Raw genomic sequence first — 53,953 nt, 5'->3', positions numbered from 1 at the left:
GTACACTCGGCAATCCGTTTTGAACTCAAAGGAGACAGTCTCAGAAAAAATCATTAACTTTGTCGCATCAAAAGTGTCCCAGCCTCCTCCGGCGCACTGTCCCAGTCACCTCCGGTTTTTCCAAAAAAGTGCGTGTCAATATGGGACAAAAAGCAGAATGTAGTCTAGGTATTATGGATAGCCAGAGCGTACGCTGGGGCGATAATCGTTCTCTTAATGGTATTGATGGGAATAAGAAAATAAAAGGAGTCAAACGTCATGTAGTAGTGGATAAGAATGGTTTTCTATTGGCTGTCATGGTGACAATTGCCTGCGTACATGATAGTAAAGCGGCTTATTTATTAGCGAGATACCTTAGGGAGCTTTGTTGCAATATCAAAATCATATTAACCGATGCCGGTTATCGTGGGGAAATAGCGGACAAGATAAAAACTGCTTTTGGATATATCCTTGAAGTTGTGGTAAGTGGAGATAAGGTAAATGGATTCAAGCCAATTGGAAAAAGATGGATTGTGGAAAGGACATTTTCATGGTTTGACAACTATAGAAGACTCTGCCGAAACTATGAATGGACATTCGATTCGGCAGAGGAAATGGTGAAACTAGCATCTATTAGGATGCTATTGAATAAAATTTAAACAGGCTCTTAAAAAGACGACATTATTTTCTTGTTTAAAATATCCATAAGAGAATAAAGTCTCAATATGGGGATTATACCCAAGAAGATCAATCCTCATACTGTAATAAGTCTTATTTATCAATAAAAGAACAATCCTTATATTCACATCTGTCATTCTATTATTTCGTATTATATTGATATATCTCAACCCGGACACATCAGACAAGACATATTCATCATATATAATATTCTGAGAAGCATTCATACCATTAAATAAAATTAATATTATCACCAAACACTAGGCCCCTATGCTTTTATAGTATCTCACAGCTCCAAAAAACTTTTCAATACCAAATCTATTTGAAAACATGAATCACTATTTGTTCTAATAAACAATCCACTATTTTAATATTTTCACCATTCCTTTTTCATCATACATAAATTTTGCAACAGATATTTTTGTCTGTGTTTTATCAACCATAGACAAATTGCAATTAACATCTTTATCATTCAATACAAACATGTTATTTCCTTTTCTTTCTGTATAAAGGTAAAGACGTATGATTATTCAAAGAATCACAAAAAAATTATTCTTCATCAGTTGATCATATTGCAAACTAAAATCAATAGGAACAACAAATTTAACTATTACAGGCTTATACTTTTGCATGGCAGGAGTATCATATTTTATTAATCGAGCCACACGTAATGCATCCTGATCCAAATCCTCTCGTATTCCCCTAACAACAACATGATCAAACGTATTTCCCATCGTATCAATCATAAAAGAGATGAGAACTCGTCCTTCTATCGAACCACTCTTCACAAAGAACTGATAGTCAAGCGATTCATTACAAATACTTTGAGATCTCCTTCAAACAAAGGAGATCTAGATACATAAGTCACTAATTGCGCTTCCATATCATTTGAATATACAAAAGGAGCAACAACAAAAAATATTATAATTAGAGTTCTCATATTACCATCTTCTTGGAATTTTATACAACCAGTTTTTCTGAGGATATGAAGGACAATATCAAAAAAAATATTCTCATATTACTTATTTTACATATATCACAAACGAGTTACTTCTCAATACACCAAAAAGAGAAGATTTTTTTAGATATTTACGCTTAAATTCTACATCCCATTTAGGCCTAAAAAGATAACATAGATAAAACACATTTTCTCCTTTTAGAAAATATCTAGGATCAATAAATATAGAATACTTCGTTTCATATATTGCATTAGGAGAAAGGGGGTGTGTAAAATTTAAATCTATTTCACTATTTACTATATATGACTTATCATAATCTACACCAAAAGCTTTTCTCTGCTCCTTTTTCTCCAATACTAATCGGGCTATAGGATAAAATGTATACTTATTATTTGTAACATTTAAAAAAAAAGCATTTAATTGCAAAGAGTCTCCATATTGAACAGTATCTGTTACTGCAGAAATATTTAAACGTAAACAGTCTTCAATCCGCTGAGAATATACTTTACACAAATTTAACATAGAAACTAATATTAGAAATACAATTTTCACCATCTTCTCGGTATTTTATAAATTATATGCCAATGTTTTATTTCAAAATTAGTTATAGAATATCCATTTGGAGTAATTTGCGGCCCATAAAAACCAGCATTTGTTCCATAATCATTTATTCTATTTACTAAATCTTGCATACCATGTTTTGGATACAAACCTTGATTTTTATAATTATGCATATACACACTCCACTCTTCTGACCCTATTTCTATATTATCAAGTACACGATTTGCATATTTCCCCGATAATACATGACGAGAATGCATCCCCTCATGATCAGCTACAAATTTCAAATAATCATAATTCTTTTCGAAAGGAGCATCATGATAAAATATTTCTCCTGTTTGCACATTTGTTATTCCCGGATAATTTGCATTCTCGCCAAACAAAGGATTATTAGGATCATATTTCCCTTCAAACCCGAAATAATCAAGCGCATCCTGTTGCCAAACACCTCCTTCTGCCGTATATTTCCCTGCAGAAAAATCTTTAAACACACTTTGATTTGACTTGAATCCTTTTCCTTTAAACATATTCTTCATATTATCAGATGTTAATGTAGCAAATGATGCACCAGAAATACAACCCCATAATAGACCTTTTCCTACGCTTGTACCCCACAAAGCAGCATCTAAACTTCCAACTAATGCACCTTGGGCAGCTCCAAGACCTACATTTGCAGCAAAACTCATCCCTGCTCCGCCTATTGGTGCCATTAGCCCACCTACACCTCCTGTTATGGCACCTTTCCAAGCTCCATTCCAGAAATTCTGTCCCTGTATTGCACTTTTCACACCTCCACCAACTGCTCCTACCGCTGTACCTACAATCATTGCATCCAAAAAGATCCCAAATCCTGGTATCAAAGCCGTAAAAAGAAACTCTCCCGTTGGGTCTTTATACGATAACGGATTATTCATCGCATACGCATACCCATTATAAGCTTGCGTAAAATCCGGCACCTGGACAATGGGATCAGGGCTTAAGAAACGGCCTAACACAGGATCATACAAACGGGCATTCATATTGATCAACCCAAACATATCCAAATGTTCATGCCCTGTAAAACCTCGATCAAATTTCATCTCTGGCAGATCCGTATAATTATTCCAGTTCATAGCATCCCGTCTACGTCCCCAGGCATTAAAGTTCATACGTTGTACTTCATTACCCGAAGCATTCGTTATCAACCAGGGAGAACCCAAATGGTCAGTATGGAAATAATACATACCTGCATCAGATGCACCTTCCGTATAAACAGCTACTATTTCTCCACCAACGTAAATATAGTAATTTTTACGAGTTGTAGAACCTTTTTGGATTTCTTCATAAGGGCCGCTATAATATTTCGTGAATACAGTCGTGTTATTTTCTTTATATAGACTTTTTATTCGATAGTTTTCTGCTCCATAAGTTAGTGTATAAGTTTTACCTGACTCTGTTATCTCCACTGGTAGGCGAACACTATTATATGTGACAGATAAATTTGTTCTTGATAGTCCAAAACCATTACTTGGAGATAACCTACTGATAGCATGAGGATGATTTTCATCATAACTATATATTCCTGCATCCCATTTGTAGGTAATATTTCCGTTATCACTATATTCCACGTCTGTTATCACACGATTCAGATCATCATAGGTAAAATTATCTTCCAACGATTTAACCAAGTCCTTTCTATTCTTGATATTTCCACGAGAATCATTATTTTGATAAGCAATATCCAGCAAAGCCGTCGTCCCTTTTAAAGTACGAATGGATGTAGGTACACCGATTGTATTATATGCGAAACTTCCTTGCAAACCATTCCCTGATTTTATCGATAATGTCTGTCCTTTGGCATTTTCATCACTTTTCTGCCAGACAGTCGTAGCACTAGGCTGCCAGATTATTTTATAAAGGTCTCCATTGGCATATTCATATTTTATTGATTTAGAATTAGGATACGTCATTACTTCCAATTGACCTTTATTATTATAACTATATGAAAATTGGAACGATTTATTATCTATAGTCTCTGTTTTTGATTGTAATAGTCCATAATCGCCATACGTATATGCCGTTTTAATACCGCCACATGCGATTGAACTCACCTGTCCTTTATATTGGGAGTCATAACTATAAGTAAACGATTCTTGTCCTCTTTTATAAGTTTCCAGCAATCCATTATTGGCATATACAAATTCTTCGGTTTCACCTCTGGCATCCGTCTGCTTTTTTAAATTACCCCACCCGTCATATTCATAGGATATCGTTCCTGCATTCGGATCCTTCAATTCGGTTCTACGTCCTAACAAATCATATTTCATGGTAGAAGTAGTAGTACCGCAAGCCACTTTAACAGGATCTCCCGACGGGCCATACGTATAAGTTATTTTACCTCCCGGATCAGTTACTGATAGTAACTTTCCAGCCTTATCAGTCTCACGTACAATTGTGTACCCCTTCGTTCCATCATTAACCGTTGTTTGATTACCTGAATAGCTATAAGTAATTGTTCCTAAAGGAGTAATAACCTTGCTTATCCTACCATAATCATCGTACTGACTTGTATGATACTGTATGGAAGATGATGCACTCCCTGAAAAATGGGGCTCTGAAATTTTAATCGTACGACCTAATGCGTCATATTCCGTTGTTGTTAGAATTTCCTTATTTAAAAAGTTCTTGTGACTGGATTGTATTTCTCGTCCGGATGCATCATACCAAGTTTTTATCACTTGTCCGTCACCTGTTGTCTCTGTGCGTAGAACAACAGAGTTAGAAGGATTACCATTTGTCCAAGTCCAACTTATCGAAGCACTGTTTCCTGATGAAGAACTAAGTGTTTGTGTTTTGATTTTACCAAAGCCATCATAGCTATAAGTCGACTTATCTCCATTTATGTCTGTTCGAGAAGACAACAAGCCGGATACCGGTTCATAAATAAAAGATTCAACCTGTCCTAATACATCAGTATGAGTATTAATAAAACGCCCGTTTTCATAAGTATAAGATTCCTCACGGGAAATATTACCTACCGTTTTGTTTTTTGTTGCAACATTTCCATATTCATCATAGGTATAAGTAACCACCGATTTATAAGTAGACTGATTAGGCTCAACCGTTTGCGTATGCAACAACCCTGTTGTGCTGTAATAACTATAATCGACCGTATTTGTTTGCGAACTGTTATTAACCGTACTGACACTCACACTTCGTGTTAATAATCCGATAAGCCAGTCTGTCGTATTATTACTATATGTATTCGTTACTTTTTGTACATCTCCATTACCATACGTTGCAGTCTGAGTCAACAAATTCCCATAATCATCATAAGAATAATTTGTTGTTACTGTTTGAATAACCTTATTTGCAGTCGGTTCATAAGTTTGTTCCGTCACTGATGTAGGTTGATATACAAATGTCCCGTACGCATTTGAAGGCTTCGTTAAAGTATTTGTATAGTTTGATTGTGTCAATTTTCGGTTCGTCGGCGTATAGATTTTTTCTATACTTTTAATTGCCGCCTGATAATAAGTTTCTGAAAAACTCTGTGTAATCGTTGTTTTAACAGAAGTACTTAAATCATTCATTATTGTCTTTGTAAACCCCAGAAATCCACGTCCCCGTTTAAATACTTTTGCATTCTCGTAAGTATATGCAATACTGTTCGTCCCTCCAATACCATTACTTATACTAACCTCTGAAACCAATTTGAAGGGAGCTGTAAAAGACAAACTATCATACCCGGAAACAGTTGCACTCCCTCCTATTGGCGGAGTTTTTGTATATATGGAAGCATCCGACATTTTTTTATAGGAAATAGACGTCACATTTCCATGAGAATCTGTAGCCGATTTTAGTAAATTAGAAAACTCAGCATTCGGCATATACAATTGATACCCTTTCCAAGAATTAGGTGTGGATGTTACTAAAAATCCTAATTTGCCATCGCCTCTTGTGTCTAATGGGAAAAAGTTCCATTTGTCGGATCCGTATGTGTTTACACTCGTATACTCTTTAAAATTACGTCCGTTATCATATCCTATATAACAACGAAGGGCGCTCATATTGTCTGAAGTTTTATCAACAGCAAAAAAATCATCATTTCCGTCACCATTCAAATCACATACATAAATATCTTTAGAATAAGCATTAAATTTCTTGGGGAAAGAATAACTTTTAAATCCGGAACCGGTAGATAACAACGTTTGCCATTCACTCCATTCCATATCGTTCCAACCCGTCAGCAATAAATCGATTTTCCTGTCTCCGTTAAAATCGCCAAAACTTATTTTATGCTTTTTATTCGGAAAGGTTCCGGTACGGCTTCTATACAATGAACCGGCTCCGTTATTTTCCATATAGTCGTAACCATCGTCACGAAAATTAATCACTTCAGCCAAACCATCGCCATTAAAATCCCATACTTCCACCTGATCCCAATTCATCTCTGAAAGAATAGTACCCGTTTTAATTGTATTAAACGCAGTCAATGTCCCGTCAGAATAGCCGGACATACAAATTTTATAATCCACAGAGCCATTCTTCTCCTTATAATACACAAACAAGTCCATAGCACCATCCCCATTAAAGTCCGCTACACGAACTCCATGAGGACGTGATTCAGTTGTAATAGCAGGTACCGGCCCTGCCGTAAATCCATTCCCAGTACCATAATAAATGAAATAATTATAGTAAGTAACAGATGCCCTATTTTCGGATGTCTGATTTATTAACGTATCTGACAATGAAGCTAAAGGCAGATCGTTCCCGTTAAGAGATTTTGCAACAGTCTCCCGGCACGCCAGAAAGTCTGTAATACCATCTCCATTGTAATCACCGGGAACCGGCTCCTTATATCTTTCAGGAAGAGTTCCACTCCCCGAATAAGTGAGCTTATTTCCATCAGTATCCGCCAGAAACAATTTCCAGCCTGTCCAGTCGGCATCTTCCATCGGCGTTGCTAAAAGATCAGTTCTACCGTCACCATTATAATCTCCCAAAGATATATAGGCTTTATTGATGTAGTTCATGGCACTCGACGATTGATCGTATACCACCTGTTTGTGCTTAAAATCAGTATTTTTATACCAATTGAATACTATCGGTTTTAAAGTTTCATTATTCTGACCGGTAACTGTAATTTTTGACAAAAGATATGTAAAATCATTTCCGTCATAATTATAAGTCATGGTATATCTACGATAAAGCTCTGCTCCATAATAAATTCCAATTTCACTTAGCAGTTTAGTTTCCTCAAATTCACTTCCAGCTATATAGTTCAAGTTAACATCATAATTTCGACTCGTATAAGTAAACTTCACTGAACAATAAGGAACACGGTTCGTACTTCCCGTATAGCCTGTATAATCAATCTGCTTTAAACGGATTTCTCCGTTATCATCATTTTTTTCGTATGTATACGTATAATAATTCCCTCTACGATCTTTTACTTTATTGAGCATCCAAAATGCCACTTGATCTTTATGGGATCCTTGAGCATATAATTTGGAATCAGATGTATTACCATATTCCATAATCAAACCCTCTTTTGTCTTTACCTCAAAATAAGCAGAAGAAGTATTCGGTGATATAGTTTTTATTTGAGAGTAGGGATTCATTTCCGTTCGGTATTGATTCATCGACGCATCATACATTAAACGATTGCCGTCTAACATATATTTATCTGTATTATCGAACTTTATATCACTAATATAACCATTATGAAAAACAGTTGTATTGGCTCGCGTAATAGAAGATATAGCAGACAGTGAAAAACCCTTTCCCATAACACCATCTCCAGAAAAACTGTTATAGACAATGGAAATGTCTGGTTTTAATCCTGCCGTTCCAGAAGGAAGATCTACCGGTATATTATATGTCGCATTTCCAACCGGACCAATATCGAATGAACCGGATAAGTTCGATGTATTCTGAGCTATTACCTGTAAAGGTAAAACTATTAGTAACAATAAATAATATATGTATTTAGTCATCATTCTCGTTAATTAAATATCCGATTCAACAACACTCACTTGTCTCATTTCCCGATTACCGGATGCATCGTAAAAAAACTCAAATACGTATTGCAAATCTTCAGCCTTTATGTTTAAAATACTACCCAATTCTCCAACAAATAGACCATTCAATGTAACATCTCCAGGTGCAGAAAGTGTCAAGTTGCCACCATTTATAATTGTTACATTTTGTACAAACAAAGAATCACATCCCCAAACAGATATAACAGAAGAAACGTTCTTATCTTTAAATACACTGACACAACCATTTTTAACAACTGAAGAATGGTGGGATTGCGTATTTCTTACACTATCAACAACTGTTTGAAGCAAGATGTTATCCGTTGTTTTTTCCCCTTTGTTATCTTCCTTTGAAAAAATGGAGTCACAAACACCCCAAAAAAGAAAAAACGAGATACACAACTTCATGCATATGGACGACATATCTTTTCTTTTCATAAAAATCAATTTATAATTTTTTTCAGCGTATCCGCTTTTTGTCCGTCTACATATAATACATAGATAAACGTTCCCAAACCAATTTCGGACGGATTTATTTCTACAATATCATTTGGAGTTGTCAGGGTTATTTTCTTTAATATTCTTCCGGCAATGTCAAACACCTGTAAATAAGCATTGGAAAAAGCAGAAGGTAATATATAAGATACTGAGGTTCCGGCTCTGTTATATAATTTCGCACCTTCGACTACATTTATATTATTTGTAGAAGTTGAACGTAACATAGATTTGGTTCCTTCAGGTAAAAGGCTCCGCAGATTTTCTATCTCGTTTTGCTGATCTTGGATGGTTTGTTGCATTTCTTTAAGGCTTTCTACAATAAGAGGAATAAAACCTGTATAGTCAATAGACTTGATGCCATTTTCATCAGTCCGGACAAGTTCCGGTAAAACTTTTTCAACATCCTGTGCTAAAAAACCGATCCTCTTACGACTTGCTTCTTCTGCTTCTTTCCTTTCTATTTCACTTTGATAAAGTTTGCCCTGAATCTCCTTTTCCGTCAATGCGGCATTAGTTGATAAATCGGAATTGGTATTCTTTTGTGTAGACAGGTCTTGGGAAAATTTAGATCCATCCGGTTCACGATATTTATTAATTTCAGAAAGCTTATAATTATAGCTGACCCCATTTAATTGATCTATAATACCTAAAGTGTTTTGAAGTGACTCTACATTCTCTTTCAGACGGGCATCAGATGTGATATTGACTCCATTTACCCGAAGATTCGTATTAAAAACGAAGTTGGCATTGACTGAGGGATCATAAGAGGCTATAACCGTACTCGCTTGCCCATTTGAAGTCATATATATACCTTTTTTACCATGTAACCAAAGCTGGTCCGTATCACTTGTTCCGTATTCTCCTAAAAAGACATTCCAACCATTTGCGTCATATTGGCCAAAATCACCAAACGTCAGTTTTGAACCTGAACGCATATCTCCATAAGGTCCAAAAACTTGCATTGTCGTGACATTCTTAACATCTTCGTTTCCCTCTTTAAGAGTTCCAACCTGAACACGACCATTTTGTAATAATCTCAACTGAGCGTTTAAAGAGAAGCACAAACAAGTGATAAAAGCAATTAAGAGATAAGTCTTTTTCATTTCCGATGAGTTTAAAATTTTATTATAAAAATATGTTATATATCTTACTAAGTAAATATTTTATACTCTACATTTATCAAACCTGCCGTTATGGTTATCATATCCTATATTTCATGTAACAAAACGGATCAAAAAAACAAAGCGCGACGAACGCTATATTAGCTAATTCGCCACGCTTTGTTTTTTAGAATTCGTTATCCGCCTATTTTAAGAGATCACTTACACATCTCATTAATCACCGCAATCAACTCGCCGCCGATCTCTTCAGCTTCTTTCATTGTGTGAGCCTCGGAATAGATACGGATGATCGGTTCGGTATTACTTTTACGGAGGTGAACCCATTTGTCAGGGAAGTCGATCTTTACACCGTCGATATCAGTGATATCATACTGAGCAAATTTTTCTTTCACCTTAGCCAGGATTGCATCCACATTGATCTCCGGAGTCAGCTGTACTTTCTGCTTGGAGATAAAATACGGAGGATAGCTGGCACGTAATTCGCTTGTTTTCATTTTCTTCTTTGCCAGATGAGTCAGGAACAAGGCAATACCAACCAAGGCATCACGACCGTAATGGCTGGCCGGATAGATCACACCACCGTTACCTTCACCACCAATCACAGCGTTTGTCGCTTTCATCTTAGTAACAACGTTTACTTCACCTACCGCAGCTGCATTATATTCGCAACCATGAGCACGGGTTACATCACGTAACGCACGGCTTGAACTCAGGTTACTTACCGTATTACCCGGCGTATGACTCAATATATAATCGGCTACTGCCACCAATGTGTACTCTTCGCCAAACATTTCACCATCTTCGCAGATAATAGCCAAACGGTCTACGTCCGGATCGACAACAAAACCGACATCCGCTTTAGCATGTTTCATCAGGTCTGAAATCTCTGTCAGGTTTTCTGGAATAGGTTCCGGATTATGAGAGAAATTTCCGTGAGGAGCACAATGCAGTTTAAAGATTTCCTTCACACCCAAAGCATAAAGTAAATCCGGCAAAACAATACCACCCACTGAGTTTACAGCATCAATAGCCACCCGGAAGTTAGCCGCTTTAATCGCTTCTACGTCTACCAGGTCAAGATTAAGTACACTCTCGATATGTTTCTGTTTATATGTATCGTCAACGATCACTTTTCCCAAATGATCCACATCGGCAAATTCAAAACTTTCAGAAGCTGCAATATCCAAAACTTCAGCACCTTCGGCTGCATTCAGGAACTCTCCTTTTTCGTTCAACAACTTCAAGGCATTCCACTGTTTCGGATTATGGCTGGCAGTCAGGATAATACCACCGCAAGCACCTTCCATAGCAACGGCTAATTCAGTAGTCGGGGTTGTAGCCAGGTCGATATCGACCACATCAAATCCCATACCGGTAAGCGTACCCAAAACCACCTGTTTTACCATCGGGCCGGAGATACGGGCATCACGTCCTACTACGATTTTGTTTGTTGTAACTGTCGTGTTTTTTCTGATGAAGGTAGCATAAGCTGCCACAAACTTCACAATGGCTAACGGATTCAATCCGTCTTCCGGTGCTCCGCCTATTGTACCGCGAATACCGGAAATAGATTTAATTAGAGTCATAAGTATGTTAGATTATTTTTCGAATGTATATTTTACTTTACTAAAATAGACAGGCATATAGCTACTTTGGAAATAACTACCCATTCTCTTAAATGGAACGATCATTTTGACAGTGGCTCCCTCTCCTACATGGTATAAAGCTGTAGCCAACCCTTCGCCTACAAATAAATCCGGATCATAACTTCTGTTATCCCCCGAATAGACATTATAACCGAATATAAATTCTGTAGGGAATCCCCAAATATTATTATATCTGGAAGATAAATTATCAACCAACATTTGTGCAGTATCCGTATCCATGATGTTATTAGCTATGAAACGACATAAAACACGGGTCGTACCCAACGTTGCCCGATTTCCATTACCTGAGTCAATCACATTCAGATACACATCATTATCCAACTTCACAAATTCATTTTCCTTAAAAACACCATCTGACGGATAGTGCTTAAGAATCTTAAATCCTTCACGATCAATCAACCGATCAATCGCTTTCCTCTCGTCCTTCAAGTGCTCAGTGTACGACTTCGTCTTATCGCATGACACCACCATCAGGGCTGCACACAAAATCATCAGGATACAAAAACCTTTCTTCATCTGTTATTCTTTAATGTATAAATGAGCGACAAATGTAAATAATATCTGCCATATCTCAGGCAAGTTTCTCTATTTCTTCTGTTTTATTAGGATTAAATTCTTTTAATCCCTTCTCAAACGTAGCTACGGCATCCTCCAAAGAGCCGAAAAACTCTCCCCCCGACGCATTTTTATGACCACCGCCATTAAAATACTGACAAGCAAACTGATTGCAAGGGAAATCACCTACCGAGCGGAGGGATACTTTAATGTAATCCCTATCTTCACGGATAAAGACACTAAAAGTAACTCCTTCGATGCTCAACGGCATATTGACAAAACCTTCCGTATCACCTGTTTTGTAATGGAACCGGTCCAGTTCCTCCTTTGAAAGAGTTATCAAAGCCGCATGATGTTCCGGATAAATCTTCATCTTTTCATACAAGACATATCCCTGCATCCGTAACCGAGATTCGGAATATACCTGGAATACTTTACGATATATCAGATCTTTGTCTATACCTTTCTTTATCAACTCACTGACAATCGTGTAAATCTCCGGTTTATTGGAGTTATAGGTAAAAGAACCCGTATCCGTCATCATTCCGGTATAAATACATGCCGCCGCCTCTTTACTCATTAGGTCGAACATCCCCATACGACAGATAAAACGGAAAATCATCTCACTCGTTGATGACATTTCCGGATACGACATTGTTACGCGACAAAAGTCAGCCGGATTCAGATGATGATCGATCATCACCTTACGCCCTTCCGATGCAATAACCGCAGGCGCCAGTTTCTCTATGCGTTTGGGTTCATTAAAATCCAGACAGAAGATCACATCTGCATCATGGATCAGCTGTTCCGCAAAATCAGGATACTTTTCATGTATCACAATATCTTTCGCCCCCGGCATCCATCTGTAAAATGACGGAAATTCATTCGGGACAATAACCGTTACATTGTCTTTACCGTAAGTAGTAAGGAAATGGTATAACCCCAAAGAAGAACCGAGAGCGTCACCATCAGGAGTAACGTGGGTTACAATAACAAAACTTTCGCCTTTCTCTACGTATTTCTTGGCTTTCTGAATTTTCTCTTCGTGAATGATTTTTGTAATCATATATTATCGTTGTTTACAGTGACAAAGGTACTACTTTTTTACGTTCTATGCAGTAAAAAAACGTTCAATAAGCAAATCAAACAATATAAATAACAATAGAAGCAAGCCGGCAAAAAGGACTCCCGGACGCCTGGTCTTCGTAAATAACAAGAAGGAAAGAATGGAACCATACCCCAATATGGTCAATAGTAAATCGATACGCCCATAAAAGACCGCCTCCTCTACACGGCTAAAAGCATCGACAATCCAAAACAATGTATGCGTTAGCTTTTCTACGAATAATTGTAATAATCCGTAACCCGGAATGCCTACAGGAAGCAATAACCAGATCAGTCCGGCCGGAATAAGAAAGGTAGCCAGGAACGTCAAAGGTAAATTGGTACACAGGAAAACTAACGAGAACTGCCGGAAATAATACAAACACAGCAAGGTTGTCCCAGCTTGGGCAGCCAATGTTACCGTGATCCATCCCCAGGGTATCGCAATAACAGGATTCCTCACTACGATAAGATTTTGCAGACGAGGTTGCAGATATAAAATAGACAATACAGCCAGATAACTCAGTTGAAAACCAATATCAAACAGATATAACGGATTGAACACCAACATACAGAAAGCCGCAGCAGCCAACGTATTATAACCGTCAGTCATCCGCCTGAGTACCCTCCCCGTGAGATAAAGCGTCAGCATCAAACCGGCACGTACAGCCGATGCTGCCAGTCCGGTAATAACCACGAAACTCCAAAGCAGACAAAGCATCAACAGGTATCTCAGCCAACTGTAAAAACTATTCTTTGGCAAAAAAGAAAACAGCAAAGAAAGGAATCCGCAAACAACAGCCACATGAAAACCGCTTACAGCCAGTAGATGTGCTACTCCCGTAACAGAAAAACGTTTCCTCACCTCGCGATCCATCTCTTTACGATAGCCGAGGGTAATAGTGGCCAACACAGACTTTTCCTCTTTCGACAAATTCAGTCGCTCAAAAGGCTCCAACAAACGTTCCTGTCCTTTCCCGCCCAGTTCCATTAAAAGCGATGTTTCACTGCTATCTCCCCTCTCCTGCCAATAAGCTGTCCGTTGTATGGAAAGACTAAGTAATAAAGACAGAAACACTGCGCCCCAAACCCAGCGCAATTCATAATTGCCACCTCCGGACTCTACCTTCGGAACCAGATAAGAAAGTGCCACAATCAATAATGAAATGATAATCAACAATAGCGAGACAACGCTGCAATCGAAGAAGGCCTGCAACAAGATTCCGGTTATCCATATGAAAAGCGGCCTGATAAACGGCCGCTTTTGTATTTCTTTTATTATCATACAAAGGTCGGTTTTGGTTGGTTATCTATCTTCTCTACATTTCTTTCAATTCTTTTATCGTTCGTATCGGATCAGGAGAACTGAAAACAAAGCTACCGGCAACCAGCACATCGGCACCGGCTTCCAGCAAACGCTTCCCGGTTTCCAGATTCACACCACCGTCCACTTCTATTAAGGTATCCAACCCTTTTGCCCGGATCATTTCTTTTAAACGGGCCGTTTTATTGACCGAATGTTCAATAAAACGTTGTCCGCCGAAACCGGGATTGACCGACATCAACAATACCATATCAAGGTCCTGGATAATATCTTCCAGCAGGCTGATCGGCGTATGCGGATTTAAGGTAACGCCCGCCTTCATACCGGCTTCCTTTATCGCACCGATGGTACGATGCAAATGGGTACAAGCCTCATAATGAACATTCATCATATAAGCGCCAGCCTCAGCAACCTCTTTGACAAACTTCTGAGGTTCGACGATCATCAGATGCACATCCATCGGCTTCTTCAGGATGGGCTTTACCGCATCCAGCACCGGAAAACCGAATGAGATATTCGGAACGAAAACACCATCCATAATATCCATATGCAACCAGTCCGCCTCACTGTTATTTATCATTTCGACCTCTTTTTGCAGGTTCAGAAAATCGGCAGCCAGCAAAGAAGGAGCAATCTTATGTTTCATAATTTCAAGTCTTTTGTGCAAAGGTACAAAAAAAAGAAAGAGAACACTGCGCAAGTGTCCTCTTTCCTTCAATTTCTTAGTTCATCACATAACCACCGAATTCCGGTTGCAGCGCAGGTTCCACATGGTAACTCCGTGCAAACTGAGACAGGAAATCAAGCGTTTGTCTGCTTGGTGTACTCTTCTTCTCGTTCCGGTTCTTTTTAGTCTTATCCTTCAATCCATCCATACATTGAGTAGAAAATCTCTTCATAGGCATCCCCTTTTTAATCGTTTGATAATAAAACGGGAGAATTTTCTACTTATTATATGAACCGAAGAATATTTTTATCTGATTATGCCATAGACAACTCAATACGGTTCTCATCTGCCATACGGCGCATGTTCAGGATAGCATAACGCATACGTCCCAAAGCCGTATTAATGCTGACACCGGTGATATCGGCAATTTCTTTAAAGCTCAGATCCTGATAATAACGCATTTCCAGTACTTCACGCTGGCTGTCGGGTAAATGTTTCACCAACTTCTTCACATCCGACAAAACCTGGTGGCGCACGATGTTATCTTCAATCGTTCCGTCACAAAGTTTAATATTATTGAACAGATCCACTTCTACCTCATCGTTGGACACAGTATTCTCACTGCGTTCCTGACGGAAGTTATCAATGATCAGATTATGTGCAATACGTGTAATCCAGGCTTTAAACTTACCGTTTTCGGTATAACGGCCCTGTTTAATAGTCATGATCACCTTAACAAAAGTCTCCTGAAAGATATCTTCTGTTAACTCTTTATTGCGGACTATAAAGTAAATGTAGGAATGGATACTGCTCTTATGACGGTTCAACAACACATCAAACGCAGTATTATCACCTTGCGCATAAAGGACGACCAGTTCTTCGTCGGTCATCGATTTTAAAGTCTTCATTACTTCTATGTTTTATAGTTTCTTTGAGTAATGTTTATGCTATAGGCAATGAGGTTTTAAATGTTAGACAATTTTGTTTTCGAAAACAAAAGAACAAAAAGTATTTTAAACAGACAAATATTTCTGTTATTTTTATACAAAAATGTCCCCTGCCTGTACGTTTTATGTACAAACAGGGGACATTTGGTAACAAACTATATTTTTAGAACTTATACCCCAAAGTTAAAGCAACCTGCGTTGTTTTTGTCTTTAATGAGGCTGGATCGGATTTAACAACTACCCCCTTATCCAGCAACTCTTCAAGCTTACTAACCCCTGCCTGGTAAGTACTAGAAAAAGCATAGGCATCTTCTTTATACACCCGATAAACGCAAGCCAGGTCCATGTAGAAATTAGGAGTAAAACGATAGCCTAAACCGATAGAATAGGAATTGGTTCCTTTATCTACTGTATAATTAGGGATGGTACCAGCAACACCTACTGCCTGAGTATAAAACTCTCCCTTTTCATTTAACGGAGGAATTCCATCTTTTAAATGATCTTTCATCGGAGAAGTCTTCCATAAAGCTCCAGCACGAACAGAGAACTGAGGAGTCACCTTATATTCTGCACCTACTTTTAAAGTTCCTGACATTCCAAAATCTTTTTTGATATCATTGGTTGCAGACAAATCAAATCCATCCAAATCACTTAAATTCATCCTCTTGTAATTTGTCAACTCATAGTCTGCACTTATCAGAAAGTTTTTACCTACACCTGCGACACTGAATATCCAACGGTCAGGAGTACGAAAATGATAATCTCCCGCTTGATAATCCGGAGTATTTTGCACATTCATCTCCACATCATTTATAACAGCTTGCGCCGAACCATGAAAATAATCCGTCAATTTATACCAGGTAGGAGAATTATAAGCAACCCCCACCCTCAGGAAATCTACCGGACGTACTATTGCTCCGATATTAAAAGCATAGCCGGTACCGTCAGTCGACAATCCATTATCCAACCATAATAAATCTTTCTGAGTAAAATCTTCCTGATATTTTGTAGTAAGATTATAATCCATATCAGTTATGGCCACAGTAGCTCCCAAAAAGAAACGATCAGAGATATTAGTTGCAAATGAAATATTATATTGGCCGATCGACCCTTTCTCATTCACAATCAAATCCACATTTTGTGGACTGTAAGGAGCCCATTCGCCTGATTCTTGTACTCCACCAAAAGCAGACCGATACACTCCGTCCCCAGCCGGATCAATAATATTTGCATTATATCCCAATACAGGCAACCAAGGCATCCCACTATTAGGATTATATGGATCATAACCCGTATTTTTCGAATAAGTCAAATCTTTTTCCGAATACCCGAATGCGAGATCCGCTATATAATCAGCCACCGAAAAAGGCTGCGATCCATTCATCCTGTAAGAACGGTTGAAACTCTTCACCCGATTATAAGAAATCCCGATATTCCATCCAACTATTCCTTCATCATTACCCGTCGGGAAATAACCGACATAAGCTATATTATCAAAGTTGAATCTTGTCTTGTTCTTATCAACCTTCGAGCCGTTCCAGTCCGTGCTCGCTTTAATAGAGGAAAGACTTACCGTAGTCACCACTTCCGAACTACGATATATCCCCAACCCTGCCGGATTAGTAGACATAGACGATATATCACCACCTAATGCACCAAAAGCTCCGCTCATACCTAAATAACGGGCAGTTCCGTTCAAATCAGTCTGAGACATTTTGTACGCATCCATTTCACCCTGTGCATATGCAATACCACCGGCTAGAAAAAATGCCGATATAAATAAGCACGTTATTCTTTTCATCGTTTCTGTTATTTTTCTAATACATTAATACATAAGGGCACAAGTACGAATACCGGCCCTTATACTAAATATTATCTCATTTCATTTATCTACGTCCACCGGATGAACGTCCGCCGCCACCGCCACTTGAACGGCTACTGCTTCCGCCACCACTACTGTAGGAACCGGAACTGCGACTACTACTGCTGCTTCTTGACGGTGCAGAATAGGTACTCTGACTTCTGGTTGTAGCAGGACTACTACTATTATAACGCGGAGAACTGCTTCTGGTTGTTGGCGAAGACTGTATTCCCGAAGAACGAGACGACGAACTTCCTATACCACTTGAACTACTACGAGTGGAAGGACGTGTACGAACTGTTGCTTCCGACTGTACCCGGTTCGAAGTTGTTCCCCGGCTTGAACGGATGCTGCTTGCTGCTCCTCTAGTTGAAGATGAAGATGTGGAAGGACGCGAATAACGATCCGAACTCGTTCTGTTGGAACTTGTACGACTACTTTCACTTCTCAAAGATGTTGCACGGTTGGAACTTCTATAAGACGACGACCTGCTTGAACCGGAACTGTAGCGATTGGAAGATGCTCTTCCTGCTGTATAGCGGCTTGACGTCGAACGTCCTGATGATCTGTAATTGTACGGACTGGAATAATAATGGTGGTGATGGTGTCCCCAATAACCTCCATAATATCCGCCATAATAACCACCCCAGTAACCCGGGCCGTAATAGCTCCATGACGGACCGTACCAAGGACTGCTCCAACCGGCGTAGAAGCCACCCCAGCCCCAACCGAATCCCCAACGGGGACCATACCAGGAAGAGTACCAGGGATTGTAACTATAATACCAGGGATCATACCAACCGGAATACCACGGAGAGTATCCCCAACTATTACCCATGTTTATATTTACATTCACATTGGTATTACCGTCCGAGTAATCGGTATCATAACCATAACTGTAATATCCGTCACTCAGATACAGATCGACTTGGTCTGCACCGGCAATCGTGATCTTACTCGGTGAATGATAACGTACGATACGTTCGGTATATTCATTATCCGAACGGCGTTCCGCTTTCTTCGTAACTTTCTGATTATCATCAGGTAACTCTTCGATATAAGTACCGTCCGCTTCGTCCAGATCCTCATCATAAGGTTCCTCAACGTCAACAGATGTATATCGACGATTATATTCATCCACATCTCTATCTTTATCAAACGCCGGATGTGAATCCGAAGCCGATGCCAATACAATTGCAGATGAAGACTCCGTTGCTTTTTCTTTTTTGGGCTGTATAACCTTCTCTTCTGTTTTTTCTTTCTTTTTTTCTTTACTTGAAGAGAAATACACATCATCAAAGAACTCCTCCTGGGCTGCGGCACTGAAGCCGACCAGAAGCATCACCACTAAAGATGTTAATTTCATGGGTTTCATATTCGTTTCTCCTCTACATTAATATATTTATTCTACTGTTTAGACTACATATCCGTTGCCGGGTTTAAGATCATATCCTTAAATAAGAATAAAAACTACGCATTCTATTTACAAATATAACGCGTTCCCAATAAGTTACAAGCGTTTATATATACTTTAACTATAAAAAACAACTTATTCTGAAACAATGCTACAAAATAGGAATCACAGACAACAAGAAATAACCATTCTGTATAAAAGCACATGGTTTATATACTTAAGTAGATGCAACAAAAGACACAAACGCTGCAAAACCAATTCCGAATCAATGATAAAAACACATCCTTGGTAAAATCTGTTTCATAGTAATGGAACAGTTGTTTCATTATATAGAAACACTTGTTTCTTTATGATGAAACAGTATCGTAAATACATTCGGGGAACTATTAAAATGAATTGGTCTCTTTTGTTATATGTTCAAAGATAAATCGTATATTTGTCCTTTGGTTTAAAACCTTGTAAACTGTATATTAACAAGATTAATTCTATTTGTAAATGGGAAGAGTATTAGTTATTGGTGCAGGGGGCGTAAGCACCGTTGCTGTTAAAAAGATCGCGATGAATGCTGATGTTTTTACCGATATCATGGTGGCCAGCCGCACGAAAAGCAAGTGCGACAAGATTGCTGCCGACATTAAAAATGTAAAGGTGAAGACAGCACAGGTCAATGCGGATAACGTGGACGAGCTCGTTGCATTGTTTAATGACTTTAAGCCCGAGTTGGTCGTCAACCTGGCTCTACCTTATCAGGACCTCTCCATCATGGATGCCTGCCTGGCTTACGGTGTCAGCTATCTCGACACTGCCAACTACGAACCGCTGGACGAGGCAAAATATGAATATAGCTGGCAATGGGCCTATAAAGACCGTTTCGAAAAAGCGGGTCTGACGGCTATCCTGGGATGCGGATTCGATCCGGGTGTAACGGGAGTATATACAGCTTATGCAGCGAAACATCATTTCGATGAAATCCAGTATCTGGATATCGTCGACTGCAACGCCGGCGACCATCACAAGGCATTCGCTACGAACTTTAACCCGGAAATCAATATCCGTGAAATTACTCAGCGTGGTAAATACTATGAAGACGGAGAATGGAAGGATACTGACCCGTTATCGGTACATAAGCCGTTGAACTACCCGAATGTAGGTCCTCGTGAATCATACCTGATGTACCATGAAGAGCTGGAAAGTCTGACAAAGAACTTCCCGACGATCAAGCGTGCCCGTTTCTGGATGACTTTCGGACAGGAATACCTGACTCATTTACGGGTGATACAGAATATCGGTATGTCACGTATCGATCCGGTCATGTACAACGGACAGGAAATCGTCCCGATCCAGTTCCTGAAAGCCGTATTGCCTAATCCGGGCGATCTGGGCGAGAATTACACGGGAGAAACATCGATCGGTTGCCGTATCCGCGGTATCAAAGATGGCAAAGAACAAACTTACTATGTATATAATAACTGTAGCCACGAAGCAGCTTACAAAGAAACAGGCGCTCAGGGTGTAAGTTATACCACCGGCGTTCCGGCGATGATCGGTGCCAAATTATTTATGCAGGGAGTTTGGAAGAAGCCGGGTGTATGGAATGTGGAAGAATTCAATCCCGATCCGTTCATGAAAGAGTTGAACGAACAAGGACTGCCCTGGCATGAAATGTTTAATGTAGATTTGGAATTATAATATGGCATTACAAGTAGGAGACAAAGCACCCGACGTATTGGGGCTTGATCAGAACGGAAATGAAATAAGACTCAGCGATTTTAAAGGTAAGAAGTTAGCACTTTACTTCTACCCGAAAGACAACACCAGCGGTTGCACGGCAGAAGCCTGTAGCCTGCGTGACAGCTACAAGGAATTACAGGCAGCCGGTTACGAAGTGGTCGGGGTTAGTAAAGACAGCGCAAAATCCCATCAGGGATTCATCGCCAAACAGGAACTGCCTTTCAACCTGATCGCTGACACGGACACAGCCCTGCAACAAGCTTTTGGCGTATGGGCAGAAAAGAAACTGTACGGACGTTCATACATGGGGACTCTCCGTACCACCTTTATTATCAACGAAGATGGTATCATCGAGAAGATAATCGGTCCGAAAGAGGTGAAAACAAAAGACCATGCTAATCAAATCCTTAATTCATAAAAAGGGATGGCAAAAGAAGACAATTTATTTGAAGCGGGAAAAACCCCGGAAGGAAAGCCGGCTGTTAATGCCGACAAGTTAAAAGCGTTGCGCGCCGCAATGGATAAGATTGAGAAGAACTACGGAAAGGGTTCTATCATGAAACTGGGCGACGAAAGCATTGAAAGTATCGAAGTTATTCCAACAGGTTCCATCGCCCTGAACGCAGCTTTAGGCGTAGGCGGTTACCCGAAAGGACGTGTAATCGAGATATACGGTCCGGAATCATCCGGTAAGACAACGCTGGCAATCCATGCTATTGCCGAAGCACAGAAAGCCGGTGGTATTGCTGCATTTATCGATGCAGAACATGCCTTCGACCGTTTCTATGCGGAAAAACTGGGTGTCGATGTAGAAAACTTATGGATCTCTCAACCGGATAACGGTGAACAGGCTTTGGAAATCGCCGAACAGCTGATCCGTTCTTCTGCGGTAGATATCATCGTTATCGACTCTGTGGCAGCATTGACTCCGAAGGCTGAAATCGAAGGCGATATGGGTGACAGCAAGATGGGTTTGCAAGCTCGTCTGATGTCTCAGGCATTGCGTAAGCTGACCGGAGCGATCAACAAGACCAATACGACTTGTATCTTTATCAACCAGTTGCGTGACAAGATCGGTGTCATGTTCGGTAACCCGGAAACAACAACCGGTGGTAACGCATTGAAGTTCTACGCATCAGTTCGTCTGGATATCCGCAAGATCGGAACATTGAAAGATGGTGACGAAATGAAAGGTAACCAGGTACGTGTGAAAGTTGTAAAGAACAAGGTTGCACCTCCTTTCCGCAAAGCTGAGTTCGACATCATGTTCGGCGAAGGTATTTCCAAGGCTGGCGAGATCGTAGACTTGGGTGCGGAGCTGAATATTATCAAGAAAAGCGGTTCCTGGTATAGTTACAACGACACAAAACTGGGACAGGGACGCGATGCTGCCAAACAATGCATCAGCGATAACCCCGAACTGGCAGAAGAGCTATCCGGATTGATATTCGAAGCATTGAAAGGGTAACCCAAGTAATAGTTGACAAGTGACGGTTGACAGTTTAATATATAATTATAGAATATGCTACATACTGAAAAGAATAACATATCAGATTTACAAACACATTCTAATTCAGAAAACTGTCAACTGTCAACTGTAAACTATAAACTAAACAAAGACAAATACCGCCTGTTATGCAATACAGAAAACAGCTTTCCTCTTTTTTCACGTGATTGGTGGCTGGATGCCGCCTGTGGCGAAACCAAATGGGAAGTTTTGCTAACAGAAGAAAAAGGGAAAATACTAGCAGCTTTACCGGTATATATTCCTCACCGAGGAGTCATATCAATGCCACCTTACACCCAGACAATGGGCCCCTGGTTTGCTCCAGAATCCAAAGATACCAAATACACCAGGACTTTAGGAAAACGGCAAGCAATATGCAAAGAGTTTACGGATGCGTTAAAATCCTATCCGCATTTCCTCCAAAATTTCAATTATGGGATAACGGACTGGTTGCCTTTTTACTGGGAAGGTTACAAACAGACAACCCGTTATACGTACCTGCTGAACAATATACGGGACGAGCGTGCACTTTGGGAGAACATGAGTCCCAATATCCGCCGGAACATTACAAAAGCAAAAGAGAAATTTCTCATCACAATCAGGAAAGGGATTTCTATTGAAGATTTTCTGAAAATACAATCCATGACGTTTAAACGTCAACATCTCTCCACTCCTAAAAGACAGGACGTATTAATAAAATTGATCACCGCCTGCCGTCAACGTAACCAAGGCGACTTATGGGGAGCCTACGACGAGAAAGGGAAATTACATGCAGTGGCATTTATTGCCTGGCAGGAAAGTTCGGCTTATTATCTGGCCGGAGGCGGCGACCCGGCATTAAGGGCATCAGGGGCGCATAGCTTACTTCTTTGGGAATGTATCCGCCACGTTTCCCAATACACACCAATATTCGACTTTGAAGGTTCTATGATTCCGGGAGTAGAACGTTTTTTCCGTGAATTCGGAGCAATTCAAACGCCTTACTTCACAATAACCAGAGGAAATCTCAGTTTATTATATAGAGCTTGGTTAAAGATAAAAGAACGGATATGAATAATCACGCTATACATTATATAATACGTTTCCTTCTTGGGGAAGATATTTCCGAAGAGATTGTGGCTGCCATCGGATATACGAACAATAGCAAACATTATGACCGTTACAGTATTGTGATCATTCCATCCGGTTTTTTCACCAATCATATATATGGAACGGCATCTTCGCTTCCGGAATTACCGCTTCAAGAAATAGAAGGAACTCCCTTGCTATTCGGTTCTCCCCTTGTAGAACAGATAGGCGACACGTTGGTTATTCATGCGGATATTATTGCCAGTACCTACTTTCTCATCACTCGCTATGAGGAAATCATCCAACGAAATGTAAGGGATGAGCACGGACGTTTTCCGGGAAAGAATTCTTTACCTTACCGGGCAGGATTTCTCCATCGTCCGATCGTTGATGAATACCGTATACTTTTGCGTAAATGGTTACGGCAATATGGACTCCGCATACCGGAAATTCCAAAAGAGATACAACATATCTATCTGACACACGATTTGGACTCTCCTACTCTTTACCGGACATGGAAAGGGGTTATCCGTTCCATCCGGGATAAAAGGGGGATCATCCAGTCTATCCAAGGAAAATGCGGACCAGTAGAAAACGATCCGTATTATACATTTCCCTGGATATTCGAACAAAATAACTTGTTACGGGAACAAACGGGCAAAGATATCTGCCGGGCAATCCTTTTTGTTCGCAGTGGAGGCAAATGCAAACAGGATAAGCCCCATTATAGCCTACGCAATACAGATATATCTCAACTGATACAGTCTGCATTATCCAATGATATGACAATCGGCCTGCACAGCAGCTACCAGGCAGGTATAGCTCCTACCCTCATCAAAAAAGAAAAAACATGGCTGGAAAAGAATGTAGAGAGAAGTATACGCTTTAACCGCCATCATTTCCTTGCCAGCCGTGAACCGGAAGATATGACACACCTGGAGGCGGCCGGCATAACAGATGACTTCACCATGGGTTATGCAGATGTTGCCGGATTCAGGTTAGGGACTAGTTATCCGGTACACTGGATCAATCCGGTCACCCGTCGCTTATCCTCTATCTTATTGCATCCGCTGACAATTATGGATTGCACTTTGGAAGAAAAAAAATATATGGGATTAAATTATGAGGAGGCATTAGCATATAGCCTGAATCTTATCGAACAGGTAAAAAATACAGGCGGGGAATTGACTCTCTTATGGCATAATACCAGTGCACAGGAAAATACAGACAGTTATTTACGCAAACTTTACAGCCATTTATTAAACGAACTTGCAAAAAAATGAAAATTGTTACTATTGTCGGAGCCAGGCCTCAATTTGTAAAGGCGGCCATGGTAAGCCGGGCGATTCTGGAATACAACAAAAATAATGAGAGACTGATTGAAGAACTACTTCTTCATACGGGACAGCATTATGATGCAAATATGAGCGATATCTTTTTCAACAGTATGAGTATCCCTCAACCCGTCTGGCAACTGCAATGTGGAAACGGAACACATGGAGAGATGACCGGCCGTATGCTGATTGAAATTGAAAAAATATTACTCGACACCCGGCCTGATTACGTATTGGTCTACGGTGATACCAACTCGACACTGGCTGGAGCACTAGCCGCATCCAAACTACATATACCGGTAGTTCATGTTGAAGCCGGCCTTCGCAGCTTTAACAAACAAATGCCGGAAGAGATCAACCGTATCCTGACCGATCATATAGCGACCTTACTATGTTGTCCGACTTTCGCCGCCATCAAACATCTGGCAAATGAAGGAATACAACAGGGAGTCCATCATGTCGGGGATGTAATGTATGATGCCGCATTGATTTTTGGTAAACTGGCAGACAGTTCTTCCCAAATCATGCATCAATTGAATCTCAACAGTAGGCAATTCAGGCTTTGTACAGTTCACAGGGCAGAGAATACAGATAACCGGGAACGGATAATGGGAATTATCAGTGCTATAAAAGAAATATCAACTTCTTCTTTTCCGACCGTTTTGCCACTTCATCCCCGCACTCGAAATTGTCTGGAAAAATATGGGATGATACAATCACTTGAAAACCGGGAAGGAATACATATCATTCCGCCGGTAAGCTTCCTCGATATGGTTATGCTGGAAAAACATGCGGCAACCATTTTGACGGATTCAGGTGGCGTACAGAAAGAAGCATATTTTCATCATACCCCTTGTATTACACTACGGGATGAAACGGAATGGGTCGAAACTGTTGAAGCAGGTTGGAACCAAATAGCCGGTTCTGAAAAAGAAAGTATCCTGCATTGCCTGGAAAACCAACCGGAACAAAAAGAGATACAAGAATACGGAATTGGAAACGCATCAAAAAATATTATTGATTTGCTATGAAAAAAGTACTGATTATTTGCGATCTCTTTCCGCCGGCTTTCGGACCGCGTATGGGATATTTATGCAAATATCTCAGAAATTACGGATGGGAGCCTGTCGTTCTGACTGAAATGGTAGAAGAAAATACATTTACATTCCTTGCCAGTCAATGTGAGGCCGAATACATTAATTATTATACAGCCAAAAGTCCTTTTACCAGGAAACTACAATGGATCAGTATACTTTTACTGGATCTTTGCTTCGGATATAAGGATATCCGAATGTACAAAGAAGCCCGGAAGCTGGTCAAAAACAATAAAATCGATTTAGTTTTATGTAGTAGTTTCCGGACATTTCCCTTACCGGCTGCACTAAAAGTTGCAACTAAATATAAACTACCGCTGGTCGTTGACTTACGGGACATCATTGAACAATATACAGGAGATGAGTTTATTGCACATTCTCTCCCCTCTCTCTTGGGATTAAACAGATTATTCATATCTGTCTTTAAACGGAAAAGCCTACGGGATAGAAACCGGGTATTAAAAAAAGCAGATTATGTAACAACAATCTCTCCTTGGCATGTAGATATATTGAAACAGTATAACACTAATGTAGAATTGATTTACAATGGGTTCGACCCAGAACTATTTTATCCGGAACAAAAAAAAACGGAGAAGTTCATTATAACATATACAGGGCGGTTACTTAGTACAGCTATGCGTGATCCGGGACTGCTCTTTGAAGCATTAAGTATTTTGTCTGCCCGTAATATATTGACACCCGACAAATGCCGTGTCTACTGGTATGTCGATGAAACGTCCCGTAAAATCATTACGGAAGAAGCTGAAAAATACCAGATTCTCCCTTTTATGGATTTCAAAGGATATGTTCCGGCGTCAGAAATACCTTCCATACTGAACAGTAGTTCCGTACTGTTGTTATTGACTAACCGTGCGGCAAACTCCGGTCCCAAAGGTGTTATGACGACAAAGTTTTTTGAATCGCTGGCTGTAGAAAAACCAGTACTTTGTGTTCGGAGTGACGAAAGCTATCTGGCTGAAGCAATCAATGATACGAATGCCGGCCTTGCCGCAACGAATGTGAATGAGGTATGTGACTTTCTTAAATCGTATTATCAGGAATGGAAAGAAAAAGGATATACATCGTCTTCCATAAAGAAAAGCAAGTTAGTCCGTTTTTCACGGAAAGAACAAGCAAAACAATTTATACAAATCTTCGAAAAGGTTGAAATCAATGGATAAATATATCAATATAGTGTCTTTCAATATCCCTTGGCCTGCTAATTATGGCGGGGTTATTGATGTGTATTACAAAATGCAGGCCTTACACAAATGCGGCGTAAAAATTATTCTACATTGTTTTGAATATGAACGCCCTCATTCCAAAGAACTGGAGTCTCTATGTGAAAAAGTATATTATTACAAACGGAAAACCGGACTATTGACTAATATAACTCTGTTACCATACAATGTTTTCAGCCGTAAAGACCCGGAATTACTTAAGAATTTGCTCGAAAACGATTATCCAATCTTATTCGACGGATTGCATACCTGCTACTATATTAATCATCCTCAACTACAGGGACGAATGAAAATATACAGGGAAAGTAATATCGAGCACGATTATTACCGTCACTTGGCTAAGGCAGAAACAAACCTGATCAAAAAACATTTCTTTCTGGTTGAAGCTTGGAGGTTTGAACGGTATCAGGAGATATTAAAACATGCCGATCTGATGTTGGTCGTTTCTATCACTGATACAAACTATCTCCGGAAAGTCTTTCCCAAAAAGAAAATTGAATACATGCCCAGTTTCCATGTCAATGATGAGATATCTGTAAAGAGCGGATCGTCTGATTTTGTCTTATATCATGGGAAACTATCCGTTACAGAAAATACACTGGCTGCGTTATATCTGATCAAAAATGTCTTCTGCAAATTAAAATATCCTTGTATCATTGCAGGTATGAATCCACCGGCAACGTTGTTTGCGGCTGCGGCTCCTTATCCCAACATCAAAATCGAAGCCAATCCTTCCAACGAACGTATGGACTATCTCACTCACGAAGCGCAGATACACATGTTGATCACTTTTCAGGATACCGGACTAAAACTCAAATTACTAAACAGTCTTTTTGGCGGAAGATACACGATTGTAAACCAGGAAATGATCACTGGCAGTGGTTTGGAAGCTTTATGTTATATCGCTAACACTCCGGAAGAAATGATAGAAACATGCAAACGGTTGATGGAGCAACCAATGACTCCCGAATTAATTGAAAAAAGAAAAGAATTACTATTCCCTACCTACTCAAACAGGCAACAGGGAGAGCGTCTTTACAAACTGATTTATAATCAGGGAGAATAAAAAACTATTCTCCCTTTTCTTTGGGGACGTATAAACGCAGAAAAATTAATCCACTTTTCAGTTCTTTCTGAAGTTTCCATTGGGAGTAAATTGTTTCAATGTGTTCGTCATCCCAATTGAAGAGATTCGAATATAAAACATAACGACTATTTTCTAACTCAGCAGAAGAAAAACGCCGGTTATCATCAGTTATATCCATATTTGCAAACAAGGCATCCATTGGAAATGCTGCTGTTACAGAATTAATCTCTATATGTTCATTCTCCAAATAATCGATCATCTCTTGGCGCAATGAATAATAAGGCAGATGACATAACACACTGTCCCAAGCTTTTGACATCTTCTCCGAATAAACCCAAAAGTTTCCGCTGACCAGTATACAAATCATCCCTACCAATAAAATTCGCACAGACCTTGTTTCATATACTTTAAATAAAAGCTGAGCAGTGATTAATGCCAGTAATATGTACAAAACCAGAAAATATCGGTCTCCAAAGGGGTTTGTTACTGGAATTGTAACTAACATCATAGTAAATAAGACACTCAAATAAATGAGAGATAACGGAGATTTGGAAAGATAAAGAAAGAAATTTTTTATCCCCATTTTAATGATTGAAGCAAATAGCAAAACCCAGACAACAATTCTCCCTGAATCCAACATCCTTACAGCCAAACTTGCTATATTCTTAACTATTTGCCCAAATGTCGCAAACTGCCGATGATCCTCATATCCAAAACCGGGTTGATACAGAAAATATCCGGTTTCCACCTTCCGGTATATAAACCATCCGCCTATCGCCAAAAGAGCCGGTATAAATACAGGGAAAACATGTAAGAACGAATTTTTGAAAGATTTCTTATGAATAACATTTTCTATCAGCAAATATCCCAACCCCAATCCTGAACAAACAACCAGTCCTCTAATACTTACCAATCCCAGGCACATGGCAGATACAGCCAACCAAATCCGCCGGTTATCCAAAATCAAATTGATACTCAACAAAGCAAAAAAACACAGGATGACATCCGGAGAAATTAAAATCATCTGGGTGGAAAGTGCCGGTTCCAATAAAACCAACAAAAATATATAAGGTGTATATTTCGTCTCCAGCCTTTCACACAAGCGATAAACTTGCCAGATCACTCCCAATGAAAATACAGTTATAGATAAATGAGCTACCAACAAACTTTTTCCGAATAAAGACCAAAGAAGAGCCAGATACAGATGAGCCAAAGGGGGTTCTGCAACATATTGGGCCGGATAGACAAAAGACAGAAACCCATTTTCTAATAAATAACTTGCCGGCATAGAATACCCGGCAGTGTTATCCCAGAAAAAACAGTTCTCTAACGTAAAGAATTTCAACACCAGAAACAAAATCAGCACTACATATTTTATCATAATAATTTATTATATCGGATTTACACTATTTCATTTGTTTAAATTCTTCATTTTCTAAAGCTCTGATTCCTTCTATTATATAATCTCTTCTTAAATCGTCCGGTTTTAAAATCAACTCATTCCATTGAAGCAGATCAATATCAATTGGAACAATTCCGAAATTTTTATCGTCAGGCATACGTTGCAGTTTGTACTCTATACATTTCAACAAATGCTTTATTTCATCCGGCTGTTCTGATGTATAAGCTACGGCCACCCGATTCAAAAAAGGAGCAGACCCCGTTAATCCGATCGGCTCCGTATATACAGAATTTGAAAAAGCTATAGAAACAAACTGGTTTCGCAATATACGCACCGCCTCCGCCATATTCTTTTCCTGATCTTGATTTGAACCTAAGCTCAATATAATTTTATTCAGCATATCGCTTATTTTATTTATTCAATGCAAAACTAGGAAAAAATACCTATTAGTTGGTATTGATCATGTAAGCATTTCACCATACCTTTGTGCGAGAATTTAAGAAAATGAGATTATCAGAGCTTCACACAGGTGAAAAAGGCGTTATAGTCAAGGTGATGGGACGCGGAGCATTCCGCAAACGCATCATTGAAATGGGATTTATCAGGGGAAAAGAGGTGGACGTTATACAAAATGCTCCACTGAAAGATCCTATCCACTATCGTGTAATGGGTTATGACGTTTCTTTGCGACGGAATGATGCAGCAATGATTGAAGTAATCAGCGCAGCCGAATACGCAAAGGCACAAATGTCACAACAAAGTGAAGAACGTTCCGCCGACTCTTATATACTACCTTCAACAGAAGATTTACAGGCACTTGCAATACATAAAGGAAAAACAATAAACGTTGCCTTGGTTGGAAATCCCAACTGTGGAAAGACTTCTTTATTCAATTTTGCATCCGGAGCCCACGAACACGTAGGAAACTACAGCGGAGTCACAGTTGATGCCAAAGAGGGAACCTTCCAACAAGATGGCTACACATTCCGGATCGTAGATTTACCCGGAACTTATTCCTTATCGGCCTATACTCCGGAAGAACTTTATGTCCGCAGGCATCTCAGCGAAGAACAACCGGACGTTGTGATCAATGTCCTGGATGCATCAAACCTGGAAAGAAATCTTTATCTGACCTGTCAGCTCATCGATATGGACGTCCGGTCTGTCATCGCCTTGAATATGTATGACGAATTAGAACGGTCTGGAAATAAATTCGATTACGAATCGTTATCCCGGATGATCGGTACCCCGATTGTTCCGACAATCAGCAGAACCGGTTTCGGTATTGAAGACCTTTTCAAACGGGTCATAAAAGTATATGAAGAAGAAGATCCTGTTATCCGTCATATCCATATAAATTATGGAGAAGTACAGGAAAAAGGTATTACAAATGTACGGCATGTCATAAAACAAAACGGAAATGTAGCAAAAAGCCTTTCCAAACGTTATCTCTCCATCAAGCTATTGGAAGGAGACCCTGAAATAGAACGTTTTATCCAGACATTACCCGGTTCCGAAACAATCATAGAAGAACGTGACCAGAATGTTACACAGATAGAAGAGTTATTGCTTGAAGACAGCGAAACGGCGTTTACCAATGCCCGCTACGGGTTTATCTCCGGTGCGCTACGGGAAACTTATGAGCAAAATAAAATAAAAGAAGCGACCAGCACTCAGATCATAGACTTATTCGTTACACATAAAGTATTGGGATTCCCCATATTTATTCTCTTTATGTGGATCATGTTCGAGGCGACATTCCGTTTGGGAGCCTATCCTATGGAGTGGATCGAAAATCTGGTTGGCTGGATCGGTAATTTTGTACGGGGAAACATGAGTGAAGGTCCGTTAAAAGACTTGCTGGTCGATGGTATCATCGGCGGTGTCGGCGGTGTCATCGTTTTTCTTCCAAACATCCTGATACTGTACCTGTTTATTTCATTCATGGAAGATTCGGGTTATATGGCACGTGCTGCTTTCATTATGGATAAGATCATGCACAAAATGGGACTCCATGGTAAATCTTTCATTCCTTTGGTAATGGGATTCGGTTGTAATGTGCCGGCTATTATGGCCTCCCGTACGATTGAAAGCCGCAATAGCCGTATGATCACCATGTTGGTTAATCCGCTAATGAGTTGCAGTGCCCGTTTACCGGTATATGTGTTACTTGCTGGTGCATTTTTCCCTAATAACGCAAGTTTCATTCTCCTGTCATTATATGTTTGCGGTATTCTTCTGGCTGTTGTTATGGCACGGCTGTTCAAACGTTTCCTTTTTAAAGAAGAAGACGTACCTTTTGTGATGGAACTTCCCCCCTATCGAATGCCTACTGCAAAATCGATTATGATCCATATGTGGGAAAAAGCGAAGCAGTATCTCCACAAAATGGGAGGTGTCATTTTAGTCGCTTCTATTATTATCTGGTTCCTGGGATACTTCCCCCGCCACAGTGAGATGGGAGATGCATTCGACAAGCAAATTGCAGAAGTGGAAAATGCCGAACTGGATTCCAAGGAAAAAACGGAAACAATTGCGGAGTTGGAACGGTTAAAGAATATGGAGCACCAAAAGAACTCTTATATCGGAACGATAGGACAAACAATCCAGCCTGTTCTTCACCCATTAGGATTCGATTGGAAAATGAGTGTCAGCTTATTGACCGGTATGGCAGCAAAAGAAGTCGTAGTCAGTACGTTAAGTGTCCTGTACACCGGAGATGAAGAGGATAGCCAGGTTTTATCCGAACGTATAAAACAGGATTTGGATGAAGAAGGCAATCCGGTCTTTACACCTCTTATCGCTTTGAGCCTGATGCTGTTTGTTCTCATTTATTTCCCATGTATCGCAACAATCTCGGCCATCGTCAATGAATCGGGATCATGGAAATGGGGAATATTTGTAATTGTGTATACATGCGTTTTAGCATGGATCGTCTCGTTTGTGGTTTATCAGACGGGGAGTTTGTTTATTAATTTATTAAATTAAAGACTATTGGTTATGTGGCAGGAAATAGCAATCATATTAATAGGTATTATCATTATACTGTATCTTGGACGGAAAATATATCGATTCATAATTCATCCGTCCAAGAAGGACACCCCTTGTGCTGGTTGCTGTGGATGCTCGTTAAAAGAAAAAAGATGAAGTAATTTTACTGTCACATAACACTCGCAGTTACTTGATTTCATTCTTTTCAGATTTATCATTTGTGCGATATAAAAAATCTTGTATATTTTAGTCAAACCCAGAACCGAACAAGTTGTTTGTGTCGTTCTCATATAATATATCCATCCTCTTTTACGATAAATCAAACTAATTTACTCCATATTAAAACACATTTCGTATATTTGTCAATTAATTCATATTCTGGTTTAACAACTTCAAAATGATAATATCAAATTTACAGAATCAGGAATTACGATTAAAATAAAACAGATTCTATGAGATAGTATCACTACCGGAAATCCGGTAAAAGTAATAAAGAAAATTAATCTTATACAATGAATTTTCACTTTCATAATATACTGGGTGGGAGCAAGCGGACTTCCCTTCTGAAAAAAAATATTGCAGCCTCAATTTTTATAAAAGGAATAAGCATACTTAGCTCACTGCTTTTGGTACCGCTTACTTTGGATTATGTAAACAAAGAGTTGTATGGAATATGGTTAACACTATCCTCCATCGTGGTATGGATCAATTTTTTTGACATAGGCTTAACGTTAGGGTTAAAGAACAGATTAACAGAGGCACTGACAACTCACGATTATGCGCGTGGGAAAAGTCTGGTGTCAACCACCTACTTTATGATGCTCGCGATATTCATTCCTGTATCTATTGTAGTAATGCTGTTGATCCCATTCATCAATTGGCCTGAATTACTGAATGTCCCAACTATCTACAATAAAGACATCCAGATTGTGTTATACTTATTAGTAATCTTCATGACTATACAAATGTTCTTCAATGTGTTGAATACAGTTGTATCAGCCTATCAGAAGACTGCTATGGCATCCTTATTTGCCATGTTAGGGCAACTGTTATCATTATTGCTGATATTCATCTTAACTCGTACAACCCCGCCTTCCTTGATCGGTTTGGCCTTTGCTATATCCTTATCTCCTATTGTTGTTTTAATAATTTTCTCACGTATTTTATACACAAGCTCTTTCAAAGAAATATCCCCGTCCTATAAATATATAGATTTAAAACAAATAAAAGACCTATTCAACCTCGGTATCAAATTCTTCATTATACAAATACAGGTTATCGTCCTATACCAATCAACCAATATCATCATTTCGCATATTTCTGGTCCGGAAGCCGTCAGTCAATACAACATTGCCTACAAATACTTAGGGATATCTACTATGATTTACAATATCATCCTAACTCCTCTTTGGCCGGCTTTTACCGATGCATACGCTTTAAAAGACTATACTTGGATGAACCGGATATATAAAAAAATGTGCTTGGTTTATTCGATAGTATTACTCGGCATAATAATCCTTATCGCTTTATCTCCATACCTCTACTATTTCTGGGTCGGAGATAAAATAGAAATCCCATTTGAAATAACGCTATGTCTCGGTATTTTTTTGGCTGTAAATTCATGGGATTCATTACAGGTATATATGATTAATGGTGTTGGTGCTATTAAACTTCAAACCTATGTTGTATTAATCGGTTTGATTTTTCACATACCATTAGCCTTATTTTTAGGCAATAAAATGGGTACTATCGGCGTTATATTATCAATGACTTGTATTAATCTTATCTATTCTGTCATTTTCACAACGCAGATCAATAAGATCTTAAAACACAAAGCTCATGGTATTTGGAATAAATAATCCTATTAATATGAACAGATTAAAGAAACATATTAAAAATAAATTACCATTTATCATCCGTTTAAAAACCATTTGGAATCAATTACGATTCAACTACATATCACCTCTGAATTTAGAAAATTTTGGATTCAGAGGTAAAGAATCACATATCATGCTTCCTGCACATATTGCCAATGCTCAAAATGTATATATGTACGAACAAACTCGTATTCAATCCAACGCAAAGATTATTACATATACGGGTAAGTTTATCATGAAAAAGTATTCCGGCGCAGCTCCCGGATTAACTGTTATAACAGGAAACCATACACCAACAGTAGGTATCCCTCATTATTTATTACCTCTATCAAGAATAAATGACATGGAAAAAGATGTTATTGTTGAAGAAGATGTTTGGATTGGAGCTAATGTTACTCTTTTATCGGGAGTTACTATAGGACGTGGTGCCATAATTGGAGCTTCAAGTGTCATAACAAAAGATGTTCCACCTTATGCAGTCGTAGTTGGAACTCCTTATAAAATCATCGCTTCTAAATTTTCCATGGAAGAAATCATGGAACATGAAAAACGACTTTATCCAAAAGCGGAACGCTTTGACAAAAACTTCTTAACACAACTTTTTAATCAGTATTACATAGGGATGCATTCTATTGGCAAAACGATGACAGCAGAAGATGAAATACGATATCAAAAGTTTCTCAAAAAAATCAATTAAACTAACATCTCTAAAAAAGATTTTATCGTCATGAAAGTAGTTCATATTGTATTTGGAATGGAATATGGAGGTATTGAGACTATGCTGGTCAATATAATGAACGAGCAAATAAAACATACCGACATATCTTTGATTATTGTTAACAATCAGGAGGAAAAATCCATTACTCGGGATATTAATGACAAAATCCGAATTACAAGAATTAATCGTCCTGCAGGATCAAAAAATCCTTTTTATATATTTGCTCTTAATTATTTGTTATGGAAAAGGCACTATGATATAATACACGTCCATGTCCCAAACACCATAAAATTCATATTCTTGAAAGCTATTACAAATAAAATATGCCTCACTGTACATCATATAAGTACTTCTGAAGACATCTCTTATTTACACAAATACAAGCATATCTTTGCCATTTCAAACTCCGTACAAGAAGATCTGGCTAAATATCTGAAAAGAAAAGTTCCTATTGTATTAAATGGAATAGATTGTACTAATATTGTTTCTCAAAAGGGAGTTACAGACCATCCTGTTTTCCGTATAGTACAAATCGGCAGATTAGTACATACGAAAAAAGGGCAAGATATCCTAATCGAAGCAGTTTCCATACTACATCAAAAAGGGTACAAAAACATATCGGTTGATCTTATTGGAGACGGTGAATCCAAAAGCTTCTTGAAAAACTTAGTGAAATCAAAGCAATTGGAAGAACAAATCCATTTTTTAGGAAGTAAAGAACAATCATACATATTCAGCCATCTGAAAGAGTATGACTTATTTGTACAACCGTCACGAAAAGAAGGTTTTGGCCTGACAGTAACAGAAGCCATGGCAGCCAAAGTGCCGGTATTGGTCTCCAATCAAGAAGGTCCAATGGAAATTATTGAAAACGGAAAATACGGATACTATTTTAAAAGTGACGATGCGACCAACTGTGCCCATGAGATCGAGAAAATAATGAACACTCCAACACACGAGATAGTATCCAAGGCATATCAACAAGTTATAAGCAGGTTCAATGTCAAAAAGACAGCGCAGGAATATATCGAACAATACAAAAAAATAAACTCCTAATTACACGAGTCATAAAAATATTAAATAAAAATCATGAAGTTAACATTTGAAAAATTATTTTCTATTCCTAAAAGCTTCTGGGTTAGTATTCATTATTTCCCATTTAAAGAGGCTATAAAGCTTCCTATTTTGGTGAGGTATAACACTCGTTTAATTGCTATCAGCGGTTTAATAAAAATCAACAAATCCGAGGGAGTAAAAACAGGTATGCTATCAATCGGTTTTGGGAATGTGGGAATATTCGATAAAAAATATGAAAGAAGCATTTGGGAAGTAACCGGATGTATAGAATTAAAGGGTAAGGTAGCATTCGGGCATGGTTGTAGGTTATGCGTCGGAAAAAATGGCACACTGACTATTGGTTGCCATTTTAATAATACAGCAGCAATGACTATTATATGTCAAAAGCATATAACATTTGGAGACAACGTCATTACGAGTTGGAACACTTTAGTGATGGATACAGATTGGCATTCTATTGTAAATGTGGAAACAAATGAAATTTATCCTATATCAAAAGATATCGTTATTGGTAATAATGTATGGTTGTGTACTCGTAGTGTAGTTCTTAAAGGTTCCGTTATTCCAGACGGCTGTATCGTGGGAGCCAATTCATTATGTAGTAAAAAATACACTCTGGATAATTCTCTGATAGCAGGGAACCCGGCTGAAATACGAAGGAAAAATGTAACAATGTATAGAAATTAAGTGAATAGACTATAAGCATCCGTTATATTGTTTTTATATTTAAATATATTTTTATAAAATGAAAATTTTGATAGATCCTAGATGCATGTTTAACTATGCTTCTTTTTACATACAAGGTTTGCATGAATTTTATGGTAAAAACAATGTAAGTTTTGCAAAACATGAATTTAAAGAAGTTAGCTATGAATACTATCGTATAATGTGCTATGAAATAAGAGACGGACAGAAAATTAAACGAATTGTAATCGATTACCAAGATTTTAATACTATAGTAAATGATGCCTACGCATGGTGCGATATATATGCTAAAATCAATGTAAGCAAAGAGGATTACAACTCTGGTAAATACAGCAAACTCCTATGTATTCCCCCTGGATTCGGTATTAAAATTTACGGATTATGGGGAAGCTGTTGGCAAGCCTTAAAAAACACATTTAATATACATAAAAACGGTTGGAATTTATATGGAACCAAGAGTATGTATATCAGAGAATATCTTTCCAATTGGCATTCAAGAGCTACACTTAATACATATTTAGCAGAACAACGCTCATTTCCTAATTATATATTTTTTATAAGTACTTTATGGGATAATCGTATTCAATCTACTCCGACCAATCAGTTAAGAGCAAAATTCATAAGAATATGTAAATCTTTAAAAAACAAACACTTCGAAGGAGGATTATTTGCAAAACCGACTAATCCGGATTATGAAAAATATAGCGATTTAGTCTTTAAACAAAAGTATAAACATATAGATTACATCAAATCTACCCAAAAATCTGCTATCGTATTCAATGTGCCAAGTGTCCTTGATTGCCATGGATGGAAATTAGGAGAATTTTTAGCAATGGGAAAAGCTATCATTTCAATGCCCTTATTCAATCATTTGGCTTTTCCTTTAATAGATGGAACCCATATTCGTTTCTGCCAAGATGAAGAGGATATAGAAAAAGCCATTCTCGATATAATATATGATGAGCAAAAACGGGAGAAGATGGAGCAAGCAGCCAAAAAGTATTTTTTAGATTATGCCACTCCCCTCAAAGTTATTGAACAAATACATTGCAAGGCATTAAGCGACTATCCTTAACAAATGGGGAAACGTCATATTTAGATTGTTACCATATCAATATATTAAATTATTATATGTAGAATAGGACTTGACTTTTTATTTCAGCTGGCTAAAAACCATTTATTTTATATAAGTAACTGTAAGCGATTTAATAATAATAATCGTAGCAACAAATATTTATACATTATGACACTACTCCAATCGTTAAGCAAAGACAGGAATTATTACATGGGAACTGCTATAATCTTAGTATTGTTCTACCATTTAATGGGCGCCTGCGGATCTTCTTTCAAACTCCTGAAAATATTCATGGGAGGATATATAGGTGTAGATATCTTTCTATTCCTAAGTGGACTTGGTTTATGCCATTCATACGACAACCACACGCTTAAAGATTTTTATAAAAGACGATTTGTTCGAATTTATCCCTTATTTTTATTATTCGCTATCATTCGGACACTAATGCACGCCAACCTCTTAAACATAAATGTCAGTTTATGGGACTGGTTTTGCAATCTGACCACTTTATCATATTACCAGATAGGGGGGTTCTTCATTGATTGGTATTTAAGTGCATTATTTATTTTATACCTACTTTTTCCTATATTCAGAAAAAAAACCAACATTGTAACTATATCTTTATCAATTGCCTTAATTATAATAATATATTATTTTGTAGGGAAACCTTATTGGACTTACGACTGTTTAATTTCAAGAATCCCCATTTTTATGGCGGGCATATATATGCATGACCATCCTAACAAATTCAAACAACTCTTTTGGGGATTCACTCTCTGTCTATTGCCGGCTTTTTTACTTAACTCTTCAAACTTCTTGTATGCCACTTTATCTACACCTTTACTCTTTATAGCTTTATATGCCTTAATACAACCTATAAATATAATCAAAACAAAACATTGGGTGGAGATTTTAGGTAAGTATTCCTTAGAAATCTATATAGGGAATTGCTTGACTATGGAAATATTCCATGACATAATAGTAGAAAAAGGCATCGATATTATCGTATATACATTCGGCACAATTTTATTTTCGATTGTTTTTGTTTTATTAGGCAATTTATACGAACAAATTTTAAGACGCAGAGGATAGATTCCGTAGCAAAAATTCCTCCATAAAAGAAAAGCAAAATCTTATGAAGACGCTACGTATAAGATCATACCACATATCTAAAAGAAATTAAATAAATACATTATAGAATATTAAGCAATCATTCCTTATCAAACGGATTTTCATAAATATGTAACAATTGCTGTCCGAAATAATAAAAAAATCTAATATCATCAATAAAATAACGTTTAAACAATCTCTTTGGTTCCTGTATGCAACGATACAACCACTCCATACCTATTTGTTGCATAAACCTAGGAGAACGTTTCAATGTTTTAGCTTCAAAATCTATAGTAGCTCCCAATCCCATAAACAAATCTATTTCAGGGAGAAATTCCCTGTACTTCATAATCCACTTTTCTTGTTTAGGAGCGCCTACCCCAACTAATAGCACATTAGCACCAGATTTACGTATTATATCTATAATAGAACGACATTCTACCTCATTTTTTTCGAAACCAAAAGAAGGAGAATGAGCACCCACTATAATCTTTCTTCCTATTTGATCATTTATTTCCGCCATGGCTTTTAAAGCGACTCCTTCAACTGCTCCCAATAAAAATATTTTACAATTCGGATCATCTTTATGATATTGATAAAATGCAGTAAAAAAACTACTACCTGGAATAGCTTGAGGAAATGACCGCTTTAAGAATTTTGAGACAAAATATAAAATCTTACTATCGCATATTACCCACTCAGCCTGTTGATATACATTGTAAAATTCTTTATCTTTTTGGAGCTTGACTAAATGATCTATATTCGGTGTTATTAAAACACCTTTTTTTAACCGAAAGAGTAACTCCGCTTGCGTTATTGACAAGATGTCCACATTTAGTATTCTTATAGTATTTTTTATCATAGAGATATAACTTGATATTCCTTCATAATAAAGCAAATTTACTCAAAAATTTCAAATCTCAATAATAAAGGCATCTATTTGTCACAATATTCTCCATTATTTATCGAAGAAAACACCCTGACTTCATTTATTTAATAGCAAGAAGAAAGAAGATACTTTATTCTAAAAAATAAAACTCAAATTTACATACATACTGAAATTCTTTTTGTAACTTTGAAAAGAGAAATATTAAAATGGATTTATGAACGTTTTATTAGTAACAAATATGTTTCCTTCTCCCAAAGATCCCTATTTCGGTATTTTTGTAAAGGAGCAAATGGATGCCGTATGCAAAATTCATCAAGACATATCTTATACTGTCTTTTATATTAATGGGAAACTTTCTAAAATAGAATATTTAAAATCTATTTTTAAGATTCATAAGAGAATTACAGAGATGAATTTTGACCTAATCCATATACATTATGGTTTATCCGGTCTATTTTTATTAAAAAAAATCAAAAAAAAGATCCCTGTGATTATTACGTTACATGGAGGAGATATACAAATCGAGCAGGGCAAAAACATTCAAGTATTTCTTACAAAACTCATCCTAAAAAAGGTCAATATGGCCATTACTTTAAACAATAAAATGGATGCTATTGTAAAACAATACACTCTACATACAAAAATAATACCCTGTTCAGTTGACACCAGTACATTTACTCCGTCACCAAACAAAAGCAATTCAAATATAAAGAAGATTATTTTCCCTAGTGATCGATCTAGGACAGTAAAGAATTACCCATTATTTGAAAATGTCATAAAAATTTTAAGGAATAAATATAATATACAATGTTCAACTACAGAAATAAAAAACATGTCAAGAACCGAAGTTGCAGCATTATATAATTCTTCCGACTTAATGATAATGACTTCTATTTCTGAAGGTTCACCACAAGTTATCAAAGAAGCTATGGCTTGTAACCTACCGATCATATCCACTAATGTGGGAGACGTATCAGTCCTATTAAAAGGAGTAAAAAACTCTGCAGTTTCCCCTAGCGCAAAAGCAGAGGAGCTAGCAGAATTAGCACAGCAGTCTTTGAATAATGAGATAAAAGGGATTGAAGGTAGAGAAAAAATCAAACAATTAAAATTGGATGATTATTCTATTGGAGAATCCCTATTTAATATATATCACCAACTCATTTCTCCAATAAAATAAAAAAGTTAAGACTAAATCAATTACGTCTTAATTTTTTACATAAATACTTAATATAAGAAAATATTTTCACACCTACAGAAAGCCCTCCACCTCCTCTAACAGATTTAATAAACACTAAATAATAAGGTATAGAACGCCCTGTCACCTTTATTTTATTTTCCCAATATGACAATTCATCATATGTCCTACACATTAACATATAAAAATAAAGTTTCCGTATTTTACATGCCAACATTTCAAATTCCCCACTCTCTATATAAGCATCATAATGCTCTTCTAATATTTTTTTTTGGACCTCCATAGAATATTGTATAGAATTCTTTTTATATAAACTAGTTTCATTCGTAACAGAATCTTGGCGACTACGATCTCTATTAATTATTATTTCATTACAAAAAAACTGTTCCTTTGAACGTTTATATAAATCCAGAAAGGTCAACTCCTCATAAATCCTATATTTCTCATTAAAACGAGTATCATCCCACAAGGATCTTGATACGACATGAACAAAATCACCTGTTACTTTGCCTGTTATCCACATAGAATATGATAAAACAGCTTGTCCCCTCATTAATAATGGATTAGATTCATAATATGTTAATCTATCATCAACAGAGAATAAGTAATATGAAAAGCCTGCAAATTTAGTCATTACATCAATAATATTCTGTAAGGCTTCCTTGGCCAAACAATCATCACTATCACAAAAAAGGACATAAGAACCTGTTGCTATATCTAGTGCTTTATTCCGAGCACTGTTTGGTCCTCCATTTTCACTCTGTCGCACATATTTTAAACGTGAATCCCCCCTTGACATTTTCTCCAATAAAAGATCTGTTCCATCCGTTGAGCCATCGTCTACAATAATATGTTCCCAATCACAATAAGTCTGCATTCGCACACATTCCACACAACGTTCTATACAATCTACTCGATTATAAACTGGAGTAATAATACTAAATTTTATTGGTTTCATACATTCCACTATTTATTCAAAAGACAATGTTTAACAAAAGCTGCCCAACCACGAGGCTGACGTCCTATAGATTTGAATAATTTAGAATATCGTTTTTTACGATAAAGCTTATAAGATTCAAATATAGAAGTCATCGGCCACCACTCATTTCCATTCTTAATCATATAAGGCTTAAAGTTTTTATAAATAGAAAATATAGTAATCCAATTCAAATACTCGTAAATAGCATATCGCAAATACAAGAAATTACGTTCTATGATCTGCCGCTTAAAATTGCTACTCAATTTTTCCGGTACATCTTCTAAATAAACACCTAAAATGCCTTCCGTTTTCTTCAACTTACCTGTCCGTGCCAAACGAATCTGAAAATCAAAATCTGCAACTAAAAAGAACTGTTCGTCAAAATATCCTAACTTCTCATGAAGTTCTTTTCTCCACATAGGGAAACAACCTATTTGATGACTGGTAAAAAATGCAGAGGGATTTAAAAGGAAATCTTCATTTATAACTTTTTTGTTACTTATACATCCATATTGAAACATATAATAAAAATCACAATAAGTCAATAATATATCAGGATTTTCATCTAATGTTGCAGCTTGCAAAGACAAAGACTCCGGATAACGAATATCATCTACATTCCAAATACAAACGTACTTTCCTTTAGCTAAACGTATTCCCCGATTCCAAGTAACATACAATCCTTCCAATTCCGGAATAATGATATGGTGGACGAACGGAAGTTCTGAAATATTTTGCTGCATAATATCCAACTCTGCTTTAGTTGGAGCATTATGCAATAATAAAATTTCCACTTCCTCTGGATTATCAATTCGGCGTACCCAATCAAAATATCCTTGAAGATATTTTTCACATTTATACAAGGAGGTTAGAACTGTTATTTTCTTCATTCCGTTTTTTATCTATTATAAAATCAAACAACATCAAAACAAAAACATTACGCCCAACTTGATATAAGGTTTCAGAAGTCAAAGAGGTACCCAATACCAACAACATATATAGTAAAAGAGACAATGATAATTTATCTTTCCGATTTACAAAAAAGAACCAAGCCAATCCTATATAAAACACCAAATAAGCGACTGTTCCAACATATCCATATCTAGCCACAAAATTAGACCAAGCAATATCAGGCGTATCCAGTTGATATATTCCGCCGTTCTCATCTGGAAGTCCAATAACAAAATTAAAATTATTATATGTATATGGAGAATCATCTGTCATTAATCCCAAACCAAAAAACTCATACATGACATTTGTCTTGGAATACAAATAGCGTTCCATAAAATGTGCTATACGGAATGTAAATGTTGACTCCGAGTCCATTTCAAAGTTTTCAATTTCATCGCTATCCTCTATTTCCGCAAAATTTCCTTCCCGCAACATTTGCAAATCTGAAATTGTTCTAGAACCGACCTGAGCAAACAATATAAAACATAAAGGAATTGCGACCAACAATGCATAAGGCAAATAACGAATAAACCGTTTCAAATTCCCGACATTCAGCATATACCCAAAAGACAAGGTTAAAATAACCATTATGATCAAACTCCGGTGCATCGGCAGGAAACTGGTTATAATCAATACGATTCCGGCAAAAGTACTATACTTTTTCCCTAACGGCTGAACAAATAACGTATAAAAAATAAAGAAATAGAGCATTCTGGGAGAATTATAAAAACGATAAATTAAATCTCCCCCCGATTTATCTTCTTCCCCAGCCAATATAGCTTTCCCGGTAAAAGCCTGTATAGCAAATAAAAGACTTTGGAACAACACGATATACAACAATATCTTCAACAATCGATCCACTTCTTCTTTCTCTACGCGTCTCAACGGATAATAAGCCAACACAAAGAAATAATTACGAGAAGTTTTAAGTATATCTCCCCAGCCTATTCCATAAACAAATTTATTCACACCGATAATGACTAATATTGCGGCCAAATAAACTGCAATTAAATAAGTCATTCTGTTCAACGGTATATAATCATGATAAGCAAAACAGCCATAAACAAATAAGACAAAGATATATACCAATGCAAAATCGGTAGATTTTGAAAAGCCTAATCCAGTTTCAAACAGTTCATCCGGGATAATTTGAAATCCGTAAAAAGAAAAAAAGAAAAATATGAGCAAAGAATAAGTTCTTTGCCCACAAATATACAATGCTATTGCTAATAATAATAATGGTATAAACAACATAGCGAATTATACTTTCTTTCTTTTTCTTAATAGCTCAACACATACAATATAAAACATAGAAATAATAACCGATAAAATAGTCACCACCACCAATACGACCGAAGACTTAGGACTAACCGGTTCAGACAAAACATAAGCAGAATCTACAATTTTAGCTCTCGGTTTCACCAATGCTTGCGTTAAAGCATTCTCCTCACGCTTCTGCAACAAGAACAAGAACAACTCCTGCTTGATCATCTGCTGCCTTTTCATAGTGATAAATTCACGTTCCTGCTGTGGCATATTGGCAATACGGGAAAGGAAGTAATTTTCTTGCGACTGCAATTCAGTACGAGAACGGCTAAATCCAGATTTTATGCTACGTACCGTTTCCAACATATTCGAACGCATAGCATCTATCTGCTTATTCACCAAATCTATTGCAGGGTTTCCTGGTTTTGTTGTCATCATTAATTTGATACGCTCCAATAATGCCTCATTATATGTCTGTAGACCTTCCAACACAGTCCGGTCACTTAACCCTATATTCAACGGTACCAGAGAATAGCGGTTTTCATCCTTAGTCAAGAATTCTTCCACTAACTGAATTACTGTATATTGAGATTCAGCTTCAATCTGACGTTCCTTAAAATCCTGACTTTTCTCTAATATGATTTTAGCTTCTGTCTCAATATCCGTCAAATTATTCGTTTTCTTATATAATTCGATATCCCTTTCCACACTATCCAATTCCGCTTCCATCAAAGAAATCCTTTCTGTCAAGAACTCATCCATCAACTTAGTTTCATCATTTTTATCGATTTCACCATTTTTATTGTAAAAGTTGACTAGGGTATTCAAGATATCAAATCCTCTCTTCGGATTAACTTCTTCCATCATTAATGATATCACATTTGCTTTCTTAGAATATAAATCAACAGTCACTTGCTTCTGATATATTTCCGCACACAAATTATGACCCATATAGTTAATTTCCAAACTAGTATTTTTTTTAGGAATATAGTATTTAGTCGTATCAAAATAAAATGTCCCAAAATCTGTATTCAATTTCACCGGAAATTCTTTTGTTTCAACACTTCCTATCTTTTTCCAACCATTCTTGGCCTTAATCTTACACACCCCGTTTTTAGACAGATTCACGTCAAAATTAATTACTGCCCGCAAAGTATCGGCCAATGGATTGACTGTATACACAGATATAGGAGAATCCTTATAACAATCTTTGGTTCGAGGAAAATCAGACAACAGATATTGGACATTCAAACCCAAATTCTTACTTAAATCACGGAATATACTATAGGAACTCAGCAGAAAAAGTTCATCATTTACGGACACTCCTCCCATTGCAGAACTTCCACCAAAAGCAAAGCTCTGCATCATCTCAGATGCAGCCGCTGCAGAAGCTGAAGTTCCGGAAATACCTTTATCTTCTTTTATCAGGATATTTGCATTAACCTGCAATACAGGTGGCTTTATCTTCAAGTAGACAACTCCCAATATCCCCAATACAAAGATTGAAACTACAAAAACCGGCCAATACTTAATGTATCTTTTGTAGATTGCTTTAATATCAATAAACTCGTTATTTTCAACAGATTTCATATTATTCCTTATTTTTTCATTGCTATAATAGACATTACAACACTCATTATCACAGATAACGTACTTGCAAAGGTTGAAATTATGGATAAATTATATTGTTCAGACTGACTGTAACGGGAGGATTTTTTCTTTTTGTCATTCGGTTCTACATAAACCACATCATTCTGTTCCAGATAAAAATAAGGAGATTCCAACAAATTCGTCTTTGTCAGATCCAAATGAACCAATTTCTTTTCCCCATTTATATCCCTAACCAGCTTTACATTGGTACGGTCACCATAAATAGTCAAATCACCAGCCAACCCTAAAGCATCCAGTAATGATATACGATCTGAATAAACAGTAAAAGAACCTGGACGAAGCACTTCTCCAATTACTGTAACTTTAAAGTTTTCTATCCGAATATTAACTATAGGATTTTCTACCGATTCAGATATTCTATCTTCCAATATATCAACCAACTCTTTCACGGTTTTGTCTTTCACTTCTATTTTTCCCAATACCGGGAAATTAATATACCCTTCATTATCGACAGTGTATGGCGCATACATTTGAGATGAACTCAGTTGTTTTTTATCCGTTACTGAATTTGTTTGTGTCTGTAGCAAGTCTGTCACAGATACAGCATACAGGTTAAACGGAGCTACGGCAGCTATATCCAAAGCTGAAACTGTTATTACCAATTTATCTCCAGATTTCAACTTGGGATCATAATTCATTTTAGTACCTAATAACTCTTCTCCTGAAACATATTTTGCATCATCAAAATATGTAATATTCTTAGGAGCCGAACAAGCTCCAAACAAAAGCAAACCAAATAACAATACCTTCAAATTCATATATAAATTTTTCTTCAAATAAGTTGCAAATATACGACTTTTAGTTCAACCCCGGACCATATAAGTGTGTTCTTCTAGTCCGAGTTACATCTATAACGATGCATTTGTTAATATATTGCTGCATGATGAAGTAAAAATATAGGAGATTTTATCTCTCTTTCTTGAATTATCATGTACTTTTGTCCCAAAAGAAACAGATTATGCTTGAAGTAGGAAAATATAACACGCTAAAAATAGTAAAAGACCTGGATTTTGGGGTCTACCTGGACGGGGGTAATGGGAAAGAGATACTTCTGCCGGCCCGTTATGTTCCAAAGAACGTAAAACCGGGGGATGAAGTGGAAGTCTTTATTTATCATGATAATGAGGGCAGGCTGATCGCTACGACAGCACGACCGCTGGCTACTGTCGGCGAATTCAAATTCATGGAAGTCAAATCGGTTAATAACACGGGGGCTTTTCTGGAATGGGGGCTGATGAAGGATTTGCTCGTCCCTTTCAAAGAACAAAAGATGCCGATGCGCGAAGGCAGATGGTATCTGGTATATGTCCATCTCGATCATATCACCGGACGTATTGTGGCTTCTGCACGTATCGATAAGTATCTGGACAATGTAGTGCCCGAATATACATTCAATCAGGAAGTTAACTTACTAGTGGCGGATGATACAGATATCGGTTATAAAGTTATCATTAATAACCTGCATTGGGGATTGGTATATTATAATGAAGTCTTTCGTCGCCTGGAAAAAGGAGAAGAGATTAAAGGCTACATCAAAGAAGTCCGCGAAGATGAAAAAATAGACGTAAGCCTCGTTCCGCTGGGCTATCAGAAAATAGAAGGACTGGCCGGAACCATTCTCGAATCGTTAAAAAGTCAGGGAGGATTTATCGCTGTACACGACAAAAGTGACCCGGAAGTCATTCAATCACTTTTCCAATGTAGCAAGAAAAGCTTCAAACAAGCAATCGGTGCCCTTTACAAACAACATCTTATCACGATGGAAAACGGCGGCATAAGTTTAGCAAAAAAGCAGGATCAAACAGCCGAATAACACTACATTTAACTAAATATCAAACATTTACGAGTGACGCCACCTTATATATGCAGCGTCACTCGTTTTATTATTAACTTTTTCCGGCACAAGTCATTCCTGATAAAATCCAATACCCTCCCGAAAGAGCCTAATACTTTACAAGAAGTTTCTTGTTGAATACTAACTTGTATTTTAGATTCAAACCTATATATTTTTAATCTTTCGACCATGGGCAACTTCAAATTTGACCTAGGTCAACTATAAATTCGACCTGGGTCAACTACGTATTTCACCTGGGTCGAATGATTAAGAAGTTATAACTTTACATCTAATTATATACTAGTAAAGGGGTTAAGGTAAATAGTATGATCGCTAAAAAATAGAGGCAATGATACCAAACAAAAAGTGACGCCGTCCTAAATAGCCAGCGTCACCTTCTACATATTGATAATTAATAGCTTCGTACTTACAATTCTTTTTTGAAGCTGTTTTTAATCTAACTTTAATACAGCAAGGAATGCCTTCTGCGGAACTTCTACCGATCCGATCTGCTTCATTCGTTTCTTACCTTCTTTCTGTTTTTCCAGCAATTTACGTTTACGTGAAATATCACCACCATAACATTTAGCTGTTACATCCTTACGTACTGCCTTGATCGTCTCACGGGCAATGATCTTCGCTCCGATAGCTGCCTGAATGGCAATATCAAACTGCTGGCGAGGTATCAACTCCTTCAGTTTTTCACACATACGACGGCCGAATGCCACACTGTTATCCACATGTGTCAATGTAGACAGGGCATCCACCGGCTCACCGTTCAACAGGATATCCAGCTTCACCAATTTACTCGGGCGGAAATCATGGATATGGTAGTCAAAAGAGGCATATCCTTTAGAGATACTCTTCAGTTTATCATAGAAGTCGATCACAATTTCCCCTAAAGGCATATCGTAATGGATTTCCACACGATCGCCTGAAATATATTCCTGTTTCAGCAGAATACCACGTTTACCCAGACAAAGTGTCATGATCGGACCGATAAAAGTCGTGTTCGTTATGACAGAAGCACGAATATATGGCTCATCGATATGATCGATCAATGTCGGTTCAGGCAAACCGCTAGGGTTATGAACTTCTATACAATTACCTTTTTTATCATATACTTTGTACGATACGTTAGGTACTGTCGTGATCACATCCATATTGAATTCACGGTCCAGGCGTTCCTGGACAATCTCCATATGCAACAATCCCAGGAATCCGCAACGGAAACCAAAACCCAGAGCGGCAGAACTTTCCGGCTGGAATGTCAGGGAGGCATCATTCAATTGCAGTTTCTCCAATGACGCACGCAGATTTTCAAAATCTTCGCTGTCGATCGGATACACACCGGCAAACACCATCGGCTTCACTTCCTCGAAACCGGCTATACCAGCCTTTGCCGAACGGGCTACATGAGTTATAGTATCGCCGACCTTTACTTCTTTTGATGTTTTAATACCGGAAATGATATAACCCACATCACCGGTTCTGATTTCACTGCGTGGTGACATTTCCAGCTTTAATACACCGACTTCGTCTGCGTCATATTCTTTTCCTGTAGCGATAAACTTGACATGGTCTCCTTTTCGGATCACACCGTTCACCACCTTGAAATAGGCAATAATGCCACGGAATGAATTAAATACGGAGTCAAAGATAAGACACTGAAGCGGTGCTTCCGGATCTCCTTTGGGAGCCGGCACTTTTTCAATGATCGTATCGAGGATCTGAAAAACACCTTCACCGGTCTTACCGCTTGCCCGGATAATATCCTCACGTGGACAGCCCAACAGTTCAACGATCTGATCTTCCACTTCATCCGGCATGGCACTGGGAAGGTCGATCTTATTCATGACCGGGATGATCTCCAGATCATTTTCGATCGCCATATACAGATTGGATATAGTCTGCGCCTGGATTCCCTGGGCGGCATCGATAATCAGCAAAGCCCCTTCACATGCAGCAATAGAGCGGGAAACTTCATACGAAAAGTCGACGTGTCCCGGCGTATCGATCAAATTCAGGATATATTCTTCACCTTTATAATTATATTTCATCTGAATGGCATGACTCTTGATCGTAATGCCTCGTTCGCGCTCCAGATCCATATCATCGAGGACCTGCGCTTGTAAGTCTTTGCCTTCGACTGTCTTGGTATATTCAAGCAAACGGTCAGCCAAAGTACTCTTACCATGGTCAATATGAGCAATAATACAGAAATTGCGGATATTCTTCATGTGCTAATTTATTTTAGGTGTGCAAAGATAGGAATTTTAGGTCAAAAACTATACTTTTGGCATACCATTTGTTGTTAATATTATATGACACTACAAGAAATAAATAAAGCTTACAACCGTATTATCGGTTCATTAGATAGCAAGGAGTTAAAGAATGCTTTTGATTCCATTCAGGCACTCATTTCCGGAAGCCGTGAAATATCGTTCCAGGACAAATTGAATGAGTTGCAGGATACATATAAATATATGTTGCGTTATCGCATCGAAGGAGCCAAAGATCCGATGCAGGAACAGATATATAATAAGATCCAGACCTCCTCATACGAGTTGGCCGACCGGATCAAGCATAAAGCAATGGCTGTTGAATCGCCTTTGGCCTTCTATAGCCGGCGCAGGAGTTTGCAGGTCCAGCCTAACGTGACTTTCGAGAATCTCCACCTCCAACTAAGCAAGCATTATGCGACAGGAAACAGGGCCGAATATGACGCCATGCTCATTGTTCTGTTCAATAAGATATGGGTATCCGATCCTTTCACGGTTGAAGATGCTGCTGTTATAAAGAATATTCTTTTCGATAACGAACTTCCGTTTACGGCAGGTTGTCAGATTGTTTCATCGCTGACGCTCGGTTTACAGGCTGCTTTCGACCCGGAAAAAATGATGTTATTGTTTGATGCGGCAAATCATAGGAATGAAGAGATCAAAGTACGTGCGCTGATCTCCATCCTGCTTACATTATATACTTATAGAAAAAGAACGGCTCTTTATCCGCAAATAATAGACAGGCTGGATGCTCTTTCAGAGGTTCCCGGCTTCACGAAAGCTATACGGACCATCACACTGCGTTTTATCTTGGCCCGTGAAACAGAAAAGATTACACGGAAACTACAGAATGAGATCATTCCCGAAATGATGAAACTGAGTCCTAAGATCAGCAATAAAATAAATCTGAAAGACATTACCCCGGAACAGCTTGGAGAGGAAATGAATCCGGAATGGGAAAATATATTTGCCGACAGTTCACTGGGTAAAAAGATGGAAGAATTCAGTGAACTGCAACAGGAAGGTGCCGATGTCATGCATTCCACCTTCGTTCATTTGAAAAGTTTCCCCTTCTTCCGCGAACTGAGCAACTGGCTTTTGCCGTTTACGACAGAACATTCATCGTTCGGGGATCGTTTTAACCAGAACAATGGTGAAAAACAGATGCTGGACTCCATGACGCTGGCAGCATTCATGTGCAATTCCGACAAATATTCATTATACTTCAGTATGATGCAGTTGCCTGAAGAAGCTAAAAAAATGATGATGAATCAGTTTGACAGCCAAGCTACTGAAATGATCCAACAGAATAAAGAAGAACTGATCAGTAAACGGGGCAAACTGGAAACGATTACAGGACAATATATACAAGACCTGTACCGCTTCTTTAAAATATATCCGGGACATTTGGATTTCAACGACATTTTCACATTGCCTCTTGACTTTCATAACCTCGCTATTTTGCGTCCTTATATCTCCGATGAAGAAAGTCTGAGTACGATTGCAGAATACTACCTGCGAAAAAACTATTTCAGTGATGCTCTGACCATCTTTAACCAATTAGCAGAGACGAATCAGGAGAGTGATATACTTTTCCAGAAAATAGGCTACTGTAAGCAGATGAATGATGATTTACAGGGAGCTCTCGACGCTTATTTGAGGGCAGATCTTTTAAATCCGCAAAGCAAATGGGTGATCCGTCGGATTGCCGGTTGCTACCGTTCGCTGAAAGAACCGGAAGAAGCATTAAAGTACTATCGCCGGTACGAGAAGCTAAACCCTGATAATTTATCTATTACAATCAGTATCGGACATTGTTACCTGGAACTCAAAAACTACAGTGAAGCATTGAAATGTTTCTTCAAGGTTGATTATATGGATAGCAATAGCAAGGCATGGCGTCCTATAGCCTGGTGTTCGTTCCTAACCGGTAAATATGACCAGGCACGCAATTATTACAAAAAGATATTGGCTGATCAGCCCAATACGCAGGACCTGCTAAATGCCGGCCATACGGAATGGGCTCTGCAAAATATAAAAGGGGCTATAGAATTCTACAGGCAGGCTATAGAAAAAGAAGACGGGAATTTCTATAAGTTCCAGGAAGAATTCAATCAGGACATCCCGGATTTAATCGTGGCCGGTATAGAAGATTCAGAAATATCCCTGATGATGGATCAGTTGAGGTATGTGCTAAATGATTCTTTATAAAATAAACTATAAACAACATACAGATAATACAGATCAGGCAGATTTACATGGTAAAGAATCCATGTAAATCTGCCTGATCTGTATTATTCATGTGCCATAAGCAAATGATGCAACCACCTACCCTGTTATACAGGTTCAACTGGTATACAAATATCCACAATAAACTTTTTTTCCGGATGTTCGTCATGGTTATTCTGATAAATCTCATAATGATGTCCATAACCACACTTACAGCCATTTTCTTCCAATAAATCGAACATTGCCATCCAGGCAGCCGGAAACTCAGACATAGATAATTCAAAACGTCCAACCGCATACAACCCGCCGGAGAGCCTATAACTTCCAATAAATCCTTCCGGCTTCATTTCTTCCGGAACAAACATGGCCGCATCGGCTGTTAATTTATCAACCGGGGTAACACGAGGATCATCATGATAGACGGACAATAACCTCATATCCGGTTGTGAAACAAACCCTCTGGGCAATGCCCACTTCATAAGATTGGCAAAAGCCTCCTGCATCTGGTCCAATGCTCCCTGATGACGACAATAAATAATAGCCCTCTCAGGCATTTGCTTAATTTCAAAAGTGCAATTCATATCCATACCATTTACTTTGATTGTTTTATCACGACAAAAATAGCGTGAATAAAGCGAGGTATGTTGCTCGTTTATGCTCTTGAATTGACATTTCTTGCTATCCGGATATCCGTTCTTGCGACGATACTCTTCGGCAGAAATACCAAAATGACGTTTGAAACTACGACAAAAAGAAGAGGCGGAAGAAAACCCCCAATCATAAGCCACATCCTTGATCGCAGCAGGATCACTCAGCAAAACATTGGCGGCCCGCTCCAATCTTCTCCGAAGAATATACTTTCCTACAGGTTCACCCATGGAGGCAGTAAATATCCGATGAAAATGATAAGTAGAAATATCAACTAACGACGATAACTCATCTATCGATACTTGCCTGTTCAGATTTGAATTAATATAATCAATAACCCGGTTGATTTGTTTTGTATGATCTTGTAATGTTGTATTCGCCACGTTATATGTGTATTTGAATGAGGTACAAATATAGGAATTGGTATTCATATATAAAAAGGAGCTCTTCATAAAGAGAAAAAGGAACCAACCTTACGATTGATTCCTTTCATTTGTTTGGAGTCTGTGACTCTAAAACGGCGGCTATCTACTCTCCCACTTTTACGCAGTACCATCGACGTGGTTGGGCTTAACTTCTCTGTTCGGAATGGGAAGAGGTGGATCCCCAACGCTATAACCACCTTAATACCTTT

43 protein-coding genes and 1 rRNA gene are annotated in these 53,953 nt (G+C 38.1%); 19 read left to right on the top strand and 25 right to left on the bottom strand.

Annotation, left to right across the window (positions count from 1 at the left end; all coding sequences use genetic code 11):
- Positions 1-140 precede the first annotated feature (140 nt).
- Positions 141-638, top strand: coding sequence for a transposase (locus tag NBH15_RS21720; RefSeq protein WP_250823534.1), 498 nt, complete (start codon positions 141-143; stop codon positions 636-638).
- Between the two features lie 549 nt (positions 639-1,187).
- Here the strand turns inward: NBH15_RS21720 and NBH15_RS21715 are convergent.
- The 14 genes from NBH15_RS21715 to NBH15_RS21650 all read right to left on the bottom strand — a co-directional run bounded on the left by NBH15_RS21715 (position 1,188) and on the right by NBH15_RS21650 (position 19,307).
- Positions 1,188-1,445 (bottom strand): energy transducer TonB, encoded by a 258-nt coding sequence (locus NBH15_RS21715; protein WP_350472289.1) that lies wholly within the window; start codon positions 1,443-1,445, stop codon positions 1,188-1,190.
- A 234-nt stretch (positions 1,446-1,679) separates the two neighbouring features.
- A complete protein-coding gene (locus NBH15_RS21710; protein WP_250823532.1) occupies positions 1,680-2,171 on the bottom strand; it encodes a hypothetical protein in 492 nt (163 codons plus the stop codon).
- Positions 2,165-8,158, bottom strand: coding sequence for an FG-GAP-like repeat-containing protein (locus NBH15_RS21705; protein ID WP_250823531.1), 5,994 nt, complete (start codon positions 8,156-8,158; stop codon positions 2,165-2,167). Before NBH15_RS21705 ends, NBH15_RS21710 begins: the two co-directional genes overlap by 7 nt.
- Before the next feature lie 9 nt (positions 8,159-8,167).
- Positions 8,168-8,635, bottom strand: coding sequence for a hypothetical protein (locus NBH15_RS21700; RefSeq protein ID WP_250823530.1), 468 nt, complete (start codon positions 8,633-8,635; stop codon positions 8,168-8,170).
- A 5-nt stretch (positions 8,636-8,640) separates the two neighbouring features.
- Positions 8,641-9,798 carry a tail fiber domain-containing protein gene (locus NBH15_RS21695; RefSeq protein ID WP_250823529.1) on the bottom strand — a complete coding sequence of 386 codons (1,158 nt, stop codon included), beginning with the start codon at positions 9,796-9,798 and terminating at the stop codon, positions 8,641-8,643.
- Between the two features lie 215 nt (positions 9,799-10,013).
- Positions 10,014-11,402, bottom strand: a complete 1,389-nt coding sequence (glmM, locus tag NBH15_RS21690) for a phosphoglucosamine mutase (protein WP_250823528.1) — start codon at positions 11,400-11,402, stop codon at positions 10,014-10,016.
- Positions 11,403-11,414: 12 nt separating this feature from the next.
- Complete coding sequence (gene bamK / locus NBH15_RS21685; protein WP_250823527.1) at positions 11,415-11,999, bottom strand: BamK family beta-barrel-assembly machinery protein; 585 nt, start codon at positions 11,997-11,999, stop codon at positions 11,415-11,417.
- A gap of 55 nt (positions 12,000-12,054) precedes the next feature.
- A complete protein-coding gene (locus tag NBH15_RS21680; RefSeq protein WP_048315739.1) occupies positions 12,055-13,104 on the bottom strand; it encodes a DHH family phosphoesterase in 1,050 nt (349 codons plus the stop codon).
- A gap of 45 nt (positions 13,105-13,149) precedes the next feature.
- Positions 13,150-14,427: a ComEC/Rec2 family competence protein gene (locus NBH15_RS21675; protein ID WP_250823526.1), complete on the bottom strand. Its 1,278-nt coding sequence runs from the start codon at positions 14,425-14,427 to the stop codon at positions 13,150-13,152.
- A 34-nt stretch (positions 14,428-14,461) separates the two neighbouring features.
- Positions 14,462-15,112, bottom strand: coding sequence for a ribulose-phosphate 3-epimerase (gene rpe, locus NBH15_RS21670; RefSeq protein ID WP_010802573.1), 651 nt, complete (start codon positions 15,110-15,112; stop codon positions 14,462-14,464).
- A 76-nt stretch (positions 15,113-15,188) separates the two neighbouring features.
- Entirely contained in the window at positions 15,189-15,365 is a 177-nt protein-coding gene (locus NBH15_RS21665; RefSeq protein WP_007658566.1) for a hypothetical protein, read from the bottom strand.
- A gap of 82 nt (positions 15,366-15,447) precedes the next feature.
- On the bottom strand, positions 15,448-16,041 hold the full coding sequence (locus NBH15_RS21660; protein WP_007658568.1) for an RNA polymerase sigma factor: 594 nt from the start codon (positions 16,039-16,041) through the stop codon (positions 15,448-15,450).
- Between the two features lie 202 nt (positions 16,042-16,243).
- On the bottom strand, positions 16,244-17,881 hold the full coding sequence (locus tag NBH15_RS21655; RefSeq protein WP_046147523.1) for an OmpP1/FadL family transporter: 1,638 nt from the start codon (positions 17,879-17,881) through the stop codon (positions 16,244-16,246).
- A gap of 85 nt (positions 17,882-17,966) precedes the next feature.
- Complete coding sequence (locus NBH15_RS21650; RefSeq protein WP_250823525.1) at positions 17,967-19,307, bottom strand: hypothetical protein; 1,341 nt, start codon at positions 19,305-19,307, stop codon at positions 17,967-17,969.
- Between the two features lie 543 nt (positions 19,308-19,850).
- Between NBH15_RS21650 and NBH15_RS21645 the strand changes: the two genes are divergently transcribed.
- Genes NBH15_RS21645 through NBH15_RS21610 form a run of 8 tightly spaced genes read left to right on the top strand, consistent with a single transcriptional unit; the run spans position 19,851 to position 28,396 of the window.
- A complete protein-coding gene (locus NBH15_RS21645; RefSeq protein WP_007658575.1) occupies positions 19,851-21,044 on the top strand; it encodes a saccharopine dehydrogenase family protein in 1,194 nt (397 codons plus the stop codon).
- Position 21,045: 1 nt separating this feature from the next.
- Complete coding sequence (gene bcp / locus NBH15_RS21640) at positions 21,046-21,504, top strand: thioredoxin-dependent thiol peroxidase (protein ID WP_250823524.1); 459 nt, start codon at positions 21,046-21,048, stop codon at positions 21,502-21,504.
- 6 nt (positions 21,505-21,510) lie between these two features.
- Positions 21,511-22,554, top strand: a complete 1,044-nt coding sequence (gene recA, locus NBH15_RS21635) for a recombinase RecA (protein ID WP_284706486.1) — start codon at positions 21,511-21,513, stop codon at positions 22,552-22,554.
- Between the two features lie 54 nt (positions 22,555-22,608).
- Entirely contained in the window at positions 22,609-23,646 is a 1,038-nt protein-coding gene (locus NBH15_RS21630; RefSeq protein ID WP_250823523.1) for a GNAT family N-acetyltransferase, read from the top strand.
- Entirely contained in the window at positions 23,643-24,944 is a 1,302-nt protein-coding gene (vimE, locus tag NBH15_RS21625) for a UDP-2,3-diacetamido-2,3-dideoxy-alpha-D-glucuronate deacetylase VimE (RefSeq protein WP_128133709.1), read from the top strand. The genes NBH15_RS21630 and vimE overlap by 4 nt, the downstream gene beginning before the upstream one ends.
- A complete protein-coding gene (wecB, locus tag NBH15_RS21620) occupies positions 24,941-26,026 on the top strand; it encodes a non-hydrolyzing UDP-N-acetylglucosamine 2-epimerase (protein ID WP_250823522.1) in 1,086 nt (361 codons plus the stop codon). The genes vimE and wecB overlap by 4 nt, the downstream gene beginning before the upstream one ends.
- Positions 26,023-27,270 carry a glycosyltransferase gene (locus NBH15_RS21615; protein WP_128133707.1) on the top strand — a complete coding sequence of 416 codons (1,248 nt, stop codon included), beginning with the start codon at positions 26,023-26,025 and terminating at the stop codon, positions 27,268-27,270. Before wecB ends, NBH15_RS21615 begins: the two co-directional genes overlap by 4 nt.
- Positions 27,263-28,396 (top strand): glycosyltransferase, encoded by a 1,134-nt coding sequence (locus NBH15_RS21610; protein ID WP_128133706.1) that lies wholly within the window; start codon positions 27,263-27,265, stop codon positions 28,394-28,396. The genes NBH15_RS21615 and NBH15_RS21610 overlap by 8 nt, the downstream gene beginning before the upstream one ends.
- Before the next feature lie 4 nt (positions 28,397-28,400).
- Here the strand turns inward: NBH15_RS21610 and NBH15_RS21605 are convergent, their stop codons facing one another.
- Positions 28,401-29,798 (bottom strand): glycosyltransferase family protein, encoded by a 1,398-nt coding sequence (locus tag NBH15_RS21605; protein WP_250823521.1) that lies wholly within the window; start codon positions 29,796-29,798, stop codon positions 28,401-28,403.
- A gap of 25 nt (positions 29,799-29,823) precedes the next feature.
- Positions 29,824-30,219: a 2-amino-4-hydroxy-6-hydroxymethyldihydropteridine diphosphokinase gene (locus NBH15_RS21600; RefSeq protein WP_250823520.1), complete on the bottom strand. Its 396-nt coding sequence runs from the start codon at positions 30,217-30,219 to the stop codon at positions 29,824-29,826.
- Between the two features lie 104 nt (positions 30,220-30,323).
- On the opposite strand from NBH15_RS21600, the gene feoB reads away from it, so the two are divergent.
- From feoB to NBH15_RS29405, 7 genes are all read left to right on the top strand, one after another.
- Positions 30,324-32,807, top strand: a complete 2,484-nt coding sequence (feoB, locus tag NBH15_RS21595) for a ferrous iron transport protein B (RefSeq protein WP_250823519.1) — start codon at positions 30,324-30,326, stop codon at positions 32,805-32,807.
- A 515-nt stretch (positions 32,808-33,322) separates the two neighbouring features.
- Positions 33,323-34,669, top strand: a complete 1,347-nt coding sequence (locus NBH15_RS21590) for a lipopolysaccharide biosynthesis protein (RefSeq protein WP_128133701.1) — start codon at positions 33,323-33,325, stop codon at positions 34,667-34,669.
- A gap of 10 nt (positions 34,670-34,679) precedes the next feature.
- Positions 34,680-35,384, top strand: a complete 705-nt coding sequence (locus tag NBH15_RS21585; protein WP_128133700.1) for a DapH/DapD/GlmU-related protein — start codon at positions 34,680-34,682, stop codon at positions 35,382-35,384.
- A gap of 30 nt (positions 35,385-35,414) precedes the next feature.
- Positions 35,415-36,461, top strand: a complete 1,047-nt coding sequence (locus tag NBH15_RS21580) for a glycosyltransferase (protein WP_128133699.1) — start codon at positions 35,415-35,417, stop codon at positions 36,459-36,461.
- 33 nt (positions 36,462-36,494) lie between these two features.
- Positions 36,495-37,169, top strand: coding sequence for an acyltransferase (locus NBH15_RS21575; RefSeq protein WP_128133698.1), 675 nt, complete (start codon positions 36,495-36,497; stop codon positions 37,167-37,169).
- Between the two features lie 58 nt (positions 37,170-37,227).
- On the top strand, positions 37,228-38,262 hold the full coding sequence (locus NBH15_RS21570) for a glycosyltransferase (protein ID WP_128133697.1): 1,035 nt from the start codon (positions 37,228-37,230) through the stop codon (positions 38,260-38,262).
- 168 nt (positions 38,263-38,430) lie between these two features.
- Complete coding sequence (locus NBH15_RS29405) at positions 38,431-39,354, top strand: acyltransferase family protein (RefSeq protein ID WP_128133696.1); 924 nt, start codon at positions 38,431-38,433, stop codon at positions 39,352-39,354.
- A gap of 118 nt (positions 39,355-39,472) precedes the next feature.
- Here NBH15_RS29405 and NBH15_RS21565 read toward each other — a convergent pair whose 3' ends face one another.
- Positions 39,473-40,234, bottom strand: coding sequence for a WecB/TagA/CpsF family glycosyltransferase (locus NBH15_RS21565; RefSeq protein WP_128133695.1), 762 nt, complete (start codon positions 40,232-40,234; stop codon positions 39,473-39,475).
- Positions 40,235-40,475: 241 nt separating this feature from the next.
- Here NBH15_RS21565 and NBH15_RS21560 point away from each other — a divergent pair, with 241 nt between their 5' ends.
- Positions 40,476-41,441, top strand: a complete 966-nt coding sequence (locus NBH15_RS21560; RefSeq protein ID WP_244050913.1) for a glycosyltransferase — start codon at positions 40,476-40,478, stop codon at positions 41,439-41,441.
- A gap of 16 nt (positions 41,442-41,457) precedes the next feature.
- On the opposite strand, the gene NBH15_RS21555 is transcribed toward NBH15_RS21560, so the two are convergent.
- The 5 genes from NBH15_RS21555 to NBH15_RS21535 are packed head-to-tail and all read right to left on the bottom strand — an operon-like array spanning position 41,458 to position 47,084.
- On the bottom strand, positions 41,458-42,417 hold the full coding sequence (locus NBH15_RS21555; RefSeq protein ID WP_250823518.1) for a glycosyltransferase family 2 protein: 960 nt from the start codon (positions 42,415-42,417) through the stop codon (positions 41,458-41,460).
- 8 nt (positions 42,418-42,425) lie between these two features.
- Positions 42,426-43,328 (bottom strand): glycosyltransferase family 2 protein, encoded by a 903-nt coding sequence (locus NBH15_RS21550; RefSeq protein ID WP_128135535.1) that lies wholly within the window; start codon positions 43,326-43,328, stop codon positions 42,426-42,428.
- Positions 43,294-44,643, bottom strand: a complete 1,350-nt coding sequence (locus NBH15_RS21545) for a hypothetical protein (RefSeq protein WP_128135534.1) — start codon at positions 44,641-44,643, stop codon at positions 43,294-43,296. Before NBH15_RS21545 ends, NBH15_RS21550 begins: the two co-directional genes overlap by 35 nt.
- 6 nt (positions 44,644-44,649) lie before the next feature.
- The gene (locus NBH15_RS21540; RefSeq protein ID WP_128135533.1) at positions 44,650-46,245 is read right to left on the bottom strand and encodes a GumC family protein; all 1,596 of its coding nucleotides are present in this window, start codon (positions 46,243-46,245) and stop codon (positions 44,650-44,652) included.
- Between the two features lie 8 nt (positions 46,246-46,253).
- Complete coding sequence (locus tag NBH15_RS21535) at positions 46,254-47,084, bottom strand: polysaccharide biosynthesis/export family protein (protein ID WP_128135532.1); 831 nt, start codon at positions 47,082-47,084, stop codon at positions 46,254-46,256.
- Between the two features lie 200 nt (positions 47,085-47,284).
- Here NBH15_RS21535 and NBH15_RS21530 point away from each other — a divergent pair, with 200 nt between their 5' ends.
- Positions 47,285-48,139 (top strand): CvfB family protein, encoded by an 855-nt coding sequence (locus NBH15_RS21530; protein WP_250823517.1) that lies wholly within the window; start codon positions 47,285-47,287, stop codon positions 48,137-48,139.
- Positions 48,140-48,612: 473 nt separating this feature from the next.
- On the opposite strand, the gene lepA is transcribed toward NBH15_RS21530, so the two are convergent.
- Positions 48,613-50,400: a translation elongation factor 4 gene (gene lepA / locus NBH15_RS21525; RefSeq protein WP_250823516.1), complete on the bottom strand. Its 1,788-nt coding sequence runs from the start codon at positions 50,398-50,400 to the stop codon at positions 48,613-48,615.
- Between the two features lie 84 nt (positions 50,401-50,484).
- On the opposite strand from lepA, the gene NBH15_RS21520 reads away from it, so the two are divergent.
- On the top strand, positions 50,485-52,653 hold the full coding sequence (locus NBH15_RS21520) for a tetratricopeptide repeat protein (RefSeq protein WP_128135529.1): 2,169 nt from the start codon (positions 50,485-50,487) through the stop codon (positions 52,651-52,653).
- A gap of 125 nt (positions 52,654-52,778) precedes the next feature.
- Here NBH15_RS21520 and NBH15_RS21515 read toward each other — a convergent pair whose 3' ends face one another.
- Positions 52,779-53,702 (bottom strand): AraC family transcriptional regulator, encoded by a 924-nt coding sequence (locus tag NBH15_RS21515; RefSeq protein ID WP_244050911.1) that lies wholly within the window; start codon positions 53,700-53,702, stop codon positions 52,779-52,781.
- A 132-nt stretch (positions 53,703-53,834) separates the two neighbouring features.
- Positions 53,835-53,945 (bottom strand): 5S ribosomal RNA (gene rrf, locus NBH15_RS21510).
- Between the last annotated feature and the right edge of the window lie 8 nt (positions 53,946-53,953).

It is taken from the genome of Parabacteroides caeci, assembly GCF_023656795.1.
Taxonomy (GTDB): Bacteria; Bacteroidota; Bacteroidia; order Bacteroidales; family Tannerellaceae; genus Parabacteroides; species Parabacteroides segnis.
This window is presented reverse-complemented; position numbering and strand designations above follow the sequence as displayed.

Coding starts and splice junctions, on each gene's coding strand:
- NBH15_RS21720 (WP_250823534.1), top strand. CDS start 141: ATGGGACAAAAAGCAGAATGTAGTCTAGGTATTATGGATAGCCAGAGC.
- NBH15_RS21710 (WP_250823532.1), bottom strand. CDS start 2,171: ATGGTGAAAATTGTATTTCTAATATTAGTTTCTATGTTAAATTTGTGT.
- NBH15_RS21705 (WP_250823531.1), bottom strand. CDS start 8,158: ATGATGACTAAATACATATATTATTTATTGTTACTAATAGTTTTACCT.
- NBH15_RS21700 (WP_250823530.1), bottom strand. CDS start 8,635: ATGAAAAGAAAAGATATGTCGTCCATATGCATGAAGTTGTGTATCTCG.
- NBH15_RS21695 (WP_250823529.1), bottom strand. CDS start 9,798: ATGAAAAAGACTTATCTCTTAATTGCTTTTATCACTTGTTTGTGCTTC.
- glmM (WP_250823528.1), bottom strand. CDS start 11,402: ATGACTCTAATTAAATCTATTTCCGGTATTCGCGGTACAATAGGCGGA.
- bamK (WP_250823527.1), bottom strand. CDS start 11,999: ATGAAGAAAGGTTTTTGTATCCTGATGATTTTGTGTGCAGCCCTGATG.
- NBH15_RS21680 (WP_048315739.1), bottom strand. CDS start 13,104: ATGATTACAAAAATCATTCACGAAGAGAAAATTCAGAAAGCCAAGAAA.
- NBH15_RS21675 (WP_250823526.1), bottom strand. CDS start 14,427: ATGATAATAAAAGAAATACAAAAGCGGCCGTTTATCAGGCCGCTTTTC.
- rpe (WP_010802573.1), bottom strand. CDS start 15,112: ATGAAACATAAGATTGCTCCTTCTTTGCTGGCTGCCGATTTTCTGAAC.
- NBH15_RS21665 (WP_007658566.1), bottom strand. CDS start 15,365: ATGAAGAGATTTTCTACTCAATGTATGGATGGATTGAAGGATAAGACT.
- NBH15_RS21660 (WP_007658568.1), bottom strand. CDS start 16,041: ATGAAGACTTTAAAATCGATGACCGACGAAGAACTGGTCGTCCTTTAT.
- NBH15_RS21655 (WP_046147523.1), bottom strand. CDS start 17,881: ATGAAAAGAATAACGTGCTTATTTATATCGGCATTTTTTCTAGCCGGT.
- NBH15_RS21650 (WP_250823525.1), bottom strand. CDS start 19,307: ATGAAATTAACATCTTTAGTGGTGATGCTTCTGGTCGGCTTCAGTGCC.
- NBH15_RS21645 (WP_007658575.1), top strand. CDS start 19,851: ATGGGAAGAGTATTAGTTATTGGTGCAGGGGGCGTAAGCACCGTTGCT.
- bcp (WP_250823524.1), top strand. CDS start 21,046: ATGGCATTACAAGTAGGAGACAAAGCACCCGACGTATTGGGGCTTGAT.
- recA (WP_284706486.1), top strand. CDS start 21,511: ATGGCAAAAGAAGACAATTTATTTGAAGCGGGAAAAACCCCGGAAGGA.
- NBH15_RS21630 (WP_250823523.1), top strand. CDS start 22,609: ATGCTACATACTGAAAAGAATAACATATCAGATTTACAAACACATTCT.
- vimE (WP_128133709.1), top strand. CDS start 23,643: ATGAATAATCACGCTATACATTATATAATACGTTTCCTTCTTGGGGAA.
- wecB (WP_250823522.1), top strand. CDS start 24,941: ATGAAAATTGTTACTATTGTCGGAGCCAGGCCTCAATTTGTAAAGGCG.
- NBH15_RS21615 (WP_128133707.1), top strand. CDS start 26,023: ATGAAAAAAGTACTGATTATTTGCGATCTCTTTCCGCCGGCTTTCGGA.
- NBH15_RS21610 (WP_128133706.1), top strand. CDS start 27,263: ATGGATAAATATATCAATATAGTGTCTTTCAATATCCCTTGGCCTGCT.
- NBH15_RS21605 (WP_250823521.1), bottom strand. CDS start 29,798: ATGATAAAATATGTAGTGCTGATTTTGTTTCTGGTGTTGAAATTCTTT.
- NBH15_RS21600 (WP_250823520.1), bottom strand. CDS start 30,219: ATGCTGAATAAAATTATATTGAGCTTAGGTTCAAATCAAGATCAGGAA.
- feoB (WP_250823519.1), top strand. CDS start 30,324: ATGAGATTATCAGAGCTTCACACAGGTGAAAAAGGCGTTATAGTCAAG.
- NBH15_RS21590 (WP_128133701.1), top strand. CDS start 33,323: ATGAATTTTCACTTTCATAATATACTGGGTGGGAGCAAGCGGACTTCC.
- NBH15_RS21585 (WP_128133700.1), top strand. CDS start 34,680: ATGAACAGATTAAAGAAACATATTAAAAATAAATTACCATTTATCATC.
- NBH15_RS21580 (WP_128133699.1), top strand. CDS start 35,415: ATGAAAGTAGTTCATATTGTATTTGGAATGGAATATGGAGGTATTGAG.
- NBH15_RS21575 (WP_128133698.1), top strand. CDS start 36,495: ATGAAGTTAACATTTGAAAAATTATTTTCTATTCCTAAAAGCTTCTGG.
- NBH15_RS21570 (WP_128133697.1), top strand. CDS start 37,228: ATGAAAATTTTGATAGATCCTAGATGCATGTTTAACTATGCTTCTTTT.
- NBH15_RS29405 (WP_128133696.1), top strand. CDS start 38,431: ATGACACTACTCCAATCGTTAAGCAAAGACAGGAATTATTACATGGGA.
- NBH15_RS21565 (WP_128133695.1), bottom strand. CDS start 40,234: ATGATAAAAAATACTATAAGAATACTAAATGTGGACATCTTGTCAATA.
- NBH15_RS21560 (WP_244050913.1), top strand. CDS start 40,476: ATGAACGTTTTATTAGTAACAAATATGTTTCCTTCTCCCAAAGATCCC.
- NBH15_RS21555 (WP_250823518.1), bottom strand. CDS start 42,417: ATGAAACCAATAAAATTTAGTATTATTACTCCAGTTTATAATCGAGTA.
- NBH15_RS21550 (WP_128135535.1), bottom strand. CDS start 43,328: ATGAAGAAAATAACAGTTCTAACCTCCTTGTATAAATGTGAAAAATAT.
- NBH15_RS21545 (WP_128135534.1), bottom strand. CDS start 44,643: ATGTTGTTTATACCATTATTATTATTAGCAATAGCATTGTATATTTGT.
- NBH15_RS21540 (WP_128135533.1), bottom strand. CDS start 46,245: ATGAAATCTGTTGAAAATAACGAGTTTATTGATATTAAAGCAATCTAC.
- NBH15_RS21535 (WP_128135532.1), bottom strand. CDS start 47,084: ATGAATTTGAAGGTATTGTTATTTGGTTTGCTTTTGTTTGGAGCTTGT.
- NBH15_RS21530 (WP_250823517.1), top strand. CDS start 47,285: ATGCTTGAAGTAGGAAAATATAACACGCTAAAAATAGTAAAAGACCTG.
- lepA (WP_250823516.1), bottom strand. CDS start 50,400: ATGAAGAATATCCGCAATTTCTGTATTATTGCTCATATTGACCATGGT.
- NBH15_RS21520 (WP_128135529.1), top strand. CDS start 50,485: ATGACACTACAAGAAATAAATAAAGCTTACAACCGTATTATCGGTTCA.